The following is a 57,671-nucleotide window of genomic DNA, read 5'->3' on the forward strand; positions in this document are numbered from 1 at the left end:
CTGGTGACGAGGACATCGCCCTGGCTGATCTCCTGGCGTTCTTCCGGCACCCCGTGAAGGGATATTTCCGGGCGCTCGACCTGACGCTGCCGTGGGAGGTCGAGGGCGTCTCGGACCAGATGCCGGTGGAGATCGACAACCTGCAGAAGTGGTCGGTCGGCGACCGGCTGCTCCGCGACATGCTGGCCGGAGTCCACCCGAACGACGCGCTGCAAGCAGAGTGGCGACGAGGCACGCTGCCACCGGGACGACTCGGCTGGCGGACGGCGACCGACGTACGCGACGAAGCCAAAGAGGTCGCGCTCAGTGCGTATCCGCACCGGCAGGTCAGATCCCGGGCCTGTGATCTGGACGTCGATCTCGGCGGCGGCCGACGGCTGACCGGCACCGTGCCGACTGTGCATGGCCACCGGCTGGTCTCGGTCGGCTTCTCCCGACTTGACGCCAAGCAGTTGTTGTCCTGCTGGATTCAGCTGCTCGCTCTGTCGGCCAACGACGACGACCACAACTGGACGGCGCTGGCCATCGGCCGCGGCCGGAACACTCCGGCGAGCCGGCTCTTCGGCCCGGTCGGACCGGAAGCCCGCGGCTTGCTTGCCGACCTGGCCGCGATCTACGACGCCGGCCGGCGCGAGCCGCTTCCGCTTCCACTCAAGACTTCGTTCGCCTGGTACGAAGCACGCCGTACCGGAGACGATCCGGCCACCGCGGCCGGCCGACGATGGAGCCCGGCCGCCTACGACGGCGAGAACGCCGATCCCGCGCACGTCCGCGTCTGGGGTCCCTACAGCCGGCTCGACGACCTCCTGGAACCGACCCGGCCTGGCGAGGACCGCCCGGGCGAGCGAACTCGGCTCGGCGCGTACGCCGCCCGGCTCTGGGAACCGATGCTTCGCTACGAGCAAGGAGGGTCGTGATGAAACCGTTCGATCTTCTCGGTGACCTCCCGACCGGAACCGTCGTACTGGAGGCAAGTGCCGGCACGGGCAAGACCTATGCGCTGGCCGGACTGGTCACCCGGTTCGTGGCCGAGGGCCGCGCCAGGCTCGACGAGATGCTGCTGATCACCTTCGGCCGCGCGGCCAGCCAGGAGCTTCGCGAGCGCGTACGTACCCAGTTGCTCGACGCCGAAATCGCACTGACCGACCCGGCCCGCTGGGCTGCCGACGAGGGCCTTCTCGGTCACCTCGCCAAGGGCAGCGCCGAAGAGATCGCGGAGCGGCATCTGCGGCTTCGCGATGCGCTGGCCAACTTCGACGCCGCGACCATCGCAACCACGCATCAGTTCTGTCAGCTCGTGCTGCGATCGCTCGGCGTCGCAGGTGACACCGATGCGGGCGTCACGCTGGTCGACGACCTGGGAGACCTCGTCACCGAGGTGGTCGACGACCTCTACCTCAGCCTCTTCGGGAACCTCGCGGACCAGCCGCCCATCAACCGGGCCACCGCACTCGAGATTGCGCTGAAAGCAGTCGCCAACCCACACACCAAGCTGGTTCCGGACCAGTACGCCGTGGGTTCGCCGGAGGGCGTTCGGATCGAGTTCGCGCACGCCGTACTGGCTGAGATGGAGCGTCGCAAGCGCCGCCTCGGCATTCTCGGGTACGACGATCTGCTCACCAGGCTCGCGGCCGCCCTGGAGGATCCCGACGCGCCGGCCCGCAAGCAGATGCAACGTCGGTGGTCCGTCGTCATGGTCGACGAGTTCCAGGACACCGACCCGGTGCAGTGGAAGGTGATCGACGCAGCCTTCAACGGGGCCAGCACCCTGGTGCTGATCGGTGACCCCAAGCAAGCCATCTATGCGTTCCGTGGCGGCGATATCGCGACCTACCTCACCGCCGCGGCCACGGCCGGAGAGCGACGTACCCTCGATACGAACTGGCGCAGCGACCAGCCGCTGGTCGACTGCCTCCAAGTCGTCCTGGGCGGAGCCCAGCTCGGCCACAAGGACATCGTCGTACACCCGGTCGCCGCCCATCACCAGGGCAACAGGCTTGCTGGAGCACCGTCCGTCGCCCCCTTCCGGCTGCGGGTCGCACGCAGGGACCAGTTCGGCTCGGCCCGGCGAAAGAGCGTCCCGATCGACGAGCTCCGCGACCACATCGCCCGCGATCTGACGGCCGACATCGGTCGGCTGCTGACCGCCGGCGCGACGTACGCAGATCAACCGGTCCGCGCTGGTGATGTCGCGGTCATCGTCGAGACGCACAAGGACGCGCGCGTCTGTAGGGAGGAATTGGCCCGAGCCGGGATCCCGGCCGTCTACTCCGGAGACCTCGACATCTTCTCGTCGCAGGCCGCCAAGGACTGGCTCTGTCTGCTCGAGGCGTTCGAGCAACCGCACCGCTCCGGCATGGTCCGCGCCGCGGCGACCACGATGTTCTTCGGCGAAACGGCGGCAAGCCTGCGGGCCGGTGGCGAGGAGCTCACCGACCGGACCGGGCAGACGCTGCGAGCCTGGGCCGACCGGCTGCGAATCAGTGGGGTCGCGGCCGTCTTCGAGGCCGCGCAGGCGCACGGGATGACCCAGCGCGTCCTCGGCTGGCGCGGTGGCGAGCGCGACATGACCGACCTGGCTCACCTGGCCGAACTGCTCCACGAGACCGCTCATCGCGAGGGCTTCAGACTGCCCGCCCTGCTCGACTGGTTGCGTGCGGAGTGCACCGGCCACGGACGCACGGCCGAGCGAACTCGGCGACTCGACAGCGACGCAGCCGCCGTACAGATCATGACTGTGTGGGTCAGCAAAGGCCTGCAGTATCCAGTCGTGTACCTGCCGTTCGGTTTCACCCGCCATGTGGTCGAGGAGACCGAGCTCCTGGTCTTCCACAAGGACGGCGAACGGTGTCTCGACCTCGGCGGCAAGAGGCACCGCGGTCACCGCGCCAATCAGAAGCTCTGGCGGGTCGAGGAGGCCGGTGACGACATTCGCCTCACCTATGTCGCGTTGACCCGCGCCCAGTCACAGGTCGTGGCCTGGTGGGCGCCGTCCTGGGATGAGATCAATGGCGGCATCTCGCGGCTGCTGCGCGGCCGGAAACAAGGCGAAGCGATCGTGCCCGACACTCTCGACAGGTCATCCTCCGACGACGAAGTGCTGACCTGGCTGCGGCGCTGGCAGCAGGCCGGTGGGCCAGTGATCGAGGATTCCGTCATCGCCGAGCACTCCGAGCCCGTCCCCGAGGCACTCCCCAGTGGGCTCGCGTCCGGAGCCTTCACCCGCGAAGTCGACCTCACCTGGCGCCGTACGTCGTACTCGGGGCTGATCCGTGCGGCCGACCAACAGGTCGGCGGTGTCGCCAGCGAACACGAAGAGAGTCAGCTGGAGGACGAGACCGTCGATCCGGTATCAGCAGCTGGGCTGGCGCCGATCGATGCGCTCCCGTCTCCAATGGATGGACTCCCGGCGGGAGCCACGTTCGGGTCGCTCGTGCACGCTGTGCTCGAAGAAGCCGATCCGCAGGCGCCCGATCTGCAGGCCGAACTGACCGCGAAGGTCCGCGAGCAGTTGCGATTCTGGCGAGTCGACGTGACCGCCGAGGCGCTGGCCACCGCGCTGCTGCCGATGCACACGACACCCCTCGGTCCGCTGGTTCCCGGTCTGACTCTCGGCGAGTTGGGCCGCGCCGACCGGCTCCGCGAACTCGACTTCGAGATCCCGCTCGCCGGCGGCGACGAATCGGTTCCGGCCGATGTCCGGCTGGAGCAGTTGGCGCCATTGCTGCGCACCCACCTGCCGGCGGACGATCCGCTCCTCCCGTACGCCGATCGCCTCGAACAGCCACTGCTCGGTCGGCAGAGCCTGCGCGGCTACCTCACCGGCTCGATCGACGTCGTACTGCGGATTCCGCATGGCTCGGGGCACCGCTTCGTCGTCGTCGACTACAAGACCAACCGGCTCGGCGATCCCGAGCAGCCCGCGACCTCTTCGGAGTACCTTCCGGAGCAGTTGGGTGCCGCGATGCTGCACTCCGACTATCCATTGCAGGCGATGCTTTACTCGGTGGTTCTGCACAGGTACCTCCGATGGCGGTTGCCGGGCTACGACCCCGACGTACATCTCGGTGGAGTGATCTACCTCTACCTGCGCGGGATGTGCGGGCCGCAGACACCAGTCGTGGACGGCCATCCGGCCGGGGTGTTCAGCTGGCCGATGCCGACAGCACTCGTACTCGCCCTGTCCGAACTGCTCGACGGGAGCACACGATGACCGCGACCGTTGACGAGTTCGACTCGACCCTCGCGCTTGCCGCGACCGGGATCCTGCGTGACTTCAACACAGCCGGCGTGATCGTGGCCGCCGACGTCCACGTAGCCTCCCGGCTCACCGCGATGCTTGCTGAAAGCAACGAATCCGTGGCGCTGGCCTGTGCTTTGGTAGCACGAGCCGTTCGAGCCGGATCCGTCTGCCTCGATCTCGCCGAGGTCCGTGCCGAGGTTGGTGACGATGGCACCGAGCTGGCCTGGCCTGCCCTGGACGAGTGGCTCGCGGCTGTGAAGGCGAGTCCGCTGCTCAGCGCCCCACACCCACTCCGCCTTGAGGGCACTCGCCTGTACTTCGATCGCTACTGGCGAGAGGAGGACGAGGTCGATCAGAACCTTCGCCGCCGCGCCGGCCGACCCGCACCCACCATTGCCAGTGAAAAAGCTCTGACCGCCGGACTCGACCGCCTCTTCCCCGGTCCGGCATACATCGAACAGCGGACAGCGGCCGAAACAGCTGCCCGGCAGTGGACGACGGTCCTGACGGGCGGCCCGGGCACCGGCAAGACCACCACGGTCGCGGGCCTACTGACCCTCCTCGCAGAGCAGGCCGAGCTGGCCGGGGATCGCCGCCCGCGAATAGCCCTCACCGCACCAACCGGTAAGGCAGCAGGCCGCCTCGAGGAGGCGGTTCGGCGCGAGATGACTGAGCGCCTCACTGCGGAGGACAGAGACAGACTCGGCGAATTTCAGGCCCGAACCCTGCACATGCTGCTCGGTCGGCGACCCGATTCGTCGACGCGGTTCCGCCACGACCGGGACAACCGTCTACCGCACGACATCGTCATCGTCGACGAGACCTCGATGGTCTCGCTGACGATGATGGCGCGACTCCTCGATGCGGTCCGGCCCGAGGCCCACCTGGTCCTGGTCGGCGACCCCGACCAACTGGCATCCATCGAAGCAGGCGCAGTACTCGCCGATCTCGTCGAGGGACTCGTCGCCGGCGGGCACATCGAAGCGGCCGAGCTTCGGACCTCACACCGGTTCGGAGGTGAGATCGGCAAGCTGGCGTTGGCCATTCGCGACGGCGAGCCAGAGGTCGTCCTCGACGTACTGCGTGAAGGCGGTGACCGAGTCCACTTCGTCGATGACGACGATCCTCTCGAAACTCTGCGTTCGGCGATACTCCCCGACGTACTGGCAATCAGGGCCGCCGCTGAGGCCGGCGACACAGACGCCGCGCTGGCAGCACTGGATCGCCATCGCCTTCTCTGCGCCCACCGCGAAGGCCCATGGGGAGTCAGCCACTGGAATCGGACCGTCGAGCGGTGGATCACCGAAGAAACCGAAGACCCGCTCTGGGACACCTGGTACGTCGGCCGGCCGGTACTGGTGACCGCCAACGACTACACCCTCGGCATCTATAACGGAGACGTCGGCGTGACGATCCGACGACCTGACGGCTCCCTCCGAGTCTGCATCGACAGCACCCGCGGCCGCCTCGACCTCGCCCCCACCAGGCTCGGCAACATCGAAACCCTCCACGCCATGACCATCCACAAAGCCCAAGGCAGCCAAGCCACCGAAGTTACCGTCCTGATGCCGGGCGAAGAGTCCCGCCTCCTGACCCGAGAACTCTTCTACACAGCAGTCACCCGCGCCCAGGACCGAGTGCGAGTAGTCGGCACCGAGGCCGCGATCCGCTCAGCCCTCAGCCGCCGCGCCCTCCGCGCAACCGGCCTCCGCCAACGCCTGACCAACTGATCCTGGTCCCGGGCCTAGTCGAAAAGACTGGGTTCCGGGTCAGGCTGAACCGGAGCCGGCCGGAATCTCGCACCCGGTTGGACCACCGCGCTTCCGATCGCCTCCTCCAGCCCTTCGACCGCGAGCCGATCGGCGCGCTCGTTCTCCGGATGCCCGGCGTGCCCCTTCACCCAGAACCACTCGACGTCGTGTCGCGCGTTCGCCCGCTCCAGCCGCTGCCACAGATCGGCGTTCTTGACCGGCAACTTCGCCGACGTCCGCCACCCGTTCAGCTTCCACCTCGGCAGCCACTGGGTGATGCCGTTCCGCACGTACGTGCTGTCGGTATGAACCTTCACCACTTCGCCATCCCGGGTCAGGCCCTCCAGCGCCATGATCGGAGCCATCAACTCCATCCGGTTGTTGGTGGTCTCCCCCGGCTCTCCGCCGTACAACTCCTTCTCGTGCTCCCCGTACCGCAGCACCACGCCCCACCCACCAGGCCCCGGATTGGGACTGCAGGCCCCGTCGGTGAAGATCTCAACAAGCCGCTTGTCAGTCACCGCCGAACCCTATCGCCGGGGATCGAGGTAGTGCGTGCCGACCGGCACGCGCACGGCTGTTGTCGATACGCGCAGGATCGCGGGGGCGTTCGTGGACGCGACGGTGCCGGACCGTGTTCCTTGGCAGGGAGGACTCAGATCTTCCTTCGTCGCCGTGGAGGCCGTCATGCCCACCCTGTCTCATCGATGTCGTGTTGCCGGAGCCGGTCGTTCGCGGCGCCGGTCTCGTTTGCCGAAGGTGGCGTGGGGCGTGGCGATGAGCTGTGTCCTCGCCTTCCTCGGAGGTTGCCTGGTCGTCGTCACGTCGACGCCGGCTGCTTCTGCGACGGTGTCGGACGAGGCCTCGACGGTGCTGGGCGAAGCACAGGCGCAGAATGTCGCCGCCAGAACAAGGCGCCAGGTCGAGGTCGGCACGCTGACCACCGAGACCGGGCAGGTGTTCGCCAATCCGGACGGTTCCTTCACCAGGCACGAGTCGGCGTTGCCGGTACGGGTCCACGGGTCGTCCGGATGGGTGCCGGTGAACATGACGTTGCGGGCCAGAGCCGACGGAACGGTAGCGCCGATCGCCGGCCCGCTCGATCTGGCGTTCTCCGGTGGCGGCGAGATGCCTCTCGTGCAGCTTCGCCAGGACGGCCGTGAGCTGGCTGTCGGCTGGCCGGGCAAACTGCCCCAGCCGGTGCTGTCCGGCGAGACCGCGACCTACCGGGAGGTCTTTCCCGGCGTCGACCTCGTCCTGACTGCCTCGACTGCTGGTCTGTCGCAGATCCTGGTCGTCAAGAACGCGGCAGCCGCGGCGAACCCGGCGCTCGGATCGCTGCCGTATCGCCTGACCACCAAGGGTTTGGTGGTTCGTTCCACGGCGGCGGGGCTGACTGCGACCGATCCGGCCGGCGAAGTCGTGTTCAGTGGACCCGCGCCGTACATGTGGGATTCGTCCGGTCGCGGGTCCGCCGTACAGCCCGGTGGCCGGGTCACGGCGGTCGGCGCCCGGGTCGCCGGGGATCAGCTGTCGCTCGTGCCGGATCGGGCGTTGCTGAACGCCAAGACCACTCGGTTCCCGGTCTACATCGACCCGTCGTGGTCCGGCGTCAAGCAGGCCTGGACCCAAGTCTGGAGCAACTACCCGACCACGTCGTTCTACAACGGCGCGAACCTCGGAACGTCGGAGAAGGTCGCCCGGGTGGGCTATGACAGCACGGACAAGAAGCGCACCCGCTCGTTCTTCCAGTTCGACACCAGCGGCGTGAAGTACAAGCACATCCTCAAGGCCACGCTGCAGACAGCGTCGAACTGGTCGTGGTCGTGCACGGTGCGCGAGGTACAGGTGTGGGCGACCAACCCGATCTCCTCGGCCACCACCTGGAAGAACCAGCCGACCTGGGCGTACCAGATGGAGAAGAAGAGCTTCGCGAAGGGCTTCTCGTCGTCCAGTTGCCCGGCCGGCGGGGTCGAGTTCAACGTGACCAGCCAGATCACGAACGCCGCGGCCAACGGCTGGTCCAACGTCACGCAGGGACTTCGGACGTCGACGACGGCGGAGACCAACAACGATACGTACTCGTGGAAGAAGTTCGCCAACAACCCGAGCATCACCATCGACTACAACACGATTCCCGACAGCCCGGCGAACCTCACCACCGAAGGCTCGGCCTCGTGTGTGACGGGTCCCGATCGGCTGGTCGTGTCCACGGTGACGCCGACGCTTCGAGCGACTCTCCACGACGTCGACAACTCGGTCCAGGCACACTTCGAGTGGTGGACGGCCGATGGCACGGCCCCGGCCGGGGAGTACGTCTCACCGGTCGTCGCGGGTGCGACGCCCACGGTCGTGGCGACCTCTGTTCCGTCAGGTGCCTTCGGCAACGGTGTGGTCGGCAAGTGGCGCGTGCGCGCCGAGGACGGCATCGACGTCAGCGCGTGGAGTCCGTGGTGTGAGTTCGCCGTGGATGACGCGGCGCCTGAGGCACCCACGGCAGTGTCGTCGGGGTTCCCGGACAACGGGTCCGGCGACGCGGTGATGGGGACGAGCCTGCCGGTCACGTTCGGCGCCAACGGCGAGTCCGACGTGGTCAAGTACGAGTACACCTTGAACGGTACGTCGACCGCGCTGAACCTGACGGCGACGCCGTCGCAGCCGGGTGCCGAGGCGGCGATCTCCGTCGTACCGGATCGGTACGTGAACTGGCTGCACGTCCGCTCGGTCGATGCCGGGGGCAACCGCTCCGCGGTGGTGACGGCGGTGTTCTACGCCGCACCGGCACCGGGGCCGGTCGCGGACTGGGGGCTGGACGAGACCGGTGACGGCACGGTGGCGGTCGACTCCGCGCCTGGCCGGCACAGCGCCACCCTGGCCGGCGGCGCGTCCTGGGGTGACGGCCGGCAAGGCGGTGCCCTGACGCTCAACGGCACGACGGGGTACGCCGCGACGACCGCATCGGTGGTCAACACATCGAACTCGTTGTCCGTGTCGGGCTGGGTGCGGCTGACCGACATCTCGCACAACGCGGTGGTGGCCACCCAGGTCGGGAGCCAGGCCGGCGCCTTCACGTTGTCCTACTCGAGCTCCTCTCGGCGGTGGATCTTCCAACGCACCTCGGCCGACGTCGCCTCGCCGACGTACACCAAGGCGATCTCCACGACGGTGCCCGCGGCGGACGGCAGGTGGGTGCACCTGACCGGTGTGTACGACGCACCGAGCGCCCAGATCCGGCTTTACGTCAACGGTGTTCTCGAGGCGACCACGGCGTACACCACGCCGTGGAGCGCGGCCGGCTCGTTCCAGATCGGGCGGTCGAAGGTCAACGGCGTCTACGGCGAGTACTGGCCGGGTGACCTTGACCAGCTGCAGGTGCACAACCGGGTGTTGCTGCCGGGCGAGATCCAGCAGGTGGCCCGGCGCGACGGTCATTGGCTGATGGACGAGAGCTCCGGAACGACGGCCGGCGACACCGCCGGGGCGCATCCGGCGAGCTGGTCGGCCAGCGGCGCGTCACGCGTGGCCGGCAAGACCGGCAACGCGGTGCAACTGAACGGCACCACCGGTGTGCTGACGGCCTCGGGGCCGGCGGTCCGCACCGACGGCAGCTTCACGGTGGCCGCCTGGGTGAAGCCGTCCGCGGTCGGCAAGAACGAAGTCGTGATCAGCCAGGACGGCTCGCAGGTCAGCGGTTTCCGCCTGGGATACGTCTGGGACGACCTGTACGGCGGCTATCGCTGGTCGGTGGCGATGCCGGTCGCGGACTCAGTGTCTGCGGAGGTACACACGGCGGTCGGCCCGTTCGACGAGCCAGTTGCCGGTCAGTGGACGCACGTCGCGGGAGTGTACGACGCGAAGGACCAGACGCTGCGGCTGTACGTCGGCGGCCAGTTCGTGGCCGAGACCTATCACCGCAGTGCGTGGAACGCGGCCGGCGCGGCACGCTTCGGAGCGGGCTGGACGTCGGCGGCCGGCCTCCGTGACTTCTTCACCGGCGCCATAGACGACGTACAGATGCATTCCGGTGTGCTCACGGATCAGCAGATCGCCGACCTCTACTTGCCTTCCCAACTGTGACCCACCCGCTCGTGGACACAGTTCCGCCCCGTTTGATGAGAGGAGTGGCGCCATGCTGGTGCCGTTCACCGGAATAGTCACGGCCGTCGCGCTCGCGGCCAGCAGTCTGGTCGCCGTGCCCGCCGCGCAGGCCGACGTCGGTACGTCGGATGCGTGGCGGCCCGCGGCGCAGAACGAGCGGTCCGTGCCTGGGCACGATTCCGCGCCGAGGTCGCGTCCGGCCGATCCGAAGGCAGCGTCCGTGCTGCGTCAACCTCCACAGGTGAGTCGACCGGAGGCGGGTACGGCGGAGGTCTCGCTCCCCGCCGACGGCACCATTACACAGGCTGGCCAGTTGCCGGTTCGGGTCAGCGCGGGGCGGGTCCAGGGCACTGCGTCGACGCGTGTGAACCGGGTACGCGTTCAGGTTCACGACCGTTCGGCTGCCGAGAAGGTGGGCGCTTCGGGGATGCTGTTCACCGTCGGTCGCACCGATTCGGTGGCGAGCAGTGGCCAGGTGAAGGTCGAGGTGGACTACTCGGCGTTCCGTTCGGCGTACGGCGGTGACTGGGCAAGCCGGCTGCGACTGGTGCGGCTGCCGGCGTGTGCGCTGACCACACCGGACAAGGCCGGGTGCTCCGACGGGCAGGTGCTGACGTCCAGCGCCACCGGCGACAACCGGATCGCTACCGAGGTCGCCGCGTCGAGTCAGGAGACGGTGCTGGCGTTGTCGTCGGCACCGGCGGGCAGCGCGGGCAGCTACAAGCCGACCGCGTTGTCGGCCTCGGCGTCGTGGAACGCGGGCGGCTCGTCAGGTGCGTTCACGTGGGGTTATCCGATGGACAGCCCGGAGAGTCTGGGCGGCCCGGAACCAGATCTGGATCTGGGCTATTCGTCGGGTGACATCGACGGCCGGGTGGCGTCGACGAACAACCAGTCGTCGTGGGTCGGTGAGGGCTGGGGCCTGGACGAGGGATTCGTCGAGCGCCGGTACACGTCGTGCGCCGATGAGGTGACGACGACGCCGAAGCCCTATGACCTCTGCTGGGAGACCGACAACGCCTACCTGGTGCTGGGCGGGACCGCGTCCGAACTGGTCCGTGACGACGCCACCGGTACCTGGAAACTGCGGGACGACGACGGTTCGCGACTGGAACGGTTGACCGGTGGAGTGAACGGCGACAACGACGGCGAGCACTGGCGGCTGACGTCGCGCGACGGCACGCAGTACTACTTCGGGTTGAACCGGCTGCCGGGGTGGGCCACGGGTAACGAGGTGACCGGTTCGGTCTGGACGGCGCCGGTGTTCGGCAACGACGCGGCCGAGCCGTGCCACGGGGCGTCGTTCGCGGCGTCGTACTGCACGCAGGCGTGGCGCTGGAACCTGGACTACGTGGTCGACCCGAACGGCAACGCCATGTCGTACTTCTACGGCAGCGAGACGAACTACTACGGCCGCAACCTGACCGCGACCGCCGGCACCCAGTACGTGCGCGGCGGCTATCTGAAGCGGGTCGACTACGGCCAGCGGTCCACGTCGATGTATTCAGCGGCGGCTCCGATGCGGGTGTCGTTCACGGTGGACGAACGCTGCGCGGCGGGTGCGACCTGCGGCACCGGCGACATCACGTCCGCCACTGCCGCGAACTGGCCGGACGTGCCGTACGACCAGAACTGTTCGGCGGGTGCGAAGTGCACGGGGTTGTATTCGCCGACGTTCTGGACGCGCAAGCGGCTGACAGCGGTGACGACCCAGCTGTGGGTGTCCGGGACGACCTACCGGGATGCGATGTCGTGGGCGTTGGGCTATGAGTTCCGTGACCCTGGTGACGGATCATCGCCGGCGTTGTGGCTGGCGTCGATCACCGCGACCGGCAAGGTCGGCGGGACCGCGTCGCTTCCTTCGGTGTCGTTCCAGGGCGTGCAACTGGCCAACCGGGTGGACGCCGCGGAAGGGATTCCGCCGATGTCCAAGTGGCGGTTGACCGACGTGTACGACGAGGCCGGTGGGCACGTCCACGTGAACTACTCGGCGGCGGAGTGTACGGCGGGTTCGTTGCCGGTGCCGAGCCAGAACACCAAGCGGTGTTTCCCGCAGTACTGGCAGGCCGACGGGTCAACGTCGTTGACGCTGGACTGGTTCCACAAATACGTGCCGGTCACAGTGCTGGAGGACGACCAGGCCGGTGTGGCCGGGACCGAGCGCACCGACTACGAGTACGTCGGCGGCGGCGCATGGCACTACGACGACAACGAACTGACCCCCGTGAAGTACCGCACGTGGGGACAGTGGCGCGGCTACGGCCGGGTCCGGGAGCTCCACGGCAACCCCGGCGAGACCCGCTCCCAGGAAGAAAGCCTGTACCTGCGCGGCATGGACGGCGACAAGCTCCCGAACGGCGGCACCCGCTCGATGACCGTCACCGACTCCCTCGGCGGCACGGTCACCGATCACCCCGCGCTGGCCGGGTTCAAACGCGAGTCCCTCACCTTCACCGAGGCGGGTGGCAGCGTGCTGGAGGGTGTGATCACCGACCCGTTGATCTCCTCCCCCACCGCCACCCAGGTCACCCGCAACGGCACGATCAAGGCCTACCGGGTCCATGAGGCCGCCGAACGGTCCCGCGAGGCGCTGTCGTCCGGTGGATGGCGCCACACCGAGACCCGCACCAGCTACGACTCCTACGGGCTCGAAATCGAGGAGAACGACCTCGGCGACACCGCCAAGACCGGCGACGAGCAATGCACCCGCACCACGTACGCCCGCAACCTCTCGTCGTGGCTGATCGATTTCGAGGCCCGCGAGCAGACCGTGTCCGTGGCCTGCACCGCGACACCGTCGTACCCGGCGGACGCGGTGTCCGACGACCTGACCTACTACGACGGATCCACCACACTGGGGGCGGCGCCGACCAAGGGCGACGAGACCCTCACCAAGGAACTCGCCTCCTACTCGGGCACCACACCGGTCTACACCCAGGAGGGGCGCACGACCTACGACTCGTACGGCCGGCCGATCGAGACCTACGACCAGCTGGACCGCAAGTCGTCGGCCGTCTATGCCCCGGCCAGTGGCGCGGCCGTCACCACTGTCACCGCGACCAACCCGGCGGGGCATGTGACCACGACGACCGTCGAGCCCGCGTTCGGTGAATCGCTGGCCGAGGTCGACCTGAACGGGCGCCGTACCGACACGGCACGGGACCCGCTCGGCCGGATCACCGCGGTGTGGCTGCCGGACCGGTCCAAGGCGGCCGGAAAGACCCCGAACCTCAAGTATTCCTACCTGATCCGCCAGGACGCGCCGTCGGTGATCACCACCGAGGAGGTCCGCGACGACGGCACGTACGAGGCCAGCTACGACCTGTACGACGGGCAGTTGCGCGAACGGCAGACCCAGGACCCCGCGGCTGACGGCGGCCGGATCGTGACCGACACGTTCTACGACTCACGCGGCCTGGAGGTGAAGGCCAACGGCGCGTACTGGAACAACGGCACCGCCGGTACGACGTTGCTGACCGGGGTGAGCGACGCGTCCCTGCCCGGTCAGGACCTGACCATCTACGACGGCGCCGAACGCGAAACCGTGGAGATCTTCCGCTCGCACGGGTTCGAGAAATGGCGCACCACTACCACGTACGGCGGCGACCGCATCAGCGTGGACCCGCCGGACGGCGAGACCGCCACCACGTCCATCACCGATGCCGACGACGCGGAGGTGGAGCTGCGGCAGTACACCAGCGGCTCGCCGACCGGTTCCTACGACGCGACCACCTACGCCTACAACAAGCGCGGCGACATGGTCACCACGACCGACCCGGCGGGCAACACCTGGGACACCACCTACGATCTGCGCGGCCGAGTCACCCAACGCGAGGACCCTGACACCGGGACGAGCAAGTTCACCTACGACGACGCCGGTCAGGTGCTCACCAGCACCGACGCACGCGGCGCCACTCTCGCCTACACCTACGACGCCATGGGCCGCCGTACCGGCATGTATGACGGATCCACCTCCGGCACCAAACGCGCCCAGTGGACCTACGACACACTCGTCTCGGGCACCAGCGTCAAGGGCACGCTCGCGAGCTCGACCCGCTTCGTCAACGGCAACGCCTACACCAAGTCGGTCGACGCCTACGACATCCGGTACCGGCCGCTGACCAAGACCACCACGATTCCCACCTCCGAGGGCGCGTTGGCCGGGTCGTACAAGACCAACACCGGCTACACCGCTACCGGGCTGCCGTCGCTGGTGTCCTATCCGGCAGCGGGTGGGCTCGAGGCGGAGACACTGCGGTACGGCTATGACGCTGCCGGCCGGTTGCAGACCGCGAACAGCGGTCTCGGCACGATGCTCACCGCGGCGACCTACACCCCGTACGACGAAGTCGCCCAGTCGACCCTGTCCGCCGCGGCCGGCAAGCAGCTCGTCCACTCCGCGTTCTACGACGACGCGACCCGGAAGCTGGACCGAGTGCTGGTCGACCGCTCCAGTGCCCCCGAACACCTGGCGGACGTGAAGTACACCTACGACGCGGCCGGCAACATCACCAAGATCGCCGACACACCTCAGGGCGGTACGAGTGATGTCCAGTGCTTCAGCTACGACCACCTGCGCCGGCTCACCGAGGCATGGACCCCGGCTGCCGACTGTGCCACTCAGCCCGGCGCCGGCGCACTGGCCGGATCCGCGCCGTACTGGCAGGGCTGGACCTACGACAAGACCGGCAACCGGCTCACCGAGACCAACCATGACCCGGTCACCGGCGCCGCCACCACCTCCAACTACACCTACCCAGCCGCCGGAGGAACCCGTCCGCACGCACTGGACAGCGTCGCCACCGGCACCAGGACGGACACCTTCACCTACGACGCCGTGGGCAACACCACCGCCCGCAACGTCGCCGGGAAGGCTCAGACTCTGAGCTGGGACGCCGAAGGCAATCTGGCCACCCTCACCGAGAACGGCAAGGCCACCAGCTACCTGTACGACGCCGACGGCGAGCGGCTCATCGCCCGCGACACCGACGGCAGCACCCTCTATCTCGACAACTCCGAACTCCACCTCAGCCCCACCAGCACGGTGACAGCCACCCGCTACTACGACCTCGGCACCGCCGGCGCCGTACGGAACGAATCGGGTCTCAACTTCACCGTCGCCGACCATCACGGCACCAACACTCTGACGGTCAACGCCACCGACCTCACCCAGGAGCAGCGCCGCTTCACCCCCTTCGGCGTTGCCCGCGGCCCCCAACCCACGACCTGGCCCGACAAACACGGCTTCGTCGACGGCGTCGACGACCCCACCGGACTCACTCACCTCGGCGCTCGCGAATACGACTCCGCCCGCGGACGCTTCATCTCCACCGACCCCGTCGCCGACTTCGACAACCCGCAACAGCTCAACGGCTACGCGTACGCCGACAACACCCCGATCACGGCCAGCGACGCCGACGGCGAATGGCGCGTACTGCCCGGCGGCCACTACTGCGACGGCTGCGGCGGCTACAACAAGGCTCCCAAGAAAAAGAAGAAGGCGCACAAGAAGGCTGTCAAGAAGGCCAAGCACTACTGCGACGGCTGCGACTACCAGCGCTACCTCGTGAAGAAGAAGAAGCAGGAGAAGATCGCGGCGGCCAAGCGGGCGGCCAAGAAGGCCGCTGCCAAGAAGGCGCGGGAGAAGGCGGCCAAGCTCAAGAAGAAGGCGGCCAAGAAAGCCGCCGCGAAGGCGAAGAAGAAGGCACAGCAAAAGGCGAAGGACCGGGCCAAGAAGAAAAAGAAGGCCTCCATCCTCGGCGGCGAGGACTACGCGCTGGTGAAGGTCGCCGCCACCGGCTACGCGATCTGCCGGTTCATCAGGGGCACCCCGGCCAACACCTGCGCCGTCCTCGGCTCGGCCCTCGCGAAGGGCAAGGACGACGGCGGCGGGTGGTACTACGCCAAGTGGTACGTCGTCGCCCGGGGCAGCTGGACCCTCTACCGGGTCGGCGAGATCTGGAAGAAGGGCGGCGTCACGCCGAGGGGGCAACTCGGCAAGGTCAAGGGCGAGTTCAAGGCCGATGGAAGGGCAACCAGACGAGGCGTCGGCCTGTGGATGCTCTACGAGATGCTCGGCGGCGACACCCGCTCTCCAAGTCGCAACAACAAGCCCAAGCAGAAGACGAAGTGCGTGGTCTCGTGGAAGGTCTGGGGAAAGAACGTCTTCAGTATCTGCTGACCGTCTGAGCTGAACGCGTTCGCGGCGGCACCGTCGTGGCCGGAGGAGATCTCTTCGACCGCGGCGGTGCCGACGTGTCCGGTGCCGGGACTTAAGGCACGGTAAGGATGCGGCGGTGGGGGTTGTGGGACCGGCCGGATGCGAAAGAATCCTTCATAGGAGACTCGTAAGCCGTAAGAAGTGACCGCCCCCGGCTCTTCGCGCCCGACCAAGATGAGGCCACCATGACCACCGCGCCCCCGGTTTCGTCCTATTCGATCGCCTCGTGGACGACGGACGACGTCAGACCACCCGAACGTGTCGAGTACTGGATGAGCGTCGTCAGCGCGGCAACCCGTTACCGGGTGGATCCGACCTGTTCGCCGGGGACCTTCCGGGGCCGGCTGCTTCGCATCGGCACGGCTGCCTACACGCTCGGCCGGGCGTCGGCCGACTGTGCGCAGGGACATCGAACCGCTGCCATGGCATCCGAGGAGCCGCACGGCAACCGCACGCTGATGGTGACGATCCGCGGTGAACTGCTGGTCAGCCAGGATGATCAGCAGTTTCGGATCGGCCCAGGTGGGGCGTTCCTGGCGTCGTCGAATTCGCGCTTCGAAGCGAAGCTCGACCACGCCGACATCGCGCTGCTGACGATTCCCGGGGCGGAGATGGACAGCCGCCTGCGCCCCCGGACGCGCCGATCGGCATCCCGGATTCTCGACACCGACCGCGGCCTGGGCCGGGTCCTCGTGGGCATACTGGGTGAACTGTTCGCTCAGCGGGCACACCTGTCGGCCGCCGAATTCGATGCGGTCTGCGATCGGCTGGTCGATCTGCTGTGCATGCTCGCCGCCGGTGACGACCGACCGGAAACCGAGGGTGGCCTGGGCGAGGTCGAAGCGATGGTCAGACGGTATCTGCGAGAGCACGCCACCGATCCAGGGTTGACCGGCGCCACGGTGGCACGTGCCCTGGGCTGGTCACTGCGGCAGGTTCAGCTGGCCCTGCAGCAGGCAGGCACGACGCCCCGCGAACTGATCCGGGAGGAACGACTCGCACTTGTCCACGAACGCCTGCGCAGCCCTGTTCACATCGTCATCGGCGAGCTCGCCCAAATCTGCGGCTTCTCCTCCAACAGCGCACTGAGCACCGCATTCCGTCAGCGCTACGGCATGAGCCCCCGCGAGTTCAGAGCGCAATATCTACTGGACGCAGACGACACAACCGTGGGGGCCGTCCGGGTCCACAGCCACGCGCGGGTTGTCAGCGAGACCTAGCCACGCAGCACGGTGGAGTGCAGACTTTCTGAACGTCGTGAATTAATTATCGGCGCTGTCCGGCCCAGCTCTGGACCAACAGAAAGGTCACCCTGCCATGGCCATCTTTCCTGGACACAGACGCTTACGTGTGTCGGTGGCGACGCTGGTGGTTGCCACGCTCATCCCCCTAGGCCTGTCCTCGACCTCGGTCGCTGCACCGGCCCGTACGGCGGCCGCCGCAAACGTCACGCTTGTGCAGCCGCTGACCGGACCCGCCGGTGAGGCCGCGCGAACGCCGTACATGGGTTGGAGCAGTTACAGCATGCAGGTCTACTCCCCCAACGGCGGAACGTGGATCAACGCCGCACAGCTCAAGGCACAGTCCGATGCGATGCACCAGAAGCTGCAGCCGTACGGGTACAAGTACATCAACATCGACGCCGGCTGGAACGACGGTGTCGATGCCTACGGCCGCCCGAAGCCCAGCACGGCACTGTTTCCGAACGGGTTCCAGGAAGTTATCGACCACATCCACGCCAACGGCCAGAAGGTCGGGATCTACAGCATCCCCGGCATCTCGCCCGCCCTGCGACAGGCCAATCTCCCGGTCTTCGGGCATCCGGAGTGCCGGACTGGTGACCTCGCACTCCAGCCGCTGCAACAGGCTGACTACTGGGGCTTCGGCCACCGCATCGACATGGCCAAACCCTGCGCACAGGCCTATCTCAACTCGATCGCCGATCTGTACGCCGAGTGGGGCATCGACTTCCTCAAGTTCGACAGCGTCACCCCCGGCTCCGGTCACAACGACCTCTCGATGGACGCACGCGCCGAGGTGGCCGGCTGGTCGCAGGCGCTGACCCCGCACGGGATCTGGTTCGAACTCTCGTGGGCGCTCGATATCAACTACGCCGACTACTGGAAGCAGTACGCGAACGGCTGGCGGATCGACTGGGACGTCGAGTGCTACTGCCCCGGGCAAGCCCTCACCGCCTGGCCGAACATCAGCAGGCTGTTCCCCAAACTCGCCGACTGGTGGCGACATGCCGGCCCCGGCGGCTGGAACGACCTCGACTCACTGAACGTGGGCAACGGCGCGATGGACGGCCTCACCCAGGACGAACGGCGGACGGCTGCGACGCTGTGGGCTGTGTCGGCGGCACCGTTCTACCTCGGCAACGACCTCACGCAACTCGATCAGTTCGGCCTGAGCCTGCTGACGAACACCGAAGTGATCGCGGTCAACCAGGCCGGCCGCCCAGCCCAGCCGGTGTCTACCGCGACCGACCAGCAGGTCTGGTACTCCCTGAACGCAGACAGCAGCTACACCGTTGCCCTGTTCAACCTCGGCGGTTCACCGTCCACGGTCACCGCGAACTGGTCCGACCTCGGTCTGGCCGGCGGAGCGCAGGTGCGTGATCTGTGGGCCAAACAGGACCTCGGCAGCTTCGCGTCAGGGTTCACGGCGACCGCAGTGCCTGCGCACGGCGTACGGCTGCTGAAGGTGACGCCGCAGGCAGGCTCAACGATCAGCGTGAACGACGACGACCAGCGTGTCGAGTACGCCGGAACCTGGCAGCGCAACGGTGGCCGTGAGGTCACGACGATCACAGACTCGCTGGCTGTGACGACCGTGGACACCACGGCAGGCGGTACGGCACCCGCGGCCGGCGTCCGCACCACCGAGGTGAACAACGACAACCCGGCGATCAACTACACGGGCACGTGGAGCCGTAGCTGGAGCCGCGGACTCGGTGACTACCAGGACGACGTCCAGTACGCGGAGACGAACGGCGACGCATTTTCGTACACCTTCACCGGGACCGGCGTCGACTACGTGACCGAGAAGCACGCGTCGCAAGGTGACGTGGACATCTACGTCGACGGTGTCTTCAAGCAGACCGTCAGCACGTACCAAGCGAGCGGCCGTGGCGCGCAGCAGGTCGTCTACAGCATCTCCGGTCTCACCAACGGGATCCACACGATCCGGGGCGTGAAGAAGTCGGGTCAGTTCATACTGCTCGACAAGTTCAACATCCGCACGCCGGGCGGTGTGCGGACCGTCTCACTCAACAACAACGACGCGCAGATTACCTACACCGGGTCGTGGGGCAACAGCACCGGCCGCGGCTTCGGGGACTACCGCGACGACGTCCAGTACGCCGAAGCGAACGATGACGCATTCAGCTCGACCTTTGCCGGAACGGGCGTCGACTACGTCACCGAAACGCATCCATCACAAGGCGAGGTCGATATCTACATCGACGGCACCTTCAAACAGACCGTCAACACCAGCCAGGCCAGCGGCCGTGGAGTCCAGCAGGTCGTCTACAGCATCTCCGGGCTGGCGAACGGAACACACACGATCCGCGGAGTGAAGAAGTCCGGCCAGTTCATACTGGTCGACCGACTCGACATACGACAGCCGAGTCTTCTCACGCCGGACACCGCGGTCTTCGACAAGAAGGCATCCGCTCAGGCGGACGTCGTCGTACAGCTCGGCCGACCTGCAAGCGACCTGACCTCCATCCAGCGAGGCGGCACGACGCTGGTCAACGGCACCGACTACACCACATCCGGTGCGGTGGTCACGATCAAGAAGAGCTATCTCGCGGCACAGCCGATCGGCTACAGCAGCCTGGCCTTCACCTTCAGGAGCGACTACCGCGACGACATCCACGCGGCGACCGCGAACGGCGCGTCCTTCGAGTTCGCCTTCAAGGGCACGAGCGTCACCTGGCTCACGGCCGTAGCCCCCGACCAAGGCGAAGCTGACGTGTACGTCGACAACGTCCTCATCCAACGAGTGAACCTGCAAAGCTCGACCCGCGGCACCCTGCAAAGCGTGTTCACCCGATCCGCCCTCAGCAACACCGACCACGTACTGCGGATCGTGAAGGTCTCCGGAACCGTCCTTCGCAACGACATGATCCGGTACACGATCAGCTGAGTTCTGAGCGGGTGAGGCGGAGGAAGGCTTTGAGACCGGCGATGACTTCCTGGTTGTCGGTGAGGCGAGTCAAGGAGTGCTCGAACTGGCGGGCGTGGGAGTCGACCTTGGCGTGCAAGGCTCTGTCCCGGGCGACGGCGTGAGCTTCGGCGGTGGCGAGACCTTGCTTCAGGTGAGACAGGCGGGCGTCCTGATCGCTCGATTCGTCCTTCAAGGTCTTGAGGTCGGCCTTCATGGTGTCCAGGCGGCGAAGGGTTTCGATCAGGTCGTCCCGGGGGTGCTTGACGTCTTGCAGCATGGTTGTCATTCGGTCGCGCAGGTAGCTGAAGTAGGCGCCGGCCGGGCGGAACAATGTGCTGACCAGGTAGAGGCCGGCCAGGTAGTAGCCGATCGCGCCGCCGGACAGATAGGTGACCAGGGCAACGAGTGCCGCAGACACCAGATGCGAGCCGACCGCGAACCAGCGCATGCGCGAGGCGATGCGTCGAGCCTCCGGCTCGCGCTCGGCCGGTACGTCGATGCCGCGGTCACGGCTCGTCCGGATCTCGTGAATCAGCGCATGCGCCTGGAAGTACAGGTTCCACGGCACAGTCAGCAGCAGAATCAGCCAGAGCAGGCACAGAACACCCAGGAACAGCAACAGGATCTCCTGCAGCGGTACGTCGGCAATCGCAACCAGCACGATCGCAACGATGGTGACGACCACAGCCCCGCAGAACACCCAGATCTTCGACATACCCGGCAGACTGCCCGACGCCGCCACCCCCGGAATCGGTACAACTACTCAGCCAAGAGCCGGACCCTGGCTGCTCCGGTTCTGCGGCGGCAACCTGGGCGAAACATCGGCGGTTTATGGTCGGTGGATGCGTCGTCGGTCGCCCTTTGCCTCCCGGTTGGTGCGGACCGGTGACGCGAGCGGGACACCGGCCCTGGAAAGTGACCTGCGGGATGCCATTCTGACCGGCGACCAGCAACCCGGCACTCCGATTCCGATCGACGAGGTCGCGGCCTTCTTCGGGGTCAGTCCCATCCCGGTTCGCGAAGCGCTCAAGACCCTACTGGCCGAAGGACTCGTCGAGCATCGGCCGCATATCGGCTACAGCGTGGCCAAGCTGACCTTCGGCGAGTTCAGAGAGTTGTACGACGTACGCCAGGCGCTCGAGTCGGCCGCTCTGCGGGCGGCGGCCGGTGCTGCCGACGCAGGACACGTGCAGGAGGTCCGGGCGGTCCACGCGCAACTCGGGGTCGCCATCGAGCGCGGCGACGACCGTGCGTACGACGCGGCGGCGCGCCGGTTCCATCTCGCGCTGATCGCGGCGTCGGGGATGCAGCGACTCGTGAAGATGTACGAATCTGCGTGGAACATCACTGAGCCGGCCCGGCCGATGTCGCGGGTACCCGACCACGACCGGGCGGCGTTGCATGCCGATCACGAGCGGATGGTGGCAGCGTTCGTGGCCCGCGACGCGGCCACGTTGATCGCCGAGTCGGACGGGCACTACGCCCGGCTCCGGACGGCGATCGGCCGGTTCGCGGACGATCCCGAATGCTTCGCCGACCACGCGTGACCGATCGGGCCGCGTGTCTTTCAGCGGCTGCGTATATTTCAACGGAAATCCTGGGTTTACCGGCGAGGTCCGTCGCCGAAACGAGTTCTCCTTAGCGTCGCTGCACTGGCCGCGTGACCTCCGCAAGCGCGGCCCGGCCCCGAGGAGCTCCTGATGACCGACCTGACCGAGATCGCCCCTCGGACCAGCTACGACCCTCGGCTCACCAACGAGGACCTGGCCCCGCTGCAGAAACAGTCCTGGAGCGCGTACAACATCTTCGCGTTCTGGATGTCCGACGTACACAGTGTCGGTGGCTATCTGACCGCGGGCAGTCTGTTCGCGCTCGGACTGACCAGCTGGCAGGTGTTCGTCTGCCTGATCGCCGGCATCTGCATCGTGCAGTTCTTCTGCAACCTGGTGGCCAAGCCGAGCCAGCTCGCCGGTGTCCCCTACCCCGTGATCAGCAGGGTCTCCTTCGGCGTCCGCGGAGCCAACATCGCCGCCATCATCCGCGGCCTGATCGCAGTCGCCTGGTACGGCGTCCAGACGTTCCTGGCCGCCGCCGCGCTCAACATCGTGTTCCTCAAGTTCTGGCCCGGCCTGGCTCCCTGGGCCGACGTCACACAGCACGGCTTCCTCGGCCTGTCGGTCCTCGGCTATGCCGGCTTCGCCATTCTCTGGGTGGCTCAGGCCGCGCTGTTCTGGCGCGGCATGGAGACGATCCGCAAGTTCATCGACCTGGCCGGTCCGGCGGTCTACGTCACGATGATGCTGCTGTGCGGATATCTGCTGGTCAAGGCCGACTTCAGCATCGACCTCAACCTGTCCGACCACCGGCTGTCGGGCTGGGCCACGGTCGGGACGATGCTCGGCGCGATCGCGCTCGTGGTCTCCTACTTCTCCGGACCGATGCTGAACTTCGGTGACTTCTCCCGCTACGGCAAGAGCTTCGCGGCAGTGAAGAAGGGCAACCTGTGGGGGCTGCCGCTCAACTTCATCTTCTTCTCCCTGCTGACGGTCGTCACCGCGGCCGCCACCGTCCCGGTCTACGGACAGTTGATCACCGATCCGATCCAGACAGTCGAGCGGATCGGCAGCACGTTCGCGATCGTGCTCGGCGCCGCCACCTTCGTCACCGCGACCGTGGGCATCAACATCGTGGCGAACTTCATCTCGCCCGCGTTCGACTTCTCCAACGTCAGTCCGCAGCGGATCAGCTGGCGGATGGGCGGCATGATCGCGGCGGTCGGTTCGGTGCTCCTGACGCCGTGGAACTGGTACAACAACGACACCGCCATCCACTACACGCTGGGCATCCTCGGCGCCTTGATCGGCCCGCTGTTCGGGATCCTGATCGCCGACTTCTACCTGATCCGCAAGCAGAAACTGGTCGTGGACGACATGTTCACGATGGACGAGGACGGCGAGTACTACTACTCGAAGGGCTACAACCCCAGCGCCGTCAAGGCTGTCATCGCGGCAGGTCTGTTGTCCGTCGCCTCGGTCCTGGTCCCCCGCTGGATCGACGCCGGGTTGTGGATCAGCGACTACAGCTGGTTCATCGGATGCGGCGCCGGCTTCGCGGCCTACTCGGTCCTGGCGAAACGGGCCAACGTGGCCGGCTCCGGCCGGGCCGGCGTTCCGCAGCAGGTCGCATGACCCTGCGGATCAAGGTCATCAACCCGAACACCACCGCCTCGATGACCGCCAAGATCGGCGCGTGTGCCCGGGCCGCCGCGGGCCAGGACGTCACCGTTGACGCGACGAATCCGCCGTACGGGCCGGTCGTGATCGAGAGCCACGCCGACGCCGCGCTCGCCGTACCAGGAATCCTCGAGGAGATCACTGCCGGAGAGGCGGCGGGCTACGACGGCTACGTCATCGCCTGCTTCGGTGACCCCGGCCTGAAGGCCGCCCGGGAACTCGCCCGCGGTCCCGTCGTCGGCATCGCCGAGGCAGCCATGCGGACGGCGGCCTATCTCGGGCGAGGCTTCAGCATCGTGACGACCTTGTCCCGCACCGTCGGCCAGGCCCGCGATCTCGCTGCCGAGTACGGCGTCGCCACGCACTGTCTCGGCATCCACGCCTGCGAGATCCCGGTTCTGGACCTCGAGACCGATCCGAAGGCCAGAGCAGTCATCCTCGGTGCCTGCGAGGACGCACTCGCCAGCGACGGCTCCGACGCCATCGTGCTGGGCTGCGCAGGGATGGCCGACCTCTGCCACGACCTGTCGGCCGAGCTAGGAGTCAGCGTCGTCGACGGCGTCGCTGCGGCGACCGCTGTGGTCGAAGGCCTGCTCCGGATGCGGCTCGCAACCGGCAAACTCGGCGAATACGCGCTGCCACCGGTCAGAGCAATCAGCGCGTCGGCTTCCTGAGATCACCCAACCTGCATGGCAGAGTGGTCGGACCGAGTCACAATGCAGGTCCCGGGAGGTACTTGAGTGCACACGGCCGCCATCATGCGTCGGTTCGGGCCTGATCCCGACAACTGGGTACGCCCTACGTCCGCCGATCACGATGTGGTCGTGGTCGGTGCGGGACAGGCCGGACTCGGCATCGGATTCGCACTGCGCCGGGCCGGGATCGGCCGTTCTACTGTCATCGACGCAGCGGCACCTGGCGAGACAGGCAGCTGGACGACCACCGCACGGATGCACACGCTGCGCACACCGAAGATCTGGCCACAGCCGGAGTACGGATATTCCGAACTGAGCTTCCGGGCCTGGTATGAACGCCTCCACGGCCAGGCCGCCTACGACCTCGTCGAGAACATCCCACGGACCGTCTGGGCGCAGTACGTCGCCTGGTTCGGACGCACCGTCGAGGTTCCCGTTCGCCACCACACCCGATTGGTGGGCGTCGCCCCAGCGTCCGACCACCTAGTCCTCCGGCTTGCGGTGACCGGTACCGACGGCCAGGCAGAGGATCGGGTCGAGACGACTCGACGACTGGTACTGGCCACGGGCGTCGAGGGCACCGGAGGCCCCGCGCTGCCGCCGTACTTCCGCGCACTTCCCGCGCACCTGGCCGCCCACACCGGCGATCGCATCGACTTCACCCAGTTCAGAGGCGGGAACGTCGCCGTACTGGGAGCTGGTTCCTCCGCTCTGGACGCCGCGGCCGTGGCGCTGGAAGCCGGCGCCCAACAGGTCCATGTTTTCACCCGCCGATCCGAACTCATCGTTCACGGACCAAGCCGCAATATCGGGCGCAACATCGGCGCCAAGGAGAACTTTCACCGGCGCGACGACGCCGATCGATGGAGAGCCCAAGTCCTGGCAGCCCGCGCCGGACGAAGTTGCACGCAGGAGTCCTTGGCGCGAGCCATGGCCTTTCCCGGGTTCCGGATCCATCTGTCGGCGCCGTGGCGGCACGCGCGAGCCGACGGCGGCAAGGTCCGGGTCGACGCGGCCGACGGCTCACACGTCTTCGACTTCGTCGTTGCCGGGACGGGCTATCAGTACGATCCACGAACCCGGCCCGAACTGGCCGAGATCGCCCCGCACATCGCCTTGTGGGGAGACCGGTACAAACCGCCGGCCGAGCTCGCCCATGAGGGTCTGGCCTGCGTTCCCTACCTCGGCCCTGGCTATGAGCTCGTCGGAAAGGAGCCGGGCAGCTTCGTCGGACGCATTCATGCCTTCTCCGCGGCAGCCGGTCTCAGCTTCGGAATTCCCGCGGGAGACGCCCAGAGCCTGGCGACCGGGATCCCTCGACTGGTCGACGCGCTGGGTCGAGAACTGTTCTTCGAGGACCAGCGCCATCTGGAGCCGGTGAGGGCTCCAGATGGCGTGACTCTCAGCCCTTGAAGCGGAGGCAGGGGTCGCCGACCCAGACCGTCTTACCGCGGTCGACGGTGACGTCACGGGTACCGAGGAGCTTGCCGCCCTTGGTGTAGCAGCTCAGCTTCCAGCTCTCCTTGACACCCGTGTACGACGCGGGCGTGGGCGGAGCGAACTCGACCGAGCCGGTCCAGTCGGCCGTCTCGCCGCCGTCGAAGTTCTCCACCTGGACCGTGTACTGGCCGGGTACCGGGTCGAGCAGAACAGCGACCTCCGGGTCGGCCAGCGACGCCGCCTGCGCGACCCGCTTGCCGTCCGGCCCGTAGATGTAGACGTCCCAGTCGACGTCCGGTTTGTTCCAGCCGATCTTGATCGAGGCCTTGCCGTTGTCGGCCTCCGGCGGCGCCTTGATCGTGAACGTCGCCGTCTCGGCCTGGCCCTTGACCGGAATCCCGGCCGGGTTGGTCAACGTGACCGAGGGCTGGGTCGGTGCGACCGGGTCGCGGCCCCAACGGCCGGCGACGTACGGGCGGGTCGACGGGTTGACCGACCACCTGAACGGGCCGAGGCCGGTGGTCAGCGTCGACTCGAGCTTGTCGGTGTAGATGATCGGATCCTTCGCCGTACCGTCCGGCTGGACCACCGGCGAGGTCGGCGTCTGGAACGTCTTCGCGATCTTCAGCGTCCGGCCCGGTGCGGTCGCGCCGAGGAGGGTCGAGTGCAGCTTGGCGTTCCCGGCGGCCTCGCTCATCGTCATGAGGGCCTCGCGGTTACCGCCCGCACCAGGCGCCGGTGCCGGCGTCTGGCCGAGGTAGTGCGCGATGACCCCGTCGGCGTACGGCGGATGGAACGACGAGCCGATCTCGAACGTGAACCCGAGGCCACCGGTTGCCCAGTAGCTCCAGTCCTCGGTCGAACCAGTGGTGTCGTACAACTGGTAGCTCGGCTGGTTGGTGTAGCCGTTGTCCGACGCCAGCGATGCTCCCAGAGCCTTGTAGACCGGCTCGTCCGGGGGCGCGCCCACGGCCATGACGCCCGGCGGACGCAGGATCAGGTTCCCGAAGGTGTGCAGCGTGACCAGGCCGGTCACCTGGCGGTTGGAGACAACCCAGCGGACGTTCTGCACCTCGGGCAGGATGGACGGCCCGTCACCGCGGTAGGTCTCACTGCGGTAGTTGGTGCTTGCGCCCGGTCCACCCCAGAAGCCCGGGTAGTTCCGGTTGGGGTCGGTACCACGCTGCACGCCCTGCGGGTTGTTGCCGCAGTCGCCGCCGAGCTCCTCGGGCAGCGTCTTGGCCGTCGCCTCACACGACTTACGCTTCATCTCGTAATCGAACTTGCTGAAGTCACCCTTGGGCGCGGCCTCGCGTGAGGTGTTGTAGCCGTCGGCGTTGATGATCGGTACGACGATGGTGCGCGTCTTCTGCACGATCGACGTGATCCGCTTGTTCTTGCCGTAGTTCTTGGTGAGATCGAAGGCGTACTCGATCGCGGTCTCCGCCGACGGCCACTCGCGTGCGTGGTGCGCGCCCATCAGGAAGAAGACGGGTTTGCCGTCGGTCACGTTCTGCGGGTTGGTGGTGATCTCGACACCCCGGACCGTGCGGCCCTCGCCGGTCTTGTAGGGCAGCGTGATCGGCTTGACCAGCTTCGGGTACTTCTTGGCCAGCAGCGTCAGATCCGCCTCGTAGTCGGCCAGCCGACGGTACGTGTCGCGCCCGCTGGGCAGCGGCGAGACAGTGGTCCTGGCCGCATACGCGGCGTCCTTGGCCCGGTCGAGACGGTTCTGCTCCTCGACGTCGGCAACCTTGACGGTCCACTCATAGCCGGCGGACTTCAGCAGGTTCCGCTCGCGGGCATCCCCGGCGAACACCGTGACGGAGTCCGCGTCGGCCTGCTCGGTGACGTCGAAACCGAGTTTGAGCAGCTTCTCCTTATCGGCGCGGGTCGGCGTACTCACGTCGAGCAGTTGCGATCTGTTGTCCGGTGGCGGATCAGCCTGGGCCGGGGCGGGCAGCCCCGACAACCCGGCGACGACCGCGGCGACGGCGACCGCGCAACCCACCACGGCTGAGCCACGGCGCATGGTCCAGTTCATTTCGGGCGTACCCCCACTCTGTCGCACCGCGGGCGGCAGGCTGCCTGTCAGGCGGCGCGGTGCGACTCGTCCGCACATGCTCACCCGGGACGGAGCCGAAGTCGAGCGGATTCGCCAGATCTGCGGCTTCTTCTGGGGTGGTGAAGACCTGGTTGAGCCGTGAGAATCAGGCCCGTGATCCGGATCCATTTCACCGCGGCAGACGTTGGGCGTGTGACGTTCCTCCCCGAGCCCGAACCGCTTCGGCAGACGGCGCTGGCGGCTCGCGCGCTCGGTCCTGGTCAGACATCCTCCACGGCTCGGCGGTGGCGGCGGGCGGCCGGGAGCCGGGTCCGGCCGGCAATGACCCCGCTGTTCAAGCTGATCTCGCCGACCGGGCAGTTTCCGGGCTTCCTCACACCGCCTGTGGACAGAGCCGGGCTGGAGCCGGCGATCGAGTGTCTGCTGGAGACACCGGCAGACTTGATTCGCGCCGAGCTCGAACCACACCTGCCGGCTGAGATTCATCCCTACATGCGAGCGCTGCTGCGTGGCCGGGCCGATGCGCGTCGAGCGCTGGGCGGCGCCGTACGCGAGTTCCACCGGCTCGTACTTGGACCGTCTGCGATCGACCTTGGGCGCATTCACGCGGCCGATCTGGCCATCCGCTCGCGGACGGTCCTGACCGCCGGTAGCGAAGAGCTTCTGGCGACTCTGCACCCGAAGGTCAGCTGGCAGGACGGCATCCTCAGTTTCTCGATGCCGTTCGAGCATGACGTGAAGTTGGCCGGCCGCGGCCTGCGGCTCTGTCCGTCGCCTTTCGTCTCGGAGTGCCTGATCTTCGATGAGCCCGGAGTCGTTCCGCTGCTCGTCTACCCAGCTGTCGCCCTGCCCGTGGTGGATCCGGCCGAACGAGACTCGGCCGATGCCCTGGCCGAGCTCCTTGGGCGCACCCGCGCTGCCGTCCTGCGAACCCTCGCCGCCCCCGCCGGCACCAGCCAGTTGGCCCGTCGGCTCAACATTTCCAACGCCTCAGCCTCCGAGCACGCTCGCGTCCTCAGGACCGCCGGCCTACTGACCACCGACCGATCTCGTGGCACTGCGCACCACTCGCTCACCCCTGTGGCCATCCAGCTGCTCAGCATGGACGGCTAACGCAGATCTGGTACGACGGAAACCGTGTACGGCGGGGTGCCCGGGGCTCGGTCGAGCTGGCTGTTCACCCACAGCAGGCGGCCGCGATCTCGCGCGATCGTGGTCGGGGTTGCTCCGGCCTCGCCCGGTGCCGAATCAGCGAGGATCGTGGCCTTGGACCACGTGCGGTCGAGCCGGGCCAGTCGGGTGACATATCGGCCGTTGCCCGCGTTGTGAACGACGTACAGACGATGTCCCTCGAGCAGGTATCCGTCGCCCGAGAGAATCCCGTCGGCCTCGACCGGCCGTACCGCGCGCGACGCGATGTCGACGCGATAGGTGAGGTCCTGACCTTGTTCGCCGACGAGCAAGGTCCGGCCGTCGGGAGTGCCGACGATGCCGTTCAGGAAGTACGGCTTCGGACTGATCCGGTCACGCGTGATCCAGGGCTTGAGCTCCCCCAGCCCGTGCCGAGTCAGGGAAGCGCGCCAGATCTGGTTGTGCGCGGAATCGGTGACGTAGACGGCGTCCTCGGTGAACGCGAAGTCGTTCAGGAACGAGCCTTCCGCTGCCGGACGTGACGCCAGCAATCGGCCACGAGCGTCGTACTGGAAGAGCCGTCCGGTGCTCGCGCCGGCGACGAGGATCCGGCCCCAGCGATCCACATGTACGCCGGTCGCCCGGGTGCGGCCGTCGGACCCGGCCGGCAGAAACAGCTGGAGCCGGGCGCTCCGCACGGATCCCCGATAGACCGCGCCCGTCCCGACACTCGTGACGTAGATGGTGCCGTCCCGCGTGACCTCGATCCCCTCGGGCGTATCCCCCGGCGTGTCCGAAACGACGTACGTCGAGGGCCGGTGCGGCTCGTTCCAGGGTCGCGCGGCCGCCGTCGTGGAGGTCGTCAACGTGATCACCAGAACTGCAAGAACGATGAGTCTTTTCATCCGCCCAGCCTCGATTCCCCCTCGGCGCCCGACCACCGCTTTCGGCCCAGCCCGAAGGGAAACGAATTACGTGGTCACAAGGGTTGTCTCGTTGGGGGCGTGCACGACAGTCGCCACACCAGACGTCGCTGGTGCACAGAGGCCCGTTGGTCGTGGAGTCCTCGCTGCCGCCGGACGAACTGCAGACGGTCACTTTGTGGTCGCTGATGAGATCGAACTGCGCGACCCCGGACGCGATCGTGAACGTCTTGTCAATGGGTGTCCAGTTGTCACCCGGGTCGTCCAGCCGCTTGGACGTCAGCGCGCTGGTGTCGAACGTCCGGGTCCAGGACGGCATCGGCTCACTGACAGCAAGGTAGGAGCCGTAGTCGACGAACCAGGTGTTCGACGACGCCGGTGAACCGGTCGGGTCAGGACGCCGGCCAGCCGCGTAGAGCTTGCAACTGACATTGCCGGAGCTCTGCGAAATGAAGACGAAGCGCGGGGTCAGAGTGATGGTCTGCCCACGCTGGACGTTCATGTTCGCACCGACCTGCTGGCTACCGGTTCCTGCACAGATGATCGAAGCCTGTGCCATCAGGAGCGGGTCGGAGGTGCCGGTGCCCTGCTTGGCGAGCACGTTGGACGTGATGTAGCGACGCTCACCTGCGCTCGCCCAGAAGTTCGCCTCGAAAACCTGGACGAGGCGGCTCTCGTCGTACGCCGGAACGGTTCGGGTTCCCTCGCTGCCGATGGTTTCGATCTTCTGGTCGGTCGGCGGGGTCGCGGTGGCCGGGCCGGCCCGGTTGCCGTCACCAGGAGGTTCAGTCGTCTCATACCCGGATCGGGATGACTGTTCTCGTTTTCAGGTATCGATGAGGACGACGACGACGGGTTCGACCGATGCTGAGTTCCACGGAGTTTCCGTCCAGGGAGAGGAGCGAAGGGGAACCGTGGGTGATCAAGAGAACCGCGACTGGATCGCGCCGAGGCCTCACGGTCGGCGGCGTTTCCTGAAACTGGCTGGTGCGGGGATCCCTGCCGTGGCGGGCGTCTCGGGTGCACCGATGGCCCAGGGGGCCACTCAGCCCCGGACGAGACCGTCGGGTGACGTGCGACGGGTGGTCGTTTTTCATCTGGACTCGCTCCACCATGAGGCCCCCGAGCGGCTCGGTCTGGTGAACTTCCAGCGAATCGCCGAGCGGGGCACCCGAGTGGACAAGGCGCTCACCATCGCTCCGTGGCATCCCACCGTCAGCGGCTTCTGGCCGCTGTCCACAACGTCGTTCCCGAACCCCACCACGTTCGCGGGATCCGTGTTTCTGCGGCCATGGCAGAAACAGCGTTACCTCCAGCACAGCTTCGCGGGCTACACGGCGCATATCGCCAACAGTCAGGCGTACCGTTCGCTCAATCCTGGCTTCGATTTCACCCGGCTCGACGACGAGGACAGCGATGAGGACAACGTCCGGCTGGGACTGCGTCAGCTGAGCGAACACCGGCACCTGACCTTCATGCGGCTACTGCTGCAGGACACCAACGCCGTGAGCCAGCAGGTCGCCAACGCGCCGGCAGGGGAACCCTGGGCCCGCGACATCTACGGCAAGGGCTCGCCCTATCCGCAGGTGGTGCGCAGAGCGGACGCGTTGCTGGGAACGTTCCTCGACGGACTGCGGCGAATGGGCATCGCGGACGACACCCTGCTAGTCGTGCTCGCCGACGGGCAGTCGCGCTACGGCTGGCATCCGGTGCAGGCGGAGGACTCCTGGCGTCTTCCGCTCGTTTTCGCCGGGCCGGGTGTCGCGAGAGGGCGAGTCGTCGACTACGCCGAGAACATCGACATCGCCCCCACGATCGCCGCTCTGGCCGGGGTTCCCGCGCCGAACGAGAACGGGGGATCCGGCCGGGTACTCGACGAGGTACGCACGGCGAACGTCTCGAGGCCCGACGTGCCGCGCCGCATCGAGCGGATCAACCGGCAGATCGTGGAGTACCTCCGCCTGGAAGGGTGGATGCGGGTCCACGCCCGGTCATACCCGTACGTCGATGCGCGGCTGATGGCCGCGCACAACGGCCTGCTGACCGAGGCGCAGTTCTGGAGTCTCGACCGGATCGACGAGTGGCCCCAGGCCGGGTCGCTGGACCGGATGCTCCAGGACAACCAACACGCTCTCGCCTTCCTGCACGAGGCGCTCCGGGAATCCGGCGCACCCCCGCTGCCTGCCGCTCAGGGCTAGGGATCAGCGCACGCCGGTGACATCGCGGGCCATCGCGACGAAGTTCGCGACGACCGGCGACAGGCGGGTCTTCGGCGCCGCCAAGGCCAGCTCAACCAGCGTCGTAGCTGGGCTCAGCTTGACGAAGACGGTCCCGAAGCCGGTGAGGGCCGCAACGGAACCCGGCACGATGCTGACCCCACAACCCGCGGCGACCAGCCCCACGATGGTCTGCATCTGCACCGCCTCTTGCACCACCGCGGGCTCGAAGCCGGCTGCGCGGCACAGCGCGGAGACACGATCGTGGAGTCCCGGGCCGAGGTGCCGCGGAAACAGTACGAAAGACTCACCGGCCAGCAGCTTCACGGGTATCCGCTCCCGGGCCGCCAACCGGTGTCCCTTGGGCAAAGCGACGACCAACGGCTCCCGCGAGATCGGTATGACGTCGAGCTCGGCGTCGGCGGGCGCGGGCAACGGCGGACGCACGAAGCCCACGTCCAGAGTGCGGTTCCGCAGACGCTCCAGCTGGCCTGCCGTCGGCAGTTCGGCGAATCGCACGGTGACATCCGGATACCGGGCCCGGTAAGGGCCCAGCACGGCCGGGAGTGGGTGCAGCGCGGCGGACCCGACCATTCCGACGACGAGTTCGCCGATGTCGCCGCGTCCCGCCGACCGCGCGCGTGTGCACGCGGAATCCACCAGGGACAGCGACTCGCGAGCGTCGGCCACGAACACCTCGCCGGCAGCTGTGAGCCGCACGTGACGGGTGTCACGCTCGAACAGCACGACGCCGAGCTCGGTCTCCAACGCCTTGACGGCCTGGCTCAACGGCGGCTGCGCGATGCCGAGCTCCACCGCCGCACGACCGAAATGCAGATGGTCGGCGACGGCGACAGCAGCGCGCAGATGCCTCAGCTCCACACCGCGAGAATACAAGCCGGCTATGACCGGCACTTCGCCGCTGACGCCTAGGTGGTCACGTGGGCCACGCCTGGTCTGCCGTTCTCGACGTGGATGCTGGCCTGGGTCTTCACCGGGGCGCCGGGGGCGTTGACGAACGGGACGACGCGGTAGTCGGTGCGCATCTCGTCGCGGCCGAGGTGGCAGACCTGGTAGCCGCGCTGGGCGTTGTGGGGCCTGTGCCTGGCTGGGCCTCGTGGGGAGCCATGGGGCAGAGTGGGAGGGTGGCGAGGACTCGGCCGCCCGTGGGGGTGTGGCCTGCGGTGCAGTGGCCGCCTATTTCGGCGGCTCGCTCGGTCATTGACAGGAGGCCGACGCCGGGCAGCCACTCGGCCGGCTCGCCGTTGTCGGTCACTTCGATGGACAACTCATCGCCTATCGCCAGATGTACCTCGATCAGGTTCGCGCCCGAGTGCTTCACGGCGTTGTTCAGCGCCTCCACCACGATCCGGTACGCCGCGACCTCTACCGCCGCCGGGAGGTCAGCCCAGCCCACGCTCGTCTCCACCCGGACCGTGACGGGCTCTCCACCGGCACGATGCGCGAACCGACCGGCAACGGCCCGTACGGCGTCTCCCAGGCCGAGCTCGTCCAGGGCGGGCGGCCGCAGGCCCTCCACGGCGGCCCGGATCTCCGTGATGGCCAGGCCGATGTCACCCCGGAGTCTGCCGAGCATCTCGGCCTGCCGCCCGTCGCTCGAGTGGTTGCGCAGCGCGTCGGTTGTGTAGGCCATGCCGGTCAGCCTCGGCCCGAGGTTGTCGTGCAGGTCTCGGCGGAGGCGGCGGCGTTCTTCCTCGCGGGCCGCCACGATCCGCTCCCGCGAGGCCTGTAGCTCCTCGGAGGCCAGCGTGGCCCGGACCGCTACCCCGAGCGGCACTTCCAGCATCGACAGCAGCCGGCGCCTCCTGCGGCCAAGCCGCCCAGTGGTGACGAACTGGACCGCTCCGAGCTCAACGACCTCCAACTGCCCGGTCGCAGAGCCCGAGACGGCCAGATCCCGCCCTTCCATCCGCAGCGCCACGAACGGCAGCTGGAGTGCGTCCCGAACAGCCCTGACCAGTACGTCGAGCGATCCCTGCTCCAGGTCCAAGGCCGGGACCTTGACCCTGAAGGCCCGATCAAGCAGTGGTTGGAACAGCCAATGCGCCGGAATCACCAGCAGCGCGACCACACTGGGCACCGCAGACAGGACCACTCCCGCACACAGGTAGAACGTTGCCTGAGACGCAACCACCCGTACGTCGACAAGGCGGTACCGGAGCAACGCCAGCGCCACGGCAGGCGGTACTGCCAGCCACGCGGACAACCCGAGCAGCACCAGCGGGACAGCCAGCACGGCGGCTAGGTACAGCCATAGGATCTGTCGGCGGACTACCTCGTCTCCGCAGCGGTATCGCGTCACAAGCGCAGCCACGGCGGCTAGTACCGCTAGTAGCGACGTCAACCCGGGATCGGCGTACAGGAGGCTTGCCAGCAGGACCGCAGCTGCCGCTGTTGGGACGCGGAGCGATCTGGTGGTCGGGAAGACCAAGAGGGCAGCGGCGAGCACGGCGTTGGTGGCCGAGGGCAACAGAATTGCTGTCAGAGCCGCGGACAGGAACAGCCAGCCCAGGGGGTTGCGCGGGCGCCGAACGGCGAGGGTGCCGCCGCACAGCAGCAGGCAGACCCCCAGCGAGATCATCTGAGCGGACCTGCCGCACGCCCCAGTCCAACGGCCCGGGCACACTCGATCGCCGCGGCCCGGTCAGCGATCCGCAGCTTCGCGAAGATGTTGGAGATGTTGTTGCTGACGGTCTTCGGCGCCAGGTGTAGCTGCCGGGCGATCTGGATATTGCTCAGGCCGGCGGCGATGAGATCGAGTACGTCGCGTTCGCGGCCGGTCAGATCGGGAAACGCCTCGGCCGGTGGTGGGCCGGCCAGCAGCTCCATCACCTTGCCCGCCACCCGCCGGCCGAAGAAGGCCGCTCCGGTCGCGACGCCGTGAACCGCCTGGATGATGTCCTCCTGCGGCCCGCCCTTCAGCAGGTAACCGCGGGCGCCGGCCCGGACCGCGGCGAGCACCGAGTCGTCCTCCTCGAACATCGACAGCACCACGACCGCGATGGCCGGATCGGCCGCGACGATCTCCTGAGTGGCGGAGATACCGTTCAGCCCGGGCATCTGGAGGTCCATCAGGACCACGTCGGGGCGGTACCGCAGCGCCTTCTGCACGGCCTCGTCACCGGTGGCGGCCTCGGCCACGATGTCCATCCCGCCGACCGACAGCAGCAGATCGCGCAGGCCGTTGCGGACGATCGGGTGATCGTCGGCGATGACCAGCCTGGTCAAGACGCCGCAGCGAGCCGGTCGAACGGCCCGTCGGTGCCGCCGACGCACTGCCGGGAGGCGATCCGGCCGTCGCGGCCCTCGTAGATGTGCATCTGCTCGACGGCCAGCCGGCGGCCCCCGGTGATGCCGCTGAGCCGGACCCGCAGCGCCACCGTGGTGCCTTCGGCCACCAGGCCGAGCACGTCCCAGCGGAATTCGGCGACGTCCCGCCGAACCAGCGCGAGCCGCGCCGCGAACCGATCCGGCCCACAGCACCGCCCCGCGTCGGCGAAGTCAGGCGTCAGGACCGCCTCGATCCCGCGCCGATCACCGGCATTACAGGCCGCACAAAGCCTCAGAACAAGTTCCTTGTACCCCGCCGTGACCGTCATCTTTAGATCTTCCGTCCACTGCCCTGCCCCGATGAGGTCCGATCGGGCACCACCGGAGGAAGCGACAGTCACCCCGTTGGACCACCCACCACCAGGACCCGCTGGGCCCGGGCCGCTGAAGCAGCCCGATGGGCGACCACCACAAGCGTGCTGCCGCTGGCCGCGAAGGCCTGTTCGGCCCTGGCCTCGGCGGCCGGATCGAGGTGGCAGGTCGCCTCGTCGAGCAGCACCACCAGCGCCTGCACCAGGTACACCCGGGCCAGCGCGATGAGCTGGGCCTCCCCCGCCGACAGGCCGTCGCCGTGGGGTGCGAGGAGACCCGCGTAACCGCCCAGGCGCCGTACGACGGGTTCGAGCGCCAGGGCCGTGACCGCCCGGTCGAGGTCCCGATCGGTGGCGCACGGCGCGAGGTAGGCGAGGTTCTCCCGCAGAGTGCCCGCGAAGAGGTAGGCCTGCTGCGGTACGAGCACGACCTGCCGGTGGAGTTCCACCGGATCGATCGAAGCCAACGGCACCCCGCCGATCAGGATGTCCCCGGCCTGTGGGCTGATCAGGCCACCGATCAGGTTGACCAGGGTCGACTTGCCCGCTCCGGACGGCCCGACGACGGCCACATGCTCACCGGCTGAGATATCGAAGTCCAGGTCGTCGACGGTCGGGGTGCTCAGCCGCCCGTAGCCGAAGGAGAGCCCGCGCAGCCGGACACTGCCATCCGCGGGCCTGCGCCGATCCCCCGCTCGTAGCTCTGGGCCCCGTGGCGCGCAGCTCCTGGCCAGGTGGCCGGCAGTCACGGTCAGCTGCAGCAGCCACGACCCGGTCATCTGCGCGAGCGACTGCAGCGCAGGCTGCAAGGTGCTGACGAGGTAGACGAAGGCACCGGTGACTTCACCGGTCGTGGCACGTCCGGCGAGCAGCCACGGAGCCGCTGCCAGCACGGCGACGATCGGAAGATAGCCGCCCGCGGTGATCACCAGGGTCCGCAGCGCGCCCGACCGGCCAAGACGTCTCAGCTGGACGGCGTGGCCGTCGACGGCGATACCGGTCCTCGCTTTGGCCTCGGCCTCCGCTCCGGCCGCGGTCACCTCGCGAAGGCCGTCGAGCAGCCTGCCGCTGGTCCCCGCGAGGACCTCCCCGGCGCCGATCGCCGACCGCTGGCGAGCCGCCGTCCGGGGGAAGAGTGCACAGTAGGCGGCGACCGTCAGCACCAGCGGTACGGCGACCACCACCAGGATGTCGAGGTCAACTCCGGCGAGACCGATCAGTGCCGCGATCAGTGACAACGCGGCCGGGCGGAGATTGCGCAGGACCGTCGCCGTCAGCGTCCGGACCGTCTCGACCTGGTCGACGACGCGGTTCACGGCAACCGAGTCCGACTGATGTGCCGGCTGATCGACCCGGGAGAGGTGACTCCGCACCACCAACCGGGTCAGGTCGTCTCGCAGCGGCTCGACGAGATCTGCCAGCGGACCGTAGGTCTGCCGCGTCGCGAGCACGCCGGCAAGCTGTGCCAAGGCGTACAGACCGAGCCAAGCCAGGCCAGTCACCGGCCGCCCGGCCAGGAAGCCCCGGTCGAGCGCTTGCGCAACCAACAGACCGGCAGTCAGCGCAGGCACCGCCTCAACCAACGACCAAACAGCCAGTACGGCGACTGCACTCGGCCGGTCGTGCAGGGATCCGCCCAGCAGCCGCAGGCCGCTCATGACGTCGCCTGCGGGTCCGGTTGGAAGAGGGCCCGGTACCGGCGGTCGGTCAGCAATTGCTGGTGTGGGGCGAGCCCTTGGAGCCGTCCGGCGGAGATCCAGGCAACAAGATCCGCAGAGGCGGCAGTGTCCTCGCGGTGTGCCACCACCACGGTTGTGCGGCCCAACTGGATCCTGGCCAGTGCAGCGACGATCAAGGCCTCGGTCGCGCTGTCCAGACCGGCCATGGCGTCGTCGAGCACGACCACCCGTGCGTTCCGGGCAACCAGGGCGGCCAGGCCAATCCGCTGGACCTCCCCTCCTGACAGCGGCACATCCGCGATCCGCGTGTCGTATCCCTCAGGCAAGCGCCGGACGAAAGCGTCCGCTTGGGCAACCCGGGCCGCTTGCTCCACCTCTGCGCGCGTCACCCCCGGCAGGCCGAAGGCAATGGTGTCGTGCACGGTCTCGCCGAGCAGGGCGGGCTTCTCGAAGGCGTAGGCGACCTCACGGGCCAAGTCGTGCCGGGGCAGCTCCCGTAGCGGCAAATCGTCCAATAGGACTTCTCCTTCGTCCGGTACGGCCAGACCGCCGATCAGCCAGGCAAGCGTGGTCTTGCCCGCGCCGGACGGGCCGACGACCGCAAGCGTCGTACCGGCAGGGATGACGAGGTTGATGTCGTCCAGGACCGTCCCTAATCGCACGCCTCGGAGTTCCACCCGGCCGTCGGCCACGCCCAGACGCCGTACAGGCTTCGGTCTGGATGACAAGGCCAGGACGTCGGCGAGACGGGCCGCACTGGCGCGGGCAGAGCCGACAGTAGCCAGCAGACCCACCTGCGACAGGACGCCGAGCGCCAGCGGCGTGTAGGCGACCGTAGCCAGCAACTGGCCCGGCGTTATCCGGCCGGAGGACACACCCACTCCGGCAACGGCCAGCACTGCTACCTGGATCAGCCGAACCAGGAGTGCCACCTGCCAGCCCGCACGCCCCTGCGCCGACCACCAAGCCCGGCCTGTCGAATCGAGCTCCGCCAACGGGCGAAGTACCCGCTCGGCCTCGCGATCCGCCGTGCCACTGGCTTGGATCGTGCGGATCCCGGCCAGTGCGTCGAGCAGCAGGCCGGCGATCAGGCTCTGGGCGTTGCGATAGCGGGCGGTCAAGACCGTGGTGCCGGCCAGAAAGGTCCGCGCCGCCAGCGCAACTGTGGGAACCCCGACGCCGAAGATCAGCACCAGCCGCCAGTCGATCAGCGCGAGCGCGACGACGGCGGCGACCCCGACCAGACCGTCGGTGACTCCGGACCAAACAGTCGGGAGCAGACGGCCGACCGCCGTACAGTCCGTGGTCAGCCGACTGACCAGGTCCGCGCTCGGAGGCAGCTCCCGCGCCTGCACGCCGAGGTCGACCGCTTGCCCGAACAAGCGGTGCCGCAGCTCGGCCGTGACCTGGGTGTACCAGTTGTTGCCGAGCAGGAGCACGCCGATCAGCAGGCCGATGTCCAGGGCGATCGCGGCGAGCAACCAGAGCCAGGAACCGGTCCGCTCCCGGAGGATGTCGTCGACGGCCGTCGCCAGGATCGCCGGTACGGCGAACGAGGCCGCGCCGCCGAGCAAGGTGACCGTAGCCGTCGCCACCGCGCGGGCCGGGCTCTGCCGGAAGGTTGCCAGCAGCAACCGATCGCCTGCGATCAACACCAGCCTCCAGCCGCGGTGACGGGTGGGGGCTGCCGGCAACCCCCACCCATCAGTTCGTTCGACCTAGTTGTCGGTGATCCTGCTGCAGCAGCACGTCGGCCCGTCGATGCTGCAGCGCATCGCACCGGCGCCGAGCATGGCCGTACCATCGGCGGCCGGGGCCACCTCGGGCAGCTTCTGCAGGGCGGAGATGTCGAGGGTGAGGTTCAGTGTGTTGTTCATGGCTAGCCTTTCTCAGTTGTCAGTAACGCGAGTACAACAGCAGGTCGGACGTTCCGGCGTTCCCCAGCAGGTGTTCCGCCACTGCCCCGGCCCCAGCGCAGTGCCCTCAGGCACCGGCGTGACCTCGGGCAAACGGTTCAGCTGCTGGATGTCGGCACTCAGCCGTAGTCCCGGCACGATCGTGGTCATCCGGGACCCCCTCCTTTCTTGGTCGGGTTCCACCGCGCGGGTTCGCGCGGGAGTCGACGGGCCCGGCCAGGAACCGCAGTACGGCTCCGGCCGTCGGGCCGAACGGGTCGGCGAGCAGGTCGTGATCGCCACCCGGAACTTCGAGGAAGTACGGCTCGGGGCCGGAGGCTCGCAGCGTCCGGACCAGTTCCGTGGACTGTGAAAGCGGGATCATCGGGTCCCGCTGCCCGTGCGCCACCAGCAGGCGGGCCTCGATACCGGCCGCGAACCGGAGCACGTCGCGGGGTCCGAGGTCGTCGGTCACAACGGTCCGTCCGTCGAGCTGGTCGATCAGGTCGCGGACACCGCGCCCGGCATCGACGTACAGGCGCTGCGGCGACAGGAACGGAGCCACTGCGGCACAACGCGCCCACCGGCCAGGGGCGACACCGGCGGCCAGCAGTGCGAGGTACGCGCCATAGCTCTCGCCGAGCAGGCTCAGCTGGTTGGGGATGCCATTGGCGATCGCCAACAGGTCAGCCAGGTCTGGCCCGCCCCAGGCGCCACGGATCGCCTCCGCATGGCTCCGGCCGTACCCGACACTGCCGCGCTGGTTCGGCGCCACTACTGCGATCCCGGCTTCGGCCAGCCGCGCCAGGAACGGGTTGAACCCGTACCGCCAAGCAGACAAGGGGCCACCGTGCACGGCCAGTACGACGTGCTCGCAGTCCCGCCAGCGCGGGCCGCCGTACACGACCGCCTCCACGGGGCCGGTCGCACCTTCGAGCGTCTCGATGCGTGCCTGCGGGCCGGTCCCGGTAGCCAGGTTGATGGTCGCCAGGGAGGTCACAGTCGGCTCGACCGTGACGGGATGCGGCGGCAGCACCGGCGTGGACAGGACGAGCGTGAGGCCGTCCGTGCACCAGCGGGCCGCGTGTACCCGGCCCGGTGGGGTCGTGACCTCGACGGTCCGGTCGTCGTCCGTACTGAAGTTGCTCAACCGGGAGCGGACGCCGACGGTCCGGTGCATCAGGATCTGTCGGCCGTCAGGGCTGCACGCCAGCGGCTCAGCAGGCTCGCCAGACAGGTTGAGCGCCTCGGGAAAGGCCAGCGGTCCGGGTTCGTCGAGCCGCTTCCAGCCGATCCGGCGCACTCCGGTGACATTGGTGCCGACAACCACCAGGCTGTTCTTCGGGCTGGTGGCCAGGATGCTGTCGTAGCTGTCCGGCCCTGTGTTGAGCAGGGTTGACCAGCTGCCGTCACCCAGGTCGATCAAGACGAGCTCGGTGGGACCAGTGGCGACTTCACTGCGCTCGGCGATCAGGAGCTGCCCCGACGCGTCCATCCGGTGGCAAGTGGCCAGTACTCCTGGCACGCGGGCCAGCAACTCGGTCAGCGCGGGGCGCTCGTCAGTCAGTCTCCAGACCTCCGTGTGGCCCTGGTCATGGATCAGTGCAAGGCCGCCGGTTCCAGTGGCTGTCCGGGGCCCCGCGATCAGGCGTAGTCCGGACAAAGCACTTCCGGACTCCGTCAAGCGAGCCGAAACGACAGAGTGGTCGAACAGCCAGACAGCCGGGTCGGCCGCGGCGCTGTCGAAGACCATCGTCCGGCCGTCGTCCAACGCCAGCATCTGCGCATGCCCGACCGGTCCGAGGTCCCGATCCGCGCGCCACCCGCCGCCACTCGACCGGACCCAGGTCTCCAGGTGTTCGCCGGTACCAGCCTCGCTGCGCAGAGAGACGCCGTACCGGCCGTTCGGTGACAGGCGGAAGTCCGCACGGCTGATCATGACTCCGCCATCCAGCGCCGCGGGCCACCATGCTGAAGGCGGAGCAGGAAGGCCACCCAGCCGGACACCCCTACCGCGTAGTCGGCGCCGAAGCCGCGCATCGATTCGTCGGGAGCCAGCAGTTGCCCGTCCACCGAGGCGGCGCGGGCAGCGATCGCCTCGGCCAGCCCCTCGGCGCGGAACCGGTGCAACTCTTTCCCGGTCGCCTCCGCCAGGTCGAGCAGGAACTCGCCGGTACCGGCCAACCCGTGGCAGACGCTGGTGCCGGCGAGCCACCTGCGTCTCCAGACGGCCTCGGCAGCGCCTTCAGCCAGTTCGAGCGTGCGCGGGTCGCCGGTCGTCCGCCAGAGCCGCACCAGAAAGGTCCCGATGCCGGCGGACCCGCTGCACCAGTAATCGAGCGGACGGGAGTCGTTGGGGCCAGAGGTCCACAAGGTGCCCTCGTCGCTCTCGAGCGCCTCCTGGTCGAACAACCGGCCCGCTTCAACCGCCAGGTCGATCCACTCGGGCTCGTCCAGACGAGTACCGGCAGCAAGCAGGTACGACGCGATACCCGCCGTACCGTGCGCGAATCCGTAGTCGGTGAGGCCGGCCAGCTTCGAGTCGAACGTGTCCGGGACCGGCCACAGCAACCGGCCGGCCTGCCGCTCGGCACGATCGGCCAGGACCTCTGCGTACTTGCGGGCGCGGGCGGCAAGGGCCGGATCGTGGGTGTGGTTCCAGAGCTCGAGAGTCGCGAATCCGGCGCCGGCCAGACCGTGGGTGACGTCTGGGTTCGGCCACTCCAGCGGCAGCCGTCCGAGCTGGGTCATCGCGTACGCCGACAGGTCGTCGTCAGCCAGCAGGCGTGCTGCCTCATGCAGCGCGACGATCGTGCCGGCCCGGCCGAAGTACAAGCCCGGCAACAGCTCGGGGCTGGGCCCGAGGCGCTCCCGGATCCATCCCGCGGCGGCCTGCACGCCGTCGACCGCCGCCGCGTCCTCACGAAGCTCGGCCACCCACGTCAGCACGGCCATCGGCCCAGCGGCCCCGTGGTAGATGTTGCAGGGATCGCCCGAGTCGCCGTACACGCTTGGCGGCCAGAGTCGTTCGCCGGTGTTCGGGTCCAGCTTGGCGAGCAGATGGCTGACGCCGTTGTCCAGCAACCCACCCGGCCCGTACGACGCCGAGGTGTTCGCACTCGCCGCAGGAACGTGGTTGCCGGCCAGGAAGGCCCGGGCTTTCTCGAGGCCCCAACGGTCTGCGGGATCCGGTCTGCGGAGACCCAGGATGAGCGGCAGCGCCTCGGCCGTTCGATCATCGGTCTCGGCGATCAGCGTGAGCCACGCCTCCAGCCGCTTGGCCTCCTGCGCAGGGTCGGTCCCGGGCGGAACCGCCTCGGTCAGGATCGGGTCCGCCCCCGTGCAGAGCAGGAAGAGCAGCCCGCCAAGGGCGTGGTGATCCGCAGCCGGGGTCGCCTCGTCGCGTCGCGAGATCTCGGGAGCGCCGTACCCGGGTGTCACGGCTGCCACCGACTTCGTCCCCGCCAGCGCGGCGTACTCCAGGTCGATGATCGCGAGCGTGCCGTCCTCGCGAACCATCACGTTCAGCGGTGACAGGTCGCGCAGCACCACACCCTGGGCATGGACGGCTGCCACCAGATCGATCAACCGGCCGGCCGTCTCGCGCCAGGGCAACGCCACCGGCTGTTCGGCCCGCCAGGCCCGCAAGGTCTTGCCGTCGATCCGTTCCTGCACGAGGAAGAGGTCGCCGTCCTGGTCGAACAAGGCGATCCGCCGAGGTGCCGGACTCTGCTCGCCCAGCTGGTCGAGCATCTCCGCCTCGTTCCGCAGCGCCGCCTGCAGGTCCCAGCCGTCCGGTCCGTCGCCGACCCCGGCCCGGGCCTGTTTGACGATCACCTCGTCACCGGTGACCTGGTCGATCGCCTCGAAGACGCCGCCCTTGTTGGCATGCCGGATCGCCCGCCGGACCACGAACCGGCCGGCCAGCAACACCCCGTCCACCTCTTCGGCCACGACCGGCTGCTCGTCGGGAAACGGCAGCGGTGCCCACTCCGGTGGGTTGAACCAGGCATCCCGGCGGTCCTCGACCTTGCTGCCGTCCGGCGCCGTGATCACCTCGAGCAGATGACCGTCGTTGCCGAGTCGCTGCTCGCCGATGAAGGCGCCGTACCGGTAGTGCACCAGGCTGCCGGGCCGGTACGGCCGGTCGGACAGGATCGTCGGGCCGGGCAGGCCGTCGGTGGCTTGGTGCAGCTCCGCGGCGAGGCAGCGGAACTGGTCGTCGTCGACCGGGTAGATCGTGACGAACTTGCCGGCGCCACCCCGCGGGTAGTGGCCGCCGTTCAGCTCACGGACGTGCTCGGGCGAACCGGCGAACTTGAAGACGCAGCCGGCCGGGACGAGCACGTCGAGGACCCTGGTCAGCACCTCCGGCGCGGAGGCGACGGTGGCCGACACGTGCAGCTTCCAGCCCTGCGCTCGGGTCTCGACCCCGTCCGGACGCACCGTGCACCAGAAATCGGTCTCCCGGACGGACCAGCCCGGCACGTTCGTCAGACGGGCTTCGGTGATGTCGACGAGAGGTGACGGCATGCCGATAGCTAACGCCGGAGGGCTTCCCGGACGACAGGGAGTAGTGCCCCCAGGAAGCCGGGAAACAGCGCATCCACGGACAAGTTGTCCGTGGATAGATGTGGCCTTCCTGCGATTTTCGGTGCGGGTGATGCTTTGACAGGTCACGCCTCCAAGGCGATGCATCAACCAAACGAAAGCGGTGGTTCGCATGAAGGCAGTACGTTTCCACGAGTACGGCGACCCGAGCGTTCTGCACGTCGAAGAGGTGGATCGGCCCGTTCCCGGCGCCGGACAGATCCGGATCCGGGTGGCCGCGACGTCGTTCAATGGTGTCGAAGGCAACATTCGCGCGGGGTTCATGCAAGGACCCATCCCGGTGAAGCTTCCGCATACTCCGGGCATCGACGTGGCCGGCACGGTCGACGCGTTGGGTGCGGGCGTCGATGGCTTCGAGGTCGGCGCCGAAGTGATCGGCTTCCTGCCGATGGCAGAACCCGGTGCAGCTGCGGAGTACGCCCTTGCGCCGGCCGAAATCCTGACGCGAGCGCCGAAGAGCATTCCACTGCCCGATGCCGCGGCCCTGCCGCTGGTAGGCCTGACTGCCTGGCAGGCCCTTTTCGACCACGCCAAACTCACGAGCGGGCAGCGCGTGCTGATCAACGGCGCGGGCGGCGGCGTCGGCGGTTACGCCGTCCAACTGGCCAAGCGCGCCGACGCCCACGTGATCGCGGTGGTCGGTCCCCGGAGCAGTGAACAGGCCAAGGCAGACGGCGCCGACGAGATCATCGACTTCACCACGACCGAGCTGATGGACGCCGTAGCCGAACCGGTCGACGTCGTACTCAACCTCGCACCGGTCGAACCGGCACAGCTGGCCGCGCTGGTCACTCTGATCCGCCCAGGCGGCGTACTGGTCAACACGACGGTCTGGATGCCTGCGCCCTCGGACGAGCAGCGGGATGTGCGGGGCATCGACCTGTTCGTCAACAGCAACGCCGACCAACTGGCAGAACTCGTCGGGCTGGTCGACTCCGGCGAGCTCAACGTCGCCGTCGCGCAGCGGGTGCCGCTGGCCGAGTTGCTGACCGTCCATGCGCAGGCCGCCGCAGGCACGCTGCCCGGCAAGGTCATCATCGTCGCACCCTCCGCCTGACCGCGAGGAGCTCTCATGAACGACTACTCCGCTTTCGCCGTACCCGGCACCACGGAGTACGACAAGGCGTGTGCGGTCCAGAAGCCGCAACAGACGCATGCCGACGAGACCCAGGTCCGGGTGGATCGCGTACGGCGTGCCGTCGACCCGACCGGTCTGTTCGCCGGCGATACCCCGCGCGGTGACAAAGCCTGAGGATGCTGGAAATCTTTTCGATCCATTGACCTTCGGTGAAGAATGATGGAAATTGCTTCCATCATGGTTGCCCCCGGACTCCTTCAGCGGTTGCGCGCCGGCCAGTTGGCCGGCGCGCTGGATCAGATCTCTGCCTACCTGCTGGCCGAACCGGCCGAGGCGATGCACTTGACGATCAGCGAGCTCGCCGAACGCACCGGCACGTCCGCCGGCACCGTGACCAGGTTCTGCCATCACCTGGGCCTGCCAGGGTTCGCCGGTCTCAAGGTTGCGCTTGCCGAGGAGGTCGGCCGCGCCGCGCCGAGCCGCTGGAACACCGATATCGGCCGCGCGATCCAGCCCAGCGACGACCTCGACCAGGTGCTCAAGGTGATCGTCGCCGCCAACACCCGGGCCATCTGTGACACCGCCGACCAGCTGGACCTCGCCGAGATCGACCGGGTCGCTCGCGCGCTCACCGACGCCCGCAACATCTACCTGTTCGGTGTCGGAACCAGCGCCATTTCCGCGGACGAGCTGCGGATCCGGCTGCAGCGCATCGGGTTCTCCTGCTGGCTGTGCCCCGACGTCCACAACGCACTGATCTCCATTGCACTGGCCGACGAGCGCGACATCGTCTTCGGGATCTCGCACTCCGGCCAGATCACCGAGACGATCGACCTCCTGCAAGCCGCTGCCGCCCGCGGCGTCCGGACCGTCGCCGTCACCAACGACCAGGCCTCGACCCTGGCCGCGGCAGCCGAGCTCGTGCTCACCACGGCACGAACCGGTACGGCGCACGCCGACGCCCTGGCAGATCGCCATTCACAGCTACTCGTCCTCGACGTCCTCTACACGCGGGTCGCCCAGCTCAACCACGATCGCACCGTGGCCGCGCTCGAGATCACCGCCGCAATGATCGATCCGCGCCGGATACCGAGGCCCGCCCGGCGCCGTACCCCGCCCAGCTGAAGGAGTCACCATGACCCCGTCCCGCCGTACCGTCCTCGGCAGCATCGCTGCCCTCGGCACAGCGCTCGCGATCCCCACCACGGCACACGCTGGTTCAGGCCCCGCCAGTCGATGCACCCGACGCGCGACCGAGGCGTCGGTCGCGGACGCCTTCGCCTTCCTGGCCCAGAAAATCGACCAGTACGGCGCCGGCACCACCCTGCGCGTCCCGCAGAGCTACACCGGTGGCTACTTCGCCGGGATCAACTTCGTCTCCTCATTCCTGTACGACGACGCGCCGACCATCATCGCTCTCATCCAGGACGGGTCGCCCGCTCAGATGGCGCGCGCGAGGATGCTCGGCGACGTGATGCTCTATCTCCAGGCGAACGACCCGATCGGCGACGGCCGCACCAGAGCGTCGTACCAGCCGAACCCGCTGATCACCCCCGACGGCAGCCCGTACATCGGCTCCCCCGCGGCGTACAGCGGAAACCAGGCGTGGGTCGGGATGGCGCTGTGCCACCTCTACAAGTCGACCGGCCTCAACAAGTACCTGACCGGCGCTCTCACCGCGGCCAACTGGATCCAGTCCAAGACCTGGTCGGGCGCCGGCATCCCCGGCTACACCGGCGGCCGGAACGCTGACGATCAGCCGATGACCTTCAAGGCCACCGAGCACAACATCGACATCGGCGCATTCTTTGCGATGCTCCACCAGCAGACCGGCAACCAGGTCTGGCTGACCCGATCCCAGCAGGCGTTCAGCTTTGTCCAGGCGATGTGGGACAACCCCGGACGGATGATCTGGACCGGTACCAACCCCGACGGCGTGACCATCAACCGCACCCCGATCCCGGCCGACGTACAGACCTGGGCTTACCTCGCCACCAAGGACGCCCGCTACAGCCAGGCCGTCGACTGGACGATCGCCAACCTCACCGCGTCCGACAACGGTTTCACCGGGATCAGCTTCAGCAACACCGACACCAGCAAGGTCTGGTTCGAGGGCACCGCCCACCTTGTTGCCGCACTCAACCTGCGACAGGCCAGTGGCGACAGCGCACGCATCGCCAGTTACCTGGCCAGCCTGCGCGATGCCCAGCTGCGCGCGCCCAACAACGACGGCAAGGGCATCGTCGCCGCATCCAGCGACGGCCTCGACACCGGCTTCGGAGACCTGTACTACGCCTCCCTGCACACCGGCGCCACCGCCTGGTACCTGCTCGCCGCGACCGTCGCCAACCCGTTCAGGCTGTAACAGCCGGCTCTCCGGTACTCTGACCGAACCTACTCAACCGGACGAAATCCTCCGCTACTGTCCGGACGAGCGCAGGAGGTTGGACATCATGGACCGGGAGTTGCTGGCGGACTTTCTCCGCGCGCGTCGTACGGCGCTGCAACCTGAGGATGTCGGGCTTCCGCGCGGAGCCCGGCGCCGGACGGGTGGTCTGCGTCGCGAAGAGGTCGCCGCGCTGGCCGGGATGTCGGCCGACTACTACAGCCGGATGGAACAGCAGCGTGGCCCGGTGCCCTCGGAGCAGATGCTGGCCGCGCTGGCCCGAGCACTGCGGCTGACCATGAGCGAACGCGACCATCTGTTCGGACTGGGCGGCCATCCGGCACCGCGGCGGGTGCTGCGCGATGACCACATCAGCCCGACCATGATGCGCATCATGGACCGCCTGTCCGACACACCCGCGCTCGTGATGTCCCGATTCGGCGAGACACTGCTGCAGACCCGCCCGGCCGTCGCGTTGCTGGGTGACTACACCAGGTTCAGCGGGATGTCGCGCTACCTGGTGTATCGGTGGTTCACCGACCCAGCTGCCCGCGAACTGTATGCGCCAGAAGATCACGCACTGCGTGGACGGGTCTTCACTGTCGACATCCGGGCCGCCTACACCGCCGACCCCCATGGCAGAGCAGGCGAGATCGTCGCCGCACTCCTGGACGTCAGCCCCGAGTTTGCCGAGGTCTGGAGCAGGCACGAGATCGATGTCACCCATCACCACGACCTCAAGCGCTATCGCCATCCCGAACTGGGCGAGCTGGAGCTCTACTGCCAGCCGCTACTGGACGCCGACCAGGCTCAAGAACTGCTGGTCTTCACCGCCACCCCCGGCTCCCCGAGCGAGGCGAAGCTCAAGCTGCTCACCACCATGGAGGGACGCGACGACCAGTCACCGGCGACGTCTCCAGAGCACGTTTGATCCACGCTGATGACCACACCGCGACCCCGCAAGCTGCGCAAGGACGCCGCTGAGAACGCCGAGCGGCTCATCGCAGCGGCGGTCCGCGTGGGGCTGGCCGAGGGCAAGTTCGTGCCGATGGAACAGATTGCCGCTGAGGCAGGAGTCGGCGTCGGGACGCTGTACCGCCGCTACCCCAATCGGCAGGCGCTGCTCGAGGCGATGGCCGTTCGCGCCTACCGCCTGATCCTGGCGGAGGCGAAGGACGCGCTGAGCTCCGGCAGCACCGGTCACGACGCGATCAGCCGCTTCCTGCATCGCACGTTCGATCGTCGCGACGAGTTGGTGCTGCCGCTGCACGGAGCGCCGATGAGCCAAGGCACCGAGTCGGCCGAGCTACGAGCGGAGATGCACCGGACGATGACTGCCATCCTCGAGCGCGGACATCGCGACGGTTCGGTCCGTGCGGACGTCGATGCGGGCACCGTGGTGCGTTTCGGTGCGATGCTCGCCCAACCGATGTCGAACGTGGCCGACTGGCCGCGTGCGGCCGCCGAGCAGCGCGCAGTATTCCTCCGCGGCATCGCACCCACCGACGGCTAGTTCGGCCGTGCCCGAAGCCCCCGCTCGGCAAGCCGCCGGAACCCTTTGCGATCTGGTGATAACCACTCCCGCTGACCCGGCCGGCTGCAACACTCGGCCCGGAAGGGAACTCGTCGGGGGTCTCCTGGCAGCAATAGGCCGACCCGCGAATAAATGAGAGTTTTTCGATTTCCGGTGCGCTCTCATCCGCCTGAGGAGTCCGCCTGCGCGGACGCCCGAAGGCATTGCCGACGGTCATTTCCAGCGTTTCGGCGATGGTCATGTAATGACAACAGTCGAAGCTGGTGCTGCTTTTGGATTTCACTTGGAACGGGGTTTGTGACGCACTAGTGTAAAGGCCAGTTACATCTCATCTGGGGCGGCGCTCGCGGCGGTCACACCGACGTGGGCAAGGGGAGGCTGGGTCATGTTCACATTCTTGGGGCGGGCGACCACTCGACGGCGTTGGGCGGTGCTCGCTGGAGCCCTGATCCTGGTGCTCGTCGGTATCGTCTGGGGAACGGGCGTCTTCGGCTCGCTCAGTGGTGAGGCCGGCTTCGACGATCCGGACAGCGAGTCCGTCCGGGCGAGAACCACCATCGAAGGTGCGGTCGGCCGGACAGCGGTCGACGTTCTCGCACTCTACCGCAGCGACGACGCCAAGGTGGACGATCCGGCGTACAAGTCGGCTGTCACCACCGTGGCCGACAACCTGGCGGCGTCCGGCGCCGTCACCGCGGTGCGGTCCTACTACTCAACCGGTTCGCCGGCGTTCGTCTCGGCCGACCGCGCCGCCACCTACGTCGCGATCCAGTTGAAGGGCGGCGACGCCGCCACCCGCGCGGACTCGTACGACGAGGTGTCCGGCCTGCTGGAGGCTCGCGGGCTGGACGTCGAGCTCGGCGGCCCGGTGCCGATGGGCCAGGAGATCAACGGCCAGATCAAGGGCGACATCGCCCGGGCCGAACTGCTGGCGATGCCGATCCTGCTGCTGCTCATGGTGATCATCTTCCGCAGCGCGGTCGCGGCGCTGCTGCCGCTGGCCGTCGGCGCCCTGTGCATCATGGGGTCGTTCGTGGCGCTGCGGCTGGTCACCATGATCACCGACGTCTCGGTGTTCTCCATCAACCTCGTCACGATGCTCGGGCTCGGCCTGGCGATCGACTACGCGCTGTTCATCGTCAGCAGGTTCCGCGAGGAGCTGCCGACCAGCGCCACCCCGACCGAGGCGGTGATCCGGACCATGCGTACGGCCGGCCGCACCGTCGCCTTCTCGGGCCTCACGCTGGCGGTGTCGCTGCTGAGCCTGCTGTTCTTCCCGCAGATCTTCCTGCGCTCGATGGGCATCGGCGGTGTGGCGACCGTGTTGTTCGCGCTGCTCGGCGCCTTGGTGGTCCTGCCGGCGCTGCTGGTCGTGATCGGCCACCGGATCGACTCCTGGCGCCTGCCGTCACCCCGGAAGGCGGCCGCCGCCGATGGCGAGCGCTGGTACCGGATCGCCCACGCCGTGATGCGCCGGCGAGGCGTGGTGACCATCGGCGTCGTCGGTGTGCTGCTCGCGCTCGGCCTGCCGTTCCTGCGCGTCGATTGGGGCACGGCTGACGCCAGGGTGCTCCCCGAGGGCACCGAGGCCCGCGTGGTGGCCGAGGCGCTCGGCAAGGATTTCCCGACCGATCCCAGCGCGGCCATCACCGTCGCGGTGACACTGGCCGACCCGGTGGAGAGCCAAGCAGGCAAGGCGGCCCTGGGTGAATTCAGCGATGCCCTGGCGGCAGTTCCGGGTGTCGACGGCGTCGACCCGGTCGGCGCAGGCGGCGACACGGCCGCCCTGAGCATCCGGTATGCGGCCGAACCCCAGTCCGGCGAGGGCATGGAGTTGCTCACCGCGCTCCGCGCGCTGCCGCCGCCGGCCGGTGGCGAGGCGCTGTTCACCGGTGGCCCCGCCGCGCTCACGGACCTGCTCGACAGTGTCGGCGCGCGGCTGCCCTGGATGGGCCTGTTCGTCGGCCTGGTCTCGATCGTGCTGCTCTTCCTCGCCTTCGGGTCGCTGGTCCTGCCGATCAAGTCGATCGTGATGAACCTGCTCTCGCTGTCGGCGGCCTTCGGCGCGATCGTGCTGATCTTCCAGGACGGTCATCTGTCCGGACCGCTCGGCTTCACCCCGACCGGCCTGGTCGACGCGACGATGCCGGTGCTGATGATCGCGATCGCCTTCGGCCTGGCGATGGACTACGAGGTGTTCCTGGTCTCGAGGATCAGGGAGCAGTGGGACCGCACCGGCGATCACGTCGAGTCGATCGCCACCGGCGTCCAGAAGACCGCGAAGATCATCACCGCGGCGGCGCTGTTGCTGGTGGTCGTCGTGGGCGCGTTCGCGACCTCGGGGGTCACCTTCATCAAGATGGTCGGGGTCGGCCTCGTCGTCGCGATCGTCGTGGACGCGACGATCGTGCGGGCACTGCTGGTGCCGGCGACGATGCGGATCCTGGGACCCCGATGCTGGTGGGCACCGGCGCCGATGCGGCGCTGGTGGGACCGGCACGGGTTCCGCGAGGACGAGCCGGCCGAGGCCGCGCCCGACGCCGCGCCGCGTCCGGCCGAGGTGGTGACCGGCACCACATGACCGTACTTGCGTCCCGCGTGGGGCGGGGATCGATGACGATCCGGGCGGCGGGGGCGCCGCCGGTCGTCAGCCGATCTCGGGGAACAGCGGAGATGTTCTGGGGGGACAGTGGAAAGGTACTCGACGACGACTGATCTGGTGACGGCCTGCCTCAACGACGACGAGCAGGCCTGGCACCATCTCGTGATCAGATACGCGCCGCTGGTGTGGTCGATCGCCCGGGCGCACCGCCTGAGCGCGGCCGACAGCGAAGACGTCAGCCAGGCGACCTGGATGCGGCTGTGGCGGAACCTGCCCGGTCTGCGCGATCCCGCCCGGCTGACCGAGTGGCTGTCGGTGATCGCCAAGCGCGAGTCGCTGCGGCACTTGAACGCTGCCTCCCGCCACGCCCTGGCCTGGAGCCCCGACGCACTGGTCCGAATTCCGGATGAGGCCGAGTCGGTCGAGGGCCACGTGCTGGCCGAGCATCGCGACGACCAGCTCTCCAGGGCGCTGCTCGCGCTCCCGCCACGCTGCCAGCACATGCTTTCGCTGTTCGTGGAGAACCGCACGTACGAGCAGGTCGCCACGGATCTGGAGGTCTCGGCGAGTTCGGTCGGGCCGTTGCGGAACCGGTGCATCGCCCACCTGCGGGCACTGCTGGACGAGACCGACTGAGCGGATCAGCCGGCTGAGCGGATCAGCCGACTGAGTTGATTAGCCGGGATGGCGGGCGTCGTCGGCCCGTTCGATCACCTGGGGCGGCACGCGGCCGAGCAGATCACGCAGCTCGTCGATGAGGTCGTCGCCCGCGGGCGCCGGGTCCTGGTGTTCCGGATGTTCCACGGGTACTGCGGAGTCGTCCATGGTGGCGCCTCCTCGCGGTAGGTCCGCCGGCCGGGGCCGGGCAGAGGAAATGGTGCGCGGGCGAGGTCGACGACGTCGCCCGGTCGCGCCCGCGGCGGGGGCGCCGGGCACTGCTTCGAACGGTACACCGCAGGGGCTGGATGCGCTGTGAATGGGTTCGTATCCGTCACTGTCGTATTACCGAGAGTAAACGAATTCTCGCGAGAATGGCGTGTGATCGAGGTCACATAAATTCTGCGTCCAGCAGCGTCCGAGCGGAAGACCTGGGCAGGTCATTACCGGCATACCGCGCCAGTGCGGTCAATGACGGTCAATTCGGAATACCGAGCCCGGAGGAATTATGACGGTGGCAAAGGACGAGGTTTTCGACGCGGTGCGCGCGGCGCTGGTCGATGCGCTGGGGGTCGAGGACGAAGACGTGGTGGCTGAGGCGACATTGCTCGGCGATCTCGAGGCGGAGTCGATCGATCTGCTGGACATTCTCTTCCGCCTGGAGCGCTCGCTGGGCGTCAAGGTGAGTGCCGCCGATCTCGGCGAGCACGTGCAGGGCGGGATCTCCGAGGAGGACTTCGGGACGGCCGAAGGCGTCGTGTCCGATGTGGGCCTGGCGCAGCTGGCCAAGGTGATGCCGCAGATCGACGTCGAGGCGTTGCGCGGCAAACTGCCGGCTGAGGGCGTGATGGGACTGTTCACCGTCGACAACCTCGTCGACCTGGTGCTGGCCCGGGTGACGTCGCCGGCCGTGGTCTGAGATGGAGATCCGGGTCGGTGTGGATCTCGTCCATGTGCCGCGGCTGCGCCGGCTGCTCGCGGAGCAGCCGGCCATCGGCGGCGAGCTGTTCACGCCCGGCGAGCTGCGTGCCTGTGCCGACCGCCGGAACACAGTCAGCCGGCTGTCCGCCCGGTTCGCCGCGAAGGAAGCGGTGCTGAAGGCGCTGGGCACCGGCCTCGGGCCGCGGATGCGATGGCTCGACGTCGAGATCGCCAACGAGCCGTGGGGCCGGCCAGTGGTGCGGCTGCACGGCGCGGCGGCCGCGGCCGGCGCGCGCCTCGGAGCCCGCTCGGTGGACGTGTCGCTGTCGCACACCGGCGACTTCGCACTCGCCCACGCCGTCGTCGTCACGTCCGGCGGCGACGACGAAGAGGAGGAATGATCGTGCTCTTTCACCTGACCGACCGGATCACCGGCTACGAGCCGGGCCGGTCGATCCGGGCGCGGAAGGTGACCTCGCGTTCCGAGCCGTACTGGCGGGAGACGCCGGACGGCCCGGTGATGCCGGCGCCACTGATCCTGGAGACCCTGTGCCAGGCCGGCGCTTGGCTGGTCATGCTCGACACCGACGTACGCCGTCGTGCCGCCCTGCTCTCGGTGTCGGACGCGCGCTTCCTCGGCACCGTCCGGCCCGGCGACGTCCTGGACGTGATCGCGGGGGTCGAGTCCGTGTCCGAGGAGCGGGCCGTCATGTCCGGGGTGGTCGAGGTCGCGGGCCGCACGGTCCTCGAGGCGACCGACGTCATGTGCGCACTGATCGACAGTGCGGAGCTGGATGATCCGGCGACGACACGCCGCCAGCTCGCCGCGCTGCGGGAGGCCGGCCGATGAGCCGCGACGAACGGCGGCGCGTCGTGGTCACCGGCATCGGTGCCGTGACACCGCTGGCCAACGACGCCGCCGGCACCTGGAAGGCTCTCGCCGACGGCCGCAGTGGGGTGCGGACGATCAGTACCTTCGACGCATCGACGTTCCCGGTGCGGATCGCCGGCCAGGTCACCGACTTCGACGTGACGACCGCCGTACCTGAACGCCGGCACCGCCGCTACCTGTCCCGTGGTGCCGGGTACGGCGTGGCCGCGGCGGTCGAGGCGCTCGCCCAGGCCGGGTCGCTGGCCGGCACCGATCCGTACCGTCGCGGAGTCTCCGTCGGCGGCACCGTTGGCCGGGTCGAGCTGCAGCAACTGGCCGACATGTCCTGGCTGCTCGAATCGACCGGGCACAGCCAGATCTTCCGGCAGTCCCCCGCCGAGGTCCTCGAGCGCGACCAGAACGTCGGGCCGGCCGTGATGGCGGAGATCGGAGACTGCCGCGGTCCGTTCGTCTCCGTCAGTACGGCGTGCGCGGGCGCGGCACACGCGATCGGCGAGGCATACCTGCGGATCCAGGACGGCGACGCCGACATGATGCTTGCCGGCGGGTACGACGCCCTGACCACCTGGATGGACGTTCTCGGGTTCGCCCTGCTCGGTGCGCTGACCGAGGACTCACCGGACGAGCCTGAGCGGGCGTGCAAGCCGTTCGACGTGCGCAGGAACGGATTCGTGCTCGGCGAGGGCGCGGTCATCGCCGTCCTCGAGGAACGCGAACACGCCCTCGCTCGCGGCGCCACCGTGCTCGGCGAGATCGCCGGCTACGCCTCCAGCCTGAACGCGTACCGGATCACCGACTCGCCGCCCGGCGGCGGTGGCGCGATCACCGCGATGCGCGATGCGCTGGCCGATGCGGACCTGCGCCCGGACGAGATCGACTATGTCGTTGCCCATGGCACCGGCACGCCCGGCAACGACGCCAGCGAGACGGTCGCGATCACGGAGGTGTTCGGCGACTCGGCATCCCAGGTGTCGGTCAGCTCCCCGAAGTCGATGGCCGGACACCTCACGTCGGCGGCGGCCGGCCTCAACCTGATCGCCGCGCTCGGTGCCATCGGTGAGCAGTTGGTTCCGCCGACGATCAATCTCGACCGCCCCGACCCGGCACTGACCCTCGACTACGTGCCCAATGTCGCGCGCGCCAGGCAGGTCCGCGCCGTACTGGTCAACGCCTTCGCGTTCGGCGGCACCAACGCGTGCTTCGTGGTCACCGGACCGGGACCGCGATCAGGACAGGAGATCCCCCGATGACCACACCGCTGCTCGACGAGCCCCGGGTCATGGACCTGGCGGTGGCCGCCACCGCCAGTGGTCTGGACACCGTGGTGTCCTTGCGGCCAGGCGTCGCCGCCGTTGCCACCAAGAACTTTCCGGCGACGACGGCCATCTTCGCGACCCACTTCCCCCGTTTCCCGGTTGTTCCCGGCGTGCTCCTCCTCGACGATCTGGCCCGGCTGGCCGCACTGGTCCTGGCCGGCGACGGCGGACCGGACCGATGGCGGCTCGCCGCCGTGACCCGGATCCGGTTCCGCCACTTCGTCCGGCCCGGCGACGTGGCCGAACTGAGTGTCGAGGTTCGCTCCGACGGTGACGGGTCGACCTTGCGCGGTGAGGTCCGCGTGGATGGCAAGCCGGTCACCACGGTCGGCTCGCTGGTCATGCGGGACACGACCTCGGGAGCCGTGGCGTGAGCGGGATCAACGGCCGGCGCGTCGCCGTGACCGGTATCGGCCTGCTGACGGCGCTAGGCACCGGACACGCCGACACGTGGTCCGGACTCATGCGCGGCCGGACAGCGATCGGCCCGCTCCAGGGCTTCGACGCCACCACACTTCGGACCCGGATCGGGGCTGAACTCACCGGCTTCGACCCATCGCGATTCGCCTCGCGCCGCACCTTGCGCAGCGCCACCCGGGAGGACGAACTGGCGTTGGCCGGCCTCTCGCTCGCGGTCGACGACAGCGGCGCGGACCTGACCGCGCTGAACCCGGAGCGGCTGTCGGTGTTTCTGGGCGGCAACAAGGAGATCTCCCGCCCCCAGCACCTGATCGACGGTGCGCTGTCGGTGCGCGAACCGGACGGCTCGGCCCGCGAGAGCGTGCTGGGCGAGCGGATGGGGTCCAGCTTCTACCCGCTGTTCTACGTCGAGGGCCTGCAGGCCGCGTCGCTCTTCTATGCGTCGCAGCGCTATCAGGCGAAGGGTGCGAACGCCTATTTCCACGGCACCGCCGACGCGGGCGCCACCGCCATCGGGCGGGCCTATCGCTCGGTGCTCCGCGGGGAGTCCGATGTAGCGCTGGCCGGTGGGTTCGACACCGGAGTCTCCTTCTGGGCCATGTCCAAGATGGACGGCCTCGGTGTCCTCACCGACCGCAACGAGTTGGGCTCCGGCGCGTTCCGCCCGTACGACCGGGAGCGATCGGGCTCCGTGCTCGGTGAAGGTGCCGCCGTACTGGTCCTGGAGGAGTTCGAGGCGGCATCCGCGCGTGGCGCTCGGGTGTACGCCGAGATCGGCGGCATGGGATCGGCCTTCGACATCGGAGGGCTGGTAACGCCGGAACCCAGCGGCGCCGCACTGACGGCTGCCATCGCGGCTGCCGGGCGGGAGGCCGGCTGGACGTCCGACGGCCCGGACTACGTGGCCACCCATGGGTGTGCCACCCGACTGGGTGACGCGAGCGAGGCAACGGGTCTACGGTCGGCGCTCGGCGCTGCGGCGGACCGTGTGATGGCCAGCAGCGTGAAGCCGGCGGTCGGCCACATGGTGGCCGCGGCGGGCGCGCTGAATATCGCCGTGGCGGCGCTGACAGTGCACCACGGCAGCGTCCCGCCCACCCTCAACCTGACCGACCCCGACCCGGACTGCGCCCTGGACTGGGTCCCGAACGAGGGCCGGCAACTGCCGGTGCGGTCGGCACTCGCGCTGGCGCGCGGCCTCGAGGGACAGAACGTCGCGGTCGCGCTGCGGGCGGCCTGATGCAGCCATGGACGTGTATGGACAGGAGCGAACGATGAGCCAGGAGAACGGATCGACCGTCCGTGTGGCGGTACGTGCTGTCGGAGCGGTGACGGCGCTCGGCGACGACGCCGACGCGCTCTGGACCGGTGCGCGGAGCGGCCGGGTGGGGATCCGGCCTGTCCAGCGCGTGGACCTGACCGGCGTACGGACGAAGTTGGGCGGTGAGGTCGACGCGCCGCTCGAGTCGCCCCACCACTTCCCACAACCCGGCGGGTACCGCGATCGCGTTGTGGAACTGGCGTTGCGGGCCGCCGACGAGGCCGTGGCCGCTGCCGGCCCCGCGATCAGGCGGGCCGGTGCCGACCGTTGCGGCGTGGTCTACGGCACCTGCAACGCAGGCCTGCTCTCCGGCCGCGAGTGGCTGGCCGCGGTGGACCGTGGCGAACGGCCGGCACCAGCCCTGGCGCCGATGTCGACGCCGCAGGCCGCAGCGGAGGCGTTGGCCGGAGCCTTCGGTTTCGGTGGCCCTGTCGTCTCGGTCAACACGGCGTGCGCATCGGGCGCCAACGCCATCGGCTGGGCCGCCGATCTGATCAGGTCCGGCCAGG

42 protein-coding genes and 1 pseudogene (1 of these 43 running past the window's edge) are annotated in these 57,671 nt (G+C 68.2%); 29 read left to right on the top strand and 14 right to left on the bottom strand.

Going from position 1 to position 57,671, the window contains the following annotated elements; genetic code table 11:
- From E1261_RS05390 to recD, 3 genes and pseudogenes are all read left to right on the top strand, one after another.
- Positions 1-917 (top strand): annotated as a pseudogene (locus E1261_RS05390) (exodeoxyribonuclease V subunit gamma); the annotation flags it as partial.
- Positions 917-4,213, top strand: a complete 3,297-nt coding sequence (locus E1261_RS05395; RefSeq protein WP_132402773.1) for a UvrD-helicase domain-containing protein — start codon at positions 917-919, stop codon at positions 4,211-4,213. The pseudogene E1261_RS05390 and the gene E1261_RS05395, both read left to right, overlap by 1 nt.
- Positions 4,210-5,973: an exodeoxyribonuclease V subunit alpha gene (gene recD / locus E1261_RS05400; RefSeq protein WP_132402776.1), complete on the top strand. Its 1,764-nt coding sequence runs from the start codon at positions 4,210-4,212 to the stop codon at positions 5,971-5,973. Before E1261_RS05395 ends, recD begins: the two co-directional genes overlap by 4 nt.
- A gap of 14 nt (positions 5,974-5,987) precedes the next feature.
- Here the strand turns inward: recD and rnhA are convergent, their stop codons facing one another.
- Entirely contained in the window at positions 5,988-6,515 is a 528-nt protein-coding gene (gene rnhA, locus E1261_RS05405) for a ribonuclease HI (RefSeq protein WP_132402779.1), read from the bottom strand.
- Between the two features lie 256 nt (positions 6,516-6,771).
- On the opposite strand from rnhA, the gene E1261_RS05410 reads away from it, so the two are divergent.
- The 4 genes from E1261_RS05410 (at position 6,772) to E1261_RS05425 (ending at position 20,464) form a co-directional block, all read left to right on the top strand.
- Positions 6,772-10,071, top strand: a complete 3,300-nt coding sequence (locus E1261_RS05410) for a LamG-like jellyroll fold domain-containing protein (RefSeq protein WP_238176022.1) — start codon at positions 6,772-6,774, stop codon at positions 10,069-10,071.
- Positions 10,072-10,123: 52 nt separating this feature from the next.
- Positions 10,124-16,273, top strand: a complete 6,150-nt coding sequence (locus tag E1261_RS05415) for an RHS repeat-associated core domain-containing protein (RefSeq protein WP_132402785.1) — start codon at positions 10,124-10,126, stop codon at positions 16,271-16,273.
- A 224-nt stretch (positions 16,274-16,497) separates the two neighbouring features.
- Positions 16,498-17,532, top strand: a complete 1,035-nt coding sequence (locus E1261_RS05420) for an AraC family transcriptional regulator (protein WP_202874317.1) — start codon at positions 16,498-16,500, stop codon at positions 17,530-17,532.
- A gap of 136 nt (positions 17,533-17,668) precedes the next feature.
- The gene (locus tag E1261_RS05425; RefSeq protein WP_202874319.1) at positions 17,669-20,464 is read left to right on the top strand and encodes a X2-like carbohydrate binding domain-containing protein; all 2,796 of its coding nucleotides are present in this window, start codon (positions 17,669-17,671) and stop codon (positions 20,462-20,464) included.
- Here the strand turns inward: E1261_RS05425 and E1261_RS05430 are convergent.
- Positions 20,457-21,200: a hypothetical protein gene (locus E1261_RS05430; RefSeq protein WP_132402788.1), complete on the bottom strand. Its 744-nt coding sequence runs from the start codon at positions 21,198-21,200 to the stop codon at positions 20,457-20,459. The two genes, E1261_RS05425 and E1261_RS05430, sit on opposite strands and share 8 nt — an antisense overlap.
- Before the next feature lie 127 nt (positions 21,201-21,327).
- Between E1261_RS05430 and E1261_RS05435 the strand changes: the two genes are divergently transcribed.
- From E1261_RS05435 to E1261_RS05450, 4 genes are all read left to right on the top strand, one after another.
- The gene (locus tag E1261_RS05435; protein ID WP_132402791.1) at positions 21,328-22,032 is read left to right on the top strand and encodes a GntR family transcriptional regulator; all 705 of its coding nucleotides are present in this window, start codon (positions 21,328-21,330) and stop codon (positions 22,030-22,032) included.
- A gap of 153 nt (positions 22,033-22,185) precedes the next feature.
- Positions 22,186-23,673: an NCS1 family nucleobase:cation symporter-1 gene (locus E1261_RS05440; protein ID WP_132402794.1), complete on the top strand. Its 1,488-nt coding sequence runs from the start codon at positions 22,186-22,188 to the stop codon at positions 23,671-23,673.
- Positions 23,670-24,392 carry an aspartate/glutamate racemase family protein gene (locus E1261_RS05445; protein ID WP_202874320.1) on the top strand — a complete coding sequence of 241 codons (723 nt, stop codon included), beginning with the start codon at positions 23,670-23,672 and terminating at the stop codon, positions 24,390-24,392. The genes E1261_RS05440 and E1261_RS05445 overlap by 4 nt, the downstream gene beginning before the upstream one ends.
- Before the next feature lie 66 nt (positions 24,393-24,458).
- Positions 24,459-25,826 carry an FAD-dependent oxidoreductase gene (locus E1261_RS05450; RefSeq protein WP_132402797.1) on the top strand — a complete coding sequence of 456 codons (1,368 nt, stop codon included), beginning with the start codon at positions 24,459-24,461 and terminating at the stop codon, positions 25,824-25,826.
- On the opposite strand, the gene E1261_RS05455 is transcribed toward E1261_RS05450, so the two are convergent.
- The gene (locus E1261_RS05455; protein ID WP_165952374.1) at positions 25,816-27,897 is read right to left on the bottom strand and encodes a zinc carboxypeptidase; all 2,082 of its coding nucleotides are present in this window, start codon (positions 27,895-27,897) and stop codon (positions 25,816-25,818) included. The genes E1261_RS05450 and E1261_RS05455 overlap by 11 nt on opposite strands.
- A 174-nt stretch (positions 27,898-28,071) precedes the next feature.
- Between E1261_RS05455 and E1261_RS05460 the strand changes: the two genes are divergently transcribed.
- Entirely contained in the window at positions 28,072-29,031 is a 960-nt protein-coding gene (locus E1261_RS05460; protein ID WP_132402803.1) for an ArsR/SmtB family transcription factor, read from the top strand.
- Here E1261_RS05460 and E1261_RS05465 read toward each other — a convergent pair.
- Positions 29,028-29,954, bottom strand: a complete 927-nt coding sequence (locus E1261_RS05465; RefSeq protein WP_132402806.1) for an SMP-30/gluconolactonase/LRE family protein — start codon at positions 29,952-29,954, stop codon at positions 29,028-29,030. The two genes, E1261_RS05460 and E1261_RS05465, sit on opposite strands and share 4 nt — an antisense overlap.
- A 152-nt stretch (positions 29,955-30,106) precedes the next feature.
- On the opposite strand from E1261_RS05465, the gene E1261_RS05470 reads away from it, so the two are divergent.
- Together E1261_RS05470 and E1261_RS05475 are read left to right on the top strand one after the other, a co-directional pair.
- Positions 30,107-30,313, top strand: coding sequence for a hypothetical protein (locus E1261_RS05470; protein ID WP_132402809.1), 207 nt, complete (start codon positions 30,107-30,109; stop codon positions 30,311-30,313).
- Positions 30,314-31,045: 732 nt separating this feature from the next.
- On the top strand, positions 31,046-32,170 hold the full coding sequence (locus tag E1261_RS05475; RefSeq protein WP_165952375.1) for a sulfatase-like hydrolase/transferase: 1,125 nt from the start codon (positions 31,046-31,048) through the stop codon (positions 32,168-32,170).
- A gap of 3 nt (positions 32,171-32,173) precedes the next feature.
- On the opposite strand, the gene E1261_RS05480 is transcribed toward E1261_RS05475, so the two are convergent.
- The 9 genes from E1261_RS05480 to lanL all read right to left on the bottom strand — a co-directional run bounded on the left by E1261_RS05480 (position 32,174) and on the right by lanL (position 43,957).
- Entirely contained in the window at positions 32,174-33,070 is an 897-nt protein-coding gene (locus E1261_RS05480; protein WP_165952376.1) for a LysR family transcriptional regulator, read from the bottom strand.
- Between the two features lie 109 nt (positions 33,071-33,179).
- Entirely contained in the window at positions 33,180-34,790 is a 1,611-nt protein-coding gene (locus tag E1261_RS05490) for a sensor histidine kinase (protein ID WP_132402818.1), read from the bottom strand.
- Positions 34,787-35,437 carry a response regulator transcription factor gene (locus E1261_RS05495; protein WP_132402821.1) on the bottom strand — a complete coding sequence of 217 codons (651 nt, stop codon included), beginning with the start codon at positions 35,435-35,437 and terminating at the stop codon, positions 34,787-34,789. The genes E1261_RS05490 and E1261_RS05495 overlap by 4 nt, the downstream gene beginning before the upstream one ends.
- Positions 35,434-35,808, bottom strand: a complete 375-nt coding sequence (locus tag E1261_RS05500; RefSeq protein ID WP_132402824.1) for a nuclear transport factor 2 family protein — start codon at positions 35,806-35,808, stop codon at positions 35,434-35,436. The genes E1261_RS05495 and E1261_RS05500 overlap by 4 nt, the downstream gene beginning before the upstream one ends.
- 68 nt (positions 35,809-35,876) lie before the next feature.
- Positions 35,877-37,508 (bottom strand): ATP-binding cassette domain-containing protein, encoded by a 1,632-nt coding sequence (locus tag E1261_RS05505; RefSeq protein WP_132402827.1) that lies wholly within the window; start codon positions 37,506-37,508, stop codon positions 35,877-35,879.
- Positions 37,505-39,184 (bottom strand): ABC transporter ATP-binding protein, encoded by a 1,680-nt coding sequence (locus E1261_RS05510; RefSeq protein ID WP_165952377.1) that lies wholly within the window; start codon positions 39,182-39,184, stop codon positions 37,505-37,507. Before E1261_RS05510 ends, E1261_RS05505 begins: the two co-directional genes overlap by 4 nt.
- Before the next feature lie 63 nt (positions 39,185-39,247).
- A complete protein-coding gene (locus tag E1261_RS45125; protein WP_165952378.1) occupies positions 39,248-39,406 on the bottom strand; it encodes a hypothetical protein in 159 nt (52 codons plus the stop codon).
- A gap of 106 nt (positions 39,407-39,512) precedes the next feature.
- Positions 39,513-41,363 carry an alpha/beta hydrolase family protein gene (locus E1261_RS05515; protein ID WP_132402833.1) on the bottom strand — a complete coding sequence of 617 codons (1,851 nt, stop codon included), beginning with the start codon at positions 41,361-41,363 and terminating at the stop codon, positions 39,513-39,515.
- Positions 41,360-43,957: a class IV lanthionine synthetase LanL gene (lanL, locus tag E1261_RS05520; protein WP_165952379.1), complete on the bottom strand. Its 2,598-nt coding sequence runs from the start codon at positions 43,955-43,957 to the stop codon at positions 41,360-41,362. Before lanL ends, E1261_RS05515 begins: the two co-directional genes overlap by 4 nt.
- A gap of 190 nt (positions 43,958-44,147) precedes the next feature.
- On the opposite strand from lanL, the gene E1261_RS05525 reads away from it, so the two are divergent.
- The 8 genes from E1261_RS05525 (at position 44,148) to E1261_RS05560 (ending at position 52,271) form a co-directional block, all read left to right on the top strand.
- The gene (locus E1261_RS05525) at positions 44,148-45,092 is read left to right on the top strand and encodes an NADP-dependent oxidoreductase (RefSeq protein ID WP_132402839.1); all 945 of its coding nucleotides are present in this window, start codon (positions 44,148-44,150) and stop codon (positions 45,090-45,092) included.
- A 15-nt stretch (positions 45,093-45,107) separates the two neighbouring features.
- The gene (locus E1261_RS05530; RefSeq protein WP_132402842.1) at positions 45,108-45,287 is read left to right on the top strand and encodes a hypothetical protein; all 180 of its coding nucleotides are present in this window, start codon (positions 45,108-45,110) and stop codon (positions 45,285-45,287) included.
- Positions 45,288-45,332: 45 nt separating this feature from the next.
- Positions 45,333-46,238: a MurR/RpiR family transcriptional regulator gene (locus E1261_RS05535; protein WP_165952380.1), complete on the top strand. Its 906-nt coding sequence runs from the start codon at positions 45,333-45,335 to the stop codon at positions 46,236-46,238.
- A gap of 10 nt (positions 46,239-46,248) precedes the next feature.
- Entirely contained in the window at positions 46,249-47,478 is a 1,230-nt protein-coding gene (locus E1261_RS05540; RefSeq protein WP_132402848.1) for a hypothetical protein, read from the top strand.
- A gap of 88 nt (positions 47,479-47,566) precedes the next feature.
- Positions 47,567-48,430: a helix-turn-helix transcriptional regulator gene (locus E1261_RS05545; RefSeq protein ID WP_132402851.1), complete on the top strand. Its 864-nt coding sequence runs from the start codon at positions 47,567-47,569 to the stop codon at positions 48,428-48,430.
- 9 nt (positions 48,431-48,439) lie between these two features.
- Positions 48,440-49,012, top strand: a complete 573-nt coding sequence (locus tag E1261_RS05550; protein WP_132402854.1) for a TetR/AcrR family transcriptional regulator — start codon at positions 48,440-48,442, stop codon at positions 49,010-49,012.
- A 406-nt stretch (positions 49,013-49,418) separates the two neighbouring features.
- Positions 49,419-51,614, top strand: a complete 2,196-nt coding sequence (locus E1261_RS05555; RefSeq protein ID WP_132402857.1) for an MMPL family transporter — start codon at positions 49,419-49,421, stop codon at positions 51,612-51,614.
- A gap of 108 nt (positions 51,615-51,722) precedes the next feature.
- Positions 51,723-52,271 (top strand): RNA polymerase sigma factor, encoded by a 549-nt coding sequence (locus tag E1261_RS05560; protein ID WP_132402860.1) that lies wholly within the window; start codon positions 51,723-51,725, stop codon positions 52,269-52,271.
- Between the two features lie 39 nt (positions 52,272-52,310).
- On the opposite strand, the gene E1261_RS45130 is transcribed toward E1261_RS05560, so the two are convergent.
- Positions 52,311-52,460 (bottom strand): hypothetical protein, encoded by a 150-nt coding sequence (locus E1261_RS45130; RefSeq protein WP_165952381.1) that lies wholly within the window; start codon positions 52,458-52,460, stop codon positions 52,311-52,313.
- 340 nt (positions 52,461-52,800) lie between these two features.
- On the opposite strand from E1261_RS45130, the gene E1261_RS05565 reads away from it, so the two are divergent.
- The 7 genes in view from E1261_RS05565 to E1261_RS05595 are tightly spaced (at most 34 nt apart) and all read left to right on the top strand, a layout consistent with a single transcriptional unit that may run on beyond the window.
- The gene (locus E1261_RS05565; protein ID WP_132402863.1) at positions 52,801-53,211 is read left to right on the top strand and encodes an acyl carrier protein; all 411 of its coding nucleotides are present in this window, start codon (positions 52,801-52,803) and stop codon (positions 53,209-53,211) included.
- Between the two features lies 1 nt (position 53,212).
- A complete protein-coding gene (acpS, locus tag E1261_RS05570) occupies positions 53,213-53,614 on the top strand; it encodes a holo-ACP synthase (protein ID WP_132402866.1) in 402 nt (133 codons plus the stop codon).
- Positions 53,611-54,063: a hotdog family protein gene (locus E1261_RS05575; protein ID WP_132402869.1), complete on the top strand. Its 453-nt coding sequence runs from the start codon at positions 53,611-53,613 to the stop codon at positions 54,061-54,063. The genes acpS and E1261_RS05575 overlap by 4 nt, the downstream gene beginning before the upstream one ends.
- On the top strand, positions 54,060-55,355 hold the full coding sequence (locus E1261_RS05580; protein WP_132402872.1) for a beta-ketoacyl-[acyl-carrier-protein] synthase family protein: 1,296 nt from the start codon (positions 54,060-54,062) through the stop codon (positions 55,353-55,355). The genes E1261_RS05575 and E1261_RS05580 overlap by 4 nt, the downstream gene beginning before the upstream one ends.
- Positions 55,352-55,795 (top strand): 3-hydroxyacyl-ACP dehydratase FabZ family protein, encoded by a 444-nt coding sequence (locus E1261_RS05585; protein ID WP_202874322.1) that lies wholly within the window; start codon positions 55,352-55,354, stop codon positions 55,793-55,795. The genes E1261_RS05580 and E1261_RS05585 overlap by 4 nt, the downstream gene beginning before the upstream one ends.
- Complete coding sequence (locus tag E1261_RS05590; protein ID WP_132402875.1) at positions 55,792-57,081, top strand: beta-ketoacyl-[acyl-carrier-protein] synthase family protein; 1,290 nt, start codon at positions 55,792-55,794, stop codon at positions 57,079-57,081. The genes E1261_RS05585 and E1261_RS05590 overlap by 4 nt, the downstream gene beginning before the upstream one ends.
- Positions 57,082-57,115: 34 nt before the next feature.
- A protein-coding gene (locus E1261_RS05595) for a beta-ketoacyl-[acyl-carrier-protein] synthase family protein (RefSeq protein ID WP_165952382.1) crosses the window boundary here: on the top strand, positions 57,116-57,671 show its beginning. Its footprint extends 1,796 nt past the window's final position; the window shows 556 of its 2,352 coding nt (coding positions 1-556); the start codon lies at positions 57,116-57,118; the stop codon falls past the right edge of the window.

The organism is Kribbella albertanoniae (assembly GCF_004348455.1).
Lineage (GTDB): Bacteria > Actinomycetota > Actinomycetes > Propionibacteriales > Kribbellaceae > Kribbella > Kribbella albertanoniae.

Coding starts and splice junctions, on each gene's coding strand:
- recD (WP_132402776.1), top strand. CDS start 4,210: ATGACCGCGACCGTTGACGAGTTCGACTCGACCCTCGCGCTTGCCGCG.
- E1261_RS05395 (WP_132402773.1), top strand. CDS start 917: ATGAAACCGTTCGATCTTCTCGGTGACCTCCCGACCGGAACCGTCGTA.
- E1261_RS05575 (WP_132402869.1), top strand. CDS start 53,611: ATGATCGTGCTCTTTCACCTGACCGACCGGATCACCGGCTACGAGCCG.
- E1261_RS05555 (WP_132402857.1), top strand. CDS start 49,419: ATGTTCACATTCTTGGGGCGGGCGACCACTCGACGGCGTTGGGCGGTG.
- E1261_RS05505 (WP_132402827.1), bottom strand. CDS start 37,508: ATGAGCGGCCTGCGGCTGCTGGGCGGATCCCTGCACGACCGGCCGAGT.
- acpS (WP_132402866.1), top strand. CDS start 53,213: ATGGAGATCCGGGTCGGTGTGGATCTCGTCCATGTGCCGCGGCTGCGC.
- E1261_RS05420 (WP_202874317.1), top strand. CDS start 16,498: ATGACCACCGCGCCCCCGGTTTCGTCCTATTCGATCGCCTCGTGGACG.
- E1261_RS45125 (WP_165952378.1), bottom strand. CDS start 39,406: ATGAACAACACACTGAACCTCACCCTCGACATCTCCGCCCTGCAGAAG.
- E1261_RS05550 (WP_132402854.1), top strand. CDS start 48,440: ATGACCACACCGCGACCCCGCAAGCTGCGCAAGGACGCCGCTGAGAAC.
- E1261_RS05435 (WP_132402791.1), top strand. CDS start 21,328: ATGCGTCGTCGGTCGCCCTTTGCCTCCCGGTTGGTGCGGACCGGTGAC.
- E1261_RS05515 (WP_132402833.1), bottom strand. CDS start 41,363: ATGATCAGCCGTGCGGACTTCCGCCTGTCACCGAACGGCCGGTACGGC.
- E1261_RS05440 (WP_132402794.1), top strand. CDS start 22,186: ATGACCGACCTGACCGAGATCGCCCCTCGGACCAGCTACGACCCTCGG.
- E1261_RS05540 (WP_132402848.1), top strand. CDS start 46,249: ATGACCCCGTCCCGCCGTACCGTCCTCGGCAGCATCGCTGCCCTCGGC.
- lanL (WP_165952379.1), bottom strand. CDS start 43,957: ATGCCGTCACCTCTCGTCGACATCACCGAAGCCCGTCTGACGAACGTG.
- E1261_RS05410 (WP_238176022.1), top strand. CDS start 6,772: ATGAGCTGTGTCCTCGCCTTCCTCGGAGGTTGCCTGGTCGTCGTCACG.
- E1261_RS05545 (WP_132402851.1), top strand. CDS start 47,567: ATGGACCGGGAGTTGCTGGCGGACTTTCTCCGCGCGCGTCGTACGGCG.
- E1261_RS05530 (WP_132402842.1), top strand. CDS start 45,108: ATGAACGACTACTCCGCTTTCGCCGTACCCGGCACCACGGAGTACGAC.
- E1261_RS05525 (WP_132402839.1), top strand. CDS start 44,148: ATGAAGGCAGTACGTTTCCACGAGTACGGCGACCCGAGCGTTCTGCAC.
- E1261_RS05500 (WP_132402824.1), bottom strand. CDS start 35,808: ATGACGGTCACGGCGGGGTACAAGGAACTTGTTCTGAGGCTTTGTGCG.
- E1261_RS05445 (WP_202874320.1), top strand. CDS start 23,670: ATGACCCTGCGGATCAAGGTCATCAACCCGAACACCACCGCCTCGATG.
- E1261_RS05415 (WP_132402785.1), top strand. CDS start 10,124: ATGCTGGTGCCGTTCACCGGAATAGTCACGGCCGTCGCGCTCGCGGCC.
- E1261_RS45130 (WP_165952381.1), bottom strand. CDS start 52,460: ATGGACGACTCCGCAGTACCCGTGGAACATCCGGAACACCAGGACCCG.
- E1261_RS05535 (WP_165952380.1), top strand. CDS start 45,333: ATGGAAATTGCTTCCATCATGGTTGCCCCCGGACTCCTTCAGCGGTTG.
- E1261_RS05465 (WP_132402806.1), bottom strand. CDS start 29,954: ATGAAAAGACTCATCGTTCTTGCAGTTCTGGTGATCACGTTGACGACC.
- E1261_RS05580 (WP_132402872.1), top strand. CDS start 54,060: ATGAGCCGCGACGAACGGCGGCGCGTCGTGGTCACCGGCATCGGTGCC.
- E1261_RS05430 (WP_132402788.1), bottom strand. CDS start 21,200: ATGTCGAAGATCTGGGTGTTCTGCGGGGCTGTGGTCGTCACCATCGTT.
- E1261_RS05490 (WP_132402818.1), bottom strand. CDS start 34,790: ATGATCTCGCTGGGGGTCTGCCTGCTGCTGTGCGGCGGCACCCTCGCC.
- E1261_RS05585 (WP_202874322.1), top strand. CDS start 55,352: ATGACCACACCGCTGCTCGACGAGCCCCGGGTCATGGACCTGGCGGTG.
- E1261_RS05455 (WP_165952374.1), bottom strand. CDS start 27,897: ATGAACTGGACCATGCGCCGTGGCTCAGCCGTGGTGGGTTGCGCGGTC.
- E1261_RS05565 (WP_132402863.1), top strand. CDS start 52,801: ATGACGGTGGCAAAGGACGAGGTTTTCGACGCGGTGCGCGCGGCGCTG.